This is a genomic window from Lentzea sp. NPDC042327, from assembly GCF_040647275.1.
Classification (GTDB): Bacteria; Actinomycetota; Actinomycetes; order Mycobacteriales; family Pseudonocardiaceae; genus Lentzea.
The window spans coordinates 568,475-623,894 of record NZ_JBEZBX010000005.1 but is presented as its reverse complement, the minus strand read 5'-3'; the positions used below and the strand labels follow the sequence as shown (position 1 = coordinate 623,894).

Sequence of the window (55,420 nt, the reverse complement as noted above, 5' to 3'; positions counted from 1 at the left end):
CGGCCTCGACGTCGACCCGAACACGCTGCGCAAGCGCCTCAAGCCCAGCGGTCCCGACGAGGCGTCGGTCGTGCTGACCAGGATCGGGTCCAGGCCGGTCATGCTGCTGTGCCGGGCAGAGCGGACCTGAGCCGGGATCAGGCCGGGGCGAACGCGGCGAGCACGAGGTCCAGCCGGTCCCCGTCGAGCTCCGGGCGCAACCGCTGTCCGTGGCGCAGCGTGGCGATGCCGTGCAGGGCGCTCCAGAACGCCTCGGCGAGCGCGTCGAGGTCGCGGTCGCCTGCGACGGGTTCCAGTGCGGCGACGATCTCGCCGAACGACGTGCGCAGCTCGGCCGGCGTCTCCTCGCTGCCGAACGCGATGTCGATCCGCTGCACGAACATGGCGTCGTAGAGCGCGGGCCGTTCCCCGGCGAACCGCAGGTAGGCCTCGGCGAGCGCGCGCAGCGGGGCGGTGCTGGTGGTGGTGGGGGTGGTGCGCGCGGCGTGCATCCGGCGGCCGAGCTCGGCGAAGCCCTCGACCGCGACCGCGCGCACGATCGCGTCCTTGCCCTTGAAGTGGCTGTAGAGCACCGGCTGGCTGTACTCGACCTTCTCGGCGAGCCGGCGCGTCGTCACCGCGTCCCAGCCGTCCGACTCGGCCAGCTCGCGGGCCGCGTCGATGATCAGCTGGTGCCGCTCTGCTCGTTCGCGCTCCCGGCGCTGCTGGACGGACACGACCCAGAATCTAGCACTGCTAGACAACCGAGCGGCGTTCATTTAGCGTTGCTCGTGTCGCTAGCAGTGCTAGATCCTGGAGGGTGTCATGCGGTTGACCACGACCATGGCGTGGCTCGTCGTCGCGGCGGGTTTCGTGTTCGGGCTGAACTTCCTGTTCAACGGGCACGGCGCCGCCGCGGGGTTCGGCATCGCCGACCCGAGCGGCTACCACGTCGTGAAGGGCGTGCGCGACCTGGCGTACGCGTTGACGGCGCTGATCCTGCTGGTGCTGCGGCAGCGGCGGGCGCTCGGCTGGGTGGTGCTCGCGGACGCGGTCATCCCGATCGGCGACTTCTTCTCGGTGGTCACGTCGGGCGGCAGTGCCGGCTACGCGGCCGCGGTGCACGGCTCGGCGGCCGTGCTCGTGCTGATCACGGCCGCACTGCTGCTGCGCGAGTCAGCTCACGCACCGTCCGCACCAGCTGCGGGTCCTCGATCTCCAGCATCAGCAGCCCGCTGAGCACGCGGAACGCCCGCAGCAGCTCCTCCGGCTCGGTGGATCGCGCGAGGGTGGCGCCGAACTCGCCGGCGTCGGACAGGTCGTCGAGGCCGCGGCCCTGCACGGCGGGAAGACCCCGGCGCAGGCACCGCAACGACATCACGTTGTCGCGCATGGTGTTGACGAGGTGCAGCGCCTGCCACACCCGGCCCCGCGCGAGGCTCGCGCGGACGTGCAGCGCGTGCAGCCACGCCAGGCCGATGAGCTGGCCGCGGTCGGGTGGCCGCACCTTCGGGATGTCGTTGACCTCGCCGAACAGCAACCGGAACGCGGGCCCGGACGCACCGAACTCCGCCGAGGGCCAGAACGCGAGGTCCACCTGCAGCGTCGTGGCCATCAGGAAGACCCGGAAGAGGGTGGCGCCGTGCTGCACGTCGAGGTGGCTGACCGCGCCGCACGCGTAGAGCAGGTCGGTCCAGTCCTCCACCACGGCGTCCATGTCGCGGTCGACGGACACGGCGAAGTCGAGGTCGGACCAGCGGTCTTCCCGTCCCAGCGCGGACGACCCCGTCAGCGCCGCCCCGACCACCCGCGGGTCGGAGTCGGCGGCGCTGACGAGGTCGTCGCGCAACCGGTCACGTTCGGAAACTGTGAACACGGACCAACACTATTGGTGGTGACTTGAGCCCCGGCTCAGATCACCCCGTGGCCACGGCGAAGACGTGCAGGTCCCCGTCCTCGGGCAGCACGATGCCCTGCAGCACCTTGCCTTCCGGGGCCGTGTACGTCTTCGTCGCGAAGATGTGCGTGGCGACCTTCTCGTTGCCGCCGCCGAGCTGGTTGCGGTACGGGGTGGCGGCGACGACCACGTTGCCGTAGCTCGGGGTGGCCCCGCCGCCGCCCAGCGTCCAGTCGCTGAACCCGATCTCGACCGGTGCCGTGGTGCCGTCGGTGAACGTCACCGTGGCGGTGCGGGTGCGGGCGCCGTTGGCGGCCGAGCCGAGGAACGCGAGCCTCGTGCCGGACAGCGTGAGCTTCTGCTCGTTCGCGGTCACGTTGTCCGGGCGGCCGGCGGGGGAGCCGGGCCAGGTGAACGTGAGCCCGTCGACCGTGCCGGTCTGGCCGGGCACGAGCCCCGCCGTGGCCAGCGCCTGCCGCGAGTAGCTGTAGCCGCCGCCGTCGAAGTCGCCGTCGCCGGTGGCGTCGTCGGAGGCACCGACGTTGTTCACCGCGGCGAGCATGCTGCCCTCCTGCGCGACCTTCGCCGTCATCGGCAGCACGACCGGCTTGGCGGCGCCCTCCACGGTCACCGTGACGGTGAAGTCGTAGAAGCCCTCCGCCGTACCGGCCGCGGCGCTCACCTGGAACGACGACGGCACCGCGCCGGTGGCCGGGGTGAACGTCAGCGACTCGGGGCCGGTGATCGCGTAGGTCGCCTTCGGGTCGCCGTCGTAGAGCTTGACCGCGTTGACCTTCGCCGTGACGGTTCCGCCCGGCGTGACGACGACCTGCTGCGGTTCGACGCTCAGGTAGTAGGGCTGGTCGTGCTTGATCGGCTCTTCGCCGTCGCGGAACGACGGCGGCGCGTCGGCTGCGCCGGTGCCCCAGGACGACGGCTTGGCGCCGAGCACGAAGTCGAGCTTGCCGCCGCGTTCGACGAACGACTCCGGCAGCCAGGTCTTGGTCGCCGTGCGGCCGTTGACCTTCACCGACTGCACGTACTTGTTCGCGGTGCTCGCGCCGGGTGCGGTGATGGTGATGTCCCTGCCGCCACCGCGGTTGATCTTCACCGACGTGAACAGCGGGCTGCTCAGCACCAGCTCGGCGCGCGAGGGCACCTGCGGGTACACGCCCATGGCGGTGAACACGAACCACGACGACATGGCGCCGAGGTCGTCGTTGCCGGGAATGCCGCCGGGGGTGTTCTTCCACAGCGTGTTCACGGTCTCCCGCAACGTCTCCTGCGTCTTCGCGGGCTGACCGGTGTAGTTGTAGAGCCACGGCACGTTCACCGACGGCTCGTTGTCCAGCTCGGACTTCGCGCCGCCCTTGCCGGTGAGCGCCCAGCTGCCGTCGGCGTTGTGGAAGAAGTCGTCGAGCCGCTTGTTCGCGCGGTCCTTGCCGCCCAGCGACTCCACGAGCCCGGCCACGTTGTGCGTGACCATCCAGGTGTACTGGGCGCTGCTGCCCTCGACGAACCCGTTGCCGGTGTCGGGCGTGAAGTCCTTGACCCACGTGCCGTCGGCGTTGCGGTTGCGGACGTAGCCGCCGGTGCTGTGCGCGACCGGGTCGAAGTTGTGCTGCCACCACTGGGACCGCTCGGCGAACGTCTTCGCGGTCCTGCGGTCACCCGTGCGCTCGGCGAGCTGGCTGATCGCGAAGTCGGCCGCGGAGATCTCCAGGGTCTCCGCCGCACCGCCCCAGGCGTTCGACACCGACGGCATGTACCCGTGCTCCAGGTACTTGTCGAGCGACGGCCGCTGACCGACCGACATCACGGCCCAGCCGTCCTTGCTCAGGTCGAGCGGCGTCGGCACGGTGGCCGCCTTGACCAGCGACTTGAGCGAGGCCCGCAGGTCGTAGCCCCGGCCGCCGAACGCGGAGATCGCGGCGAGCGCGATCGGCGCGGGGTCGCCGTTCATCACGTGCGTCCCACCGCTGGCGTGCGTCCAGCGGTCCCAGACGCCACCGTTCTGCTCGGCCTGGTTCAGCAGCGACTGCGCGATGTCCGAGCCGATCTGCGGTTCCAGCAGGGTCAGCAGCTGCAGCTGCGAGCGGTAGACGTCCCAGCCGGAGAACGTGCCGTACTGGGCCTTCTGCCGCTGCCGGTCGACCTTGTGCACCTTGCCGTCGAAGCCGGCGTACTCGCCGTTGACGTCGCTGAAGAGGTTGGGGTGCAACAACGAGTGGTAGAGCGCGGTGTAGAACTTCGTGCGGTCGTCATCGGAGCCGCCGCCGACCTCGATGCGCTTGAGCTGCTGCTGCCACGCGATGTAGGCGTTGTCCCGCATGTCCTCGATGGACTGGCCCTTGTTCTCGGCCCGCAGGTTCGCCCTGGCGTTGTCGAGGCTGACGTAGGAGATGCCGACCTTGACGTTCACCTGCGCGCCCGGCTCGAAGCCGAGGTACGCGCCGGACCCCTTGCCCAGCACCGGCCAGCCGTTCGTGCCGTACGTCGTGCCGCCCTTCGAGGTGGTGCTCCCGGGCGTGACAACGTTGTCCTGGTACGTGCCGACCTCCTTGAACGGCTGGTCGAACTCCGCCACGAAGTGCAGCGTGTAGTAGCTGCGGCGGCCGGCCTGGTTGATGTAGCCGCAGAAGTTGCCGGACGTGACGCTGCCGGTGATCGTGCGCTTCTCCTGGTCCACCGCGGTCTGCGCGTCGGAGGAGCCGACCTGCGACTTGGAGGTGTTGACCAGCACCGTGGCCGGCTTGCCGGCGGGGAAGGTGAACCGCGCGGCACCGGTGCGTTCGGTGGCGGACAGCTCGGCCTTCGCGCCGGACTTGAGCGTCACGTCGTAGCGGCCGGGCTTGGCCACCTCGTCGGCGTGCGCGAACTCGCTGGCGTAGACCGCGTCCGTGGCGTCGGTCGTCGGCGATGTCGTGACGGTGCCGACGTGCGGGAAGATCGGGACGTCCCCGCTGCCGCCCGCGCAGCCCGTGCCGGACATGTGGGTGAGGCTGAACCCGCGGATCTTCGTGGCGTCGTACCGGTACCCGCCGGGGGCCGCGGCGCGCAGGGTGTTGCCGCGGGAGGCCTCCGGGCTGAACGAGAACATGCCGAACGGCACGACCGCGCCGGGGAAGGTGTTCCCGAGGTTGGTCGTGCCGATGAACGGGTTGACGTGTGCTGCCGGGTCCGGCACCACCTGAACCTGGAGCTGAGCGGAGGCAGGGACCACTCCGAACGTCATGGCCACCGCCACCGCAGCTGCCGTGAGGACTCTTCGCTGCATGGTCGCGGACCCTACTTTCCGTGCCCGCTCAACCCCAGAGAGCGACACGAACCTGTCGTCAAACGGACAACCGCTGCTCCATGAACGTCCTCAGCGCGGGCCAGTCGGTGTCCTCCGCGACCGCCACCTGGTGCTTTCCGCCGATCAGCGCGCCTTCGTCGTCGACGTCGAGCAGATGCGTCTTGAGCGTGAGCGTGCCGGGGATGATCGCCTCGGCGACCGCGACGGCGTCGTGCACGAGGATGCCCTCGTAGTCCGACCGCCCGGCGAGGTAGGCGCGGTAGGTCTCGGTCAGCCCGCTGAGCACCGGGTCGACGGCGTCGAGGAACGCCGGGTCCGCGATGCACCGCTGGGTGAGGTTGAGCGGCACCACGACCGGGTTGCCCCTGCGGACCACCGTGCGCGCCGCCGCCGGGTCGGCCCAGAAGTTGAACTCGGCCCGTTCCGTGGTGTTGCCCAGCCCCAGCCCGCCACCCATGACGACCAGCCGCGGGAACTCCACCCCGGCCTCAACAGCCCTGGCGATGTTGGTCTGCGGCCCGATCGCCGCCACCACGGTCTCGGCCGTGACGTGCTCGCGGAAGAACTCGACGACGTCACCCTCGTGCAGCGCCCTGTCGTTCTCCGGCAAGGTGTGCGCCCGCCCGCCGAGCCCGTCCGCGCCGTGCACGTCCGCGGCCCCGCCCGGCCCTTCCGCACCCCGGACCACGGGCACGTCCGTCCGCCCCAGGTGCGCCAGCAACCGCTGGGCGTTGCGCGTGGTGTGCTCCAGCGACACGTTGCCGAACACGGTGGTGAGGGCGACCAGCTCGACCTCGGGACTGCGAGCGGCGAGCGCGATCGCGAACGCGTCGTCCACGCCGGGGTCGGTGTCGATGATGAGAGGAATCGCCATGCCCCCAGCCTGCCTCAGACCCGGACTCACCGCGGCCACGTCCGGCTCAGCCCAGATCCTCCAGCGCGGCGACGTATGCGGGAGCAACGAGCCGGATTCGCTCGGCAGGAATGTCACCGGCCAGCGCATCGACCGCGAGCAGCACCCCTGGAGCGGCAGGTCCGCCGAACTGCTCGCGGAGGTACTCGAGTCCGCGCTTCGTCACATCGCCGACCAACGCATCGCTCACCAGAGTGCGCAACGACGAGATCACCTCTTGCCGGGGCACTCCCACCATCAGGCGGTACACGTCACCGGCATCCTTGTTGGTCAGCCTTTCCAGGCGTCCCAACCGGTCGTGGATCTTGTGCGCCTTGGCGACGAGCAGTGCCGCCGGACCCGCGACGTTCACCTCCGCCGAACGCTCGCCGCCGTCGAGCGCGGTGATCGTCATCAGCGAGCGATCGACGATCGCGGTCTCCAACCCCGGAACCCTGCGCGCGGTCATCTTGTCGTGCGGCTGGATGCTCGCACTGCGACTTCCGGGCCCAGCCAGCTTCTCGCCGACGAGAAGATCAAGCTCCACCGGAACCACAACACCTCCGACTGATTCTCGACGCCCCCACAGACCGGGTTGGTTGTCTGCCAGCAGTTCGAACCCGGCTGCTCTCAGCCGTTCCTGGATGAGCGGTTCGTCGTCGAGAGTGCGTGGATCGAGCCCCAGGTCGCCGTCCGAGGTGAACGCCGGTGTGGCGAGCTGGGCGTGCTGGGTGCGGAGGTACACCGCTTGAGCTCCGACGACGGTGATGGAGGCGCGGTGCTCCCACAACGCTTCCAAGCCGTCGAGGAGGACGTTGCGAGCAATGACGTTCAGGTCCGACTGACGAACGCCGTCGGGTGTCTTGGACATCTGGTGCGGACTTTCTGGTGAGATGGAAAGTGATCCCGGCGGTGCCCGGTCAACCACGATCGAATGGCATTCGCCACTCGTTTTCGTGATCAATCATGTATTCCAGCAGCCTTTCCCCCTCGGCCGGCAACCGGTCCGGGCCGGCCAAGCTGTCGAGTGCCAGCTGGCTCAGCGCTACGTAGGGGACCCCCCTGGTGTTCGAGGTTCCTTCGAACACCACCTGGTCGTAGGCGCGGAGGAACAAGACGTCACCGCCGTCTGCCTGCATGAGGTCGAGCCGGTCCGCCCACAGATCCGGGGTGTGCGGTCCGGGGTCGACATAAATCATCAACCTGCCGCCCACGATGTAAGGCGCAAACCTTTTCGTGGCGTAGGAGCCGGTGACCGCGATTCGGGGCTGCTCGGTTGCGGTGTGCACAGCTTTTGCCAGCTGAGCAAGGACAGCATCTTGGCCGTTTATCGCAACTGTGCTCACGTAGGAGTTGTGCCGGAGCAGGTCATAGGTTTCCGCTCGAGCGCGCAAGATCTCTGGCCACCTGACCTCCGTGATCATCCGTCCCGTCCTGCGGATGAGCAGCTGGTCTTCCAGTTGACCGAGCAGCCGCGACACCCACGGCAGGCTCACGTCGGTGGCATCGGCGATCTGACCTGCGCGGTACGGGGGACGCCGATCGATGAGGAACCGGACGACACGGCCCGCTCGGACGCCGGCGAGGGTGACGGTTCTCGGACTCGGGGACTCGTTGGCCGTCAATGACTTCGGCGGTCTTGATGCGCCATGGGTCTTGATGCGGATCGACGGATGATTGATCGCTATGGACGCGTTACCCGTCAGGTCCAGGTAGGAGATTTCGTGCTCTTGCAGTGCTTGCTGCGTCCGGGCGCTGATCCACGGCGACGTGACCAGCAGTGTCTGATGGCTTCGTGCGTGTCGCAGGACGTTGCTGATCCGCCTGAGCTCCGTCTCGACATCACGCGGGGTCAGAGCCGTTCGTGCGATCACCAGGAGTTCGGCGAACCGCTGTCCGTCGGGCGGCAACACCTGAACCCGGCTGTCGATCACCCCGTCTTCCGCTCGAGGGGTCTCGGGTCCAGGAAGTGCGGTGATTTCCCACCCGGCTCCTAGGAGCTCCTGCAGGGAACGAAGTGCCTGCTGGAGCACGCTGTCAGGCGTGGCATCCGTCTCGTCCACTCGTGCCCCTCTCCGGTGGGGTTCAGCGTAGTAAAAGTTGCCTCAATTGACAACTTGCCTAGTGTGCGCAAGTGCCGCTTGGAAGCAAGTTTGCGGAAAGTAGCTGGTTGTCCTGCATACGAAACACCATCGAGCAGGCAACCTGTCGCGGATAGTTACAGTGCCGTGCATGACGAGCATGTGGGGCGCACCCGTGTGGACCAGGTGGGCCAGGTCGCGCCGGGATCCGCAGCAGGCGCGCTTCCTCACGATGGCGTCGTTGCGCTGGGTCCTGCGCCACCGCGCCTACACGCCCTGGTACCTGGTGCGGTACTGGCGGCTGCTCCGGTTCCGGCTGCTCAACCCGCACGTGGTGCTGCGGGGCATGGTGTTCTTCGGCAAGCGCGTCGACGTGATGGCGCGGCCGGGGTACGGGCGGCTGGAGATCGGGCGGTGGGTGCACATCGGGGACGGCAACGCCATCCGGTGCCACGAGGGGTCGTTGCGGATCGGCGACAAGGTCGTGTTCGGCAAGGACAACACGGTCAACTGCTACCTCGACGTCGAGATCGGGGCGTCCAGCCTGGTCGCGGACTGGGTCTACATCTGCGACTTCGACCACAAGACCGAGGACATCACCTTGCCGATCAAGGACCAGGGCATCGTGAAGTCGCCGGTGCGGATCGGGCCGGACTGCTGGCTCGGCGCCAAGGTCACGGTGCTGCGCGGCACGCGGGTCGGGCGCGGGTGCGTGCTCGGTGCGCACGCGGTGGTGCGCGGGGACGTGCCGGACTTCAAGATCGCGGTCGGCGCGCCCGCCCGCGTGGTGCGGGACCGGCGCGCCGACTACGAGGCGGACGCGCAGCGCCGGGCGGACGTCGCCGACATGGCGCGCAAGGCCCAGGAGGCGCTGGCTAGGCGAGCGGAAGAAGCTGCGGACGCTTAGGCGTGAAGCCGTCGCCGGGCTGGCGGCCGATCAGCCTGTTGCGCGAGCGCGAGTAGGCGACCGGGAGGACCTGGTCGCGCAGCCACCGCCAGTGGTCCCACAGCGACGCGCCGGCCGCGGCGCCGGGCAGCGGTGCCGTCCAGGCCGGGTCGAACGGCACGTCCAGCGCGGACAGCAGGTGCCCGGCCAGCCGCCGGTGGCCCAGCGACGACAGGTGCAGGCGGTCGGGGCCGAAGTAGCGCGAGTCGTTGACGCACTCGTCGGCCCACACGTCCACCAGCAGCACGCCGTACCGGGCCGCCGCCGCGCGCACCGCGGCGTTCAGGGCCTCGATGCGCGGGCGCATGCGCCGGCCGAACGGCATCCGGTGCGAGATGTCGCTCAACGTGAACACGGCGACGGTCGGCGCCAGCGACGACACGGCGGACACCACCGCGTCGACCCGGTCGGCGATCTGGGCGCAGGTCGCGCCGGACATCACGTCGTTGCCGCCGCCGAAGAGCACGAGCAGGTCCGGTGACAGCTCGGCGGCGAGCGGCACCTGTTCGGCGAGCATCTGGTCGAGCCGGCGTCCGCGCACGCCGAGGTTGGCGTAGCGGAAACCGGGCGCGTCCAGCACGGACGCCACCCGGTCAGCCCAGCCGCGGTACGCGCCGTCGGGCAGCAGGTCGTCCAGGCCCTCGGTGCAGCTGTCCCCGAGTGCCACGAAGCGTTGGTATCTCATTCAGTCCCCGGTCACCTCTCGTTCACGTGGCCGCGGACTGTACTGGAGCTAGGTGAACAGATTTCCCGTCGCGATCTTGGGGCGGCCCAGCACCCGCGGCTCGCGCACGACGGCCGACGCGTAGACCTCCGCCGTGCCCGCCGCGATCGTGGCCCAGTTGAAGTCCGTTGCGAGCCGTGCCTTGGCGGCGCGCGCACGGGTGGCGGCGGCCGCTGGGTCCGACAGCACGGCGCGCACCGCACGGGCCAGCCCGTCCACGTCACCGGGCGCGAACGACAGCCCGGTCACCCCGTCCAGCACGACCTCGCCCAGGCCGCCCGCCGTCGAGGCCACCAGCGGTGTCCCGGCGGCGGCCGCCTCCAGGGCCACGATGCCGAACGGCTCGTACCGCGACGGCAGCACGACCGCGTTCGCGGCGGTGAGCAGCGCGGCGAGCGACCGGTCGGACAGGTGCCCCACGAACTCCACCGCCCGCAGCACCCGGTGCTTGCGCGCCTGCTCCCGCAACCACTCCGTCTGCGAACCACCACCGGCCACCACGACCCGCGTGCCCCGGAACGCCCTGCGGATCCGCGGCAGCGCGGCGATCAGGTCCTGGACGCCCTTCTCCCACTCGATCCGGCCGAAGAACAGCAGCAGCGGGTCGCCGTGCGGGGCGTGCCGCCGCCGGGCCGCATCGACGTCCGCCGGGCGCACCCGCCAGCCGCCGGGCTCGATGCCGTTGTGCAGCACGGAGACGTCCGCGGTGTCCACTTCGAACAGGTGCGCCACCTCCCGGCGCATCGCCGACGAGCACGTGATCAGCGCGTCGGCCCGGTTCGCGAGCCACCACTCCACCGAGTGAACCTGCTGGTTCAGCGGGTGCGAGAGCCAGCCGGAGTGCCTGCCTGCCTCGGTCGCGTGCACCGTGGCCACCAGCGGCACGCCGTGGGCCTCAGCGAGCGCGATGGCCGGGTGCGAGACCAGCCAGTCGTGCGCGTGCACCACGTCCGGTCGCCACGGTGCCAGCGCCAGCCCGGCGCGGACCATCGCGTGGCCCATCGCGAGCGTCCACGCCACGAGGTCCTTCTCGAACACCAGGTGCGCGGGGTCCTCGGCGACCCGGACGAGCCGCACGCCCTCGCTCTCCACGTCCGCGGTGGGGTGCGTGACCGCGTCGGTGCCGGACGGTTGCCGGCACAGCACGACGACCTCGTGCCCCTGCGCGGCCAGCTGTGTCGCGAGCGCGTGGACGTGCCTGCCCAGCCCGCCGACGACCACCGGCGGGTACTCCCACGACAACATCAGCACGCGCATGCCGTTACCTCATTCCTCGCGCGTCCAGCTGCCCGAACGGGCCGTCCGCCGCGCGGAGCTCCGCCGCCCTCGCCCGGCCCCGGCCACTTCTGGCCAGCGCGGCGAGCTCGCTGAACCGGTCGCTGTGAATCTTCGCGCGGTACCGCGCGTAGTCGGCGGCCGAGTCCTTCGTGACCATGAACGCCCAGTCGCTCGACAACGCCAGCAACGCCTCGCGCACCGCCTGGTCCAGCACCGGGTCCCTGGTGGTGCCGGAGAGGTCGAGCTCCAGCAGCTCCCGCTGCACCGCCGCGTTCAGCGACACGACGTCGGCGACCTGCGCGCCGTCCCAGACCCGCCAGTCCTTGCCGCTGCCCCACGAGGAGGCGGGCAGCTCGACCGGCGCGCCCACGTGGCCGGCCTCGACGGCGCCGCGCAGCGTCGTCACGCGCACACCGGCCTCCGGCAACGCGCGCAGCACGCCCTCCAGCCACATCGGACCCTCGTGCCACCAGTGCCCGTACAGCTCGGTGTCGTAGGCCGCCACGACCAGTCCGCCGTCGATCGCGCGCAACCGCCGCACGACCGTGCCGACGAAGTCCTCGACGTGCCGTTCGATCGCCTCGCGGGCGAGCAGCGGGTCGTAGGGCCGCTTGTCCTGCGGCGCCACGTTCTTGCCGGTCACCCGCGCCGGCTTCAGGCCGGTGGGGTGGTCGAAGGTGTGGAAGTCCCGGTAGGCCGCGTCACCCGGATAGCCGACCTTGGGCGACCAGACGCGGTAGGACACCTCCAGGTCGCGGCCGAACGCGAGCACGTCGGACGAGCCGACCGGGTGCGCGGTGGACGTGTCGCCGTGCAACGCGGGCCCGTCGACCAGGAACCGCCGCACGCCCGCCGCCGCGTACCCGGTCTCCATGCCCGGCGAGTAGCCGCACTCGGGCGCCCAGATGCCCTCCGGCGCGCGGCCGACCCGCAGTGCTGTGTCGTCCAGGCCGGTCCGCAGCGCGAACGCCCGCACCCGCGGGTCCAGCAGCGGCTGGAACGGGTGCGTGGCGGGTCCGCCGAGCAGCTCAACGGTCTGGGAGTCCACAAGGGACCGCAGGATCGGCGAGAACCCGTGCCGCCACCGGGTCTCGAACTGCTCCAGCGCCCGGGCCGAGGCGCGGTGCTCGTAGGCCGACAGCTCCGGCAGCCGCCGTCCGGCGTACTGGGAGCGCAGGTGCCAGTTGCCGAGCCAGTCGTGCGCGCCGCGCAGGCAGTACGGGTCGTCCAGCTGTGCGGCCAGCACCGGCGTGACGCCCAGGGTCAGCACGTCGTGGCGGCCCTCGTCGGCGAAGCGCCGCAGCATGTCCACGACGGGCAGGTACGAGTGCGCCCAGGCCTGGTAGAGCCACTCCTCGCCGACCGGCCACGCGCCGTGGTGGGCGAGCCAGGGCAGGTGGCTGTGCAGCACCAGGCAGAAGGTGCCCTCGCGCCCGCCCGTCACGCGCGCACCGCCACGGCCACCAGGTCGAGGCTGGTGTCCAGGTCCGCGGAGGTGATGTCGAAGTCGTCCACCGTCACCGACTCGACGGCCTCCTTGAGCTCGGCAGGCCAGGGCGCGCCGGACAGGGCGACCTCGACCTGTGCGTCGATGATCCGTCCACCGAGGAGCGAGTCGAGCCTCGGTCCGTGACGCAGCCCGCTCAGTTCGTCAACGGCGAAACCGGCCGCCCGCAACATGTCGTCCAGTTCGGACGGAGCCAGCTCCCTGGTGTGGAACGGGTTCAGCGGCGTGTCCTGGCCGGGGGAGAACGTGAGCCGGTTCGGCGTGGTCACGATCAGCGTGCCGCCGGGCCGCAGCACACGCCGGCACTCCGCGAGGAACTGCTCCTGGTCCCACAGGTGCTCGATCACCTGCAGGTTCGCCACCACGTCCACGGAGCCGGTGCGCAGCGGCAGCGTCGCCAGGTTGCCGCGCAGCACGTCGAGCCGCGGGTACGTGCGGGCGACGTGCCGCGAGGTCAGCTCGTCGTAGTCGAGCGCGACGACCCGCCGCGCGACCGTGCGGATCAGCTGGGCGCCGTAGCCCTCGCCGCAGCCGGCCTCCAGCACCACGGCGTCCGCGCAGTGGCCGATGAGGTGTAGATATGCGGCCTCGTGCCTGCGGAACCAGTAATTCTCTTCCGCGATGCCGGGTACCGTGCGTTCGCCGGTCAGGGGGAGGGTCACGCCCGCCAGGTTACTTGCCAGTAGTGACAGTCGGTACCGCGGAGCACCCGGTCACCTCCTCGCTGCACGGGCCTCCGCGGTGCCTGGACGAGCATCCCGGCGCGGTCAGAACGGCGAGACGGTGACCGCCAGCGCGCCGGGACCCACGTTCGCGCCGATCGCCGCGCTCACCTGGGTCAGCACGATGTCGCGGGCGTGCGGGATCCGCCTCTGCAGCATCTGCAGCAGCTCCTGACCCTCCTGCTCGGCGGCGAAGTGCTCCACCGCGAGGTCCACGTCGCGGCCGTGGGCCAGTGCCACGGCCTTGTCGGCGAGCTTGGACAGCGCCCGGTCGCGGCCGACGACCTTGCCGAACGGCTCCACCTCGCCGTTGACGACCGTCAGCAGCGGCTTGACCGAGAGCGCGTCGCCGAAGAGCTTCGCCGTCGCGCTCACCCGGCCGGCCTTGCGCAGGTAGTGCAGCGTGTCGACGTAGATCAGCACGTGCGCGTCGCGGCCGCGCTGCTCGGCGACGCTGCGGGCGTGCTGCACGTTGCCGCCGGTCTGAGCGATCCGCGCCGCGGCGAGCGCCGCGAAACCGAGGGTCATGCCCGACGAGTGCGAGTCCACGATGAACACCGGCACGCGCGACTTGGCCGCTGCCGCCTTCGCCGCGTCCGTCGCGGGGGAGAGCTTCGGGCTCACGTGGACCGACACGATCGTCTCCGCGCCCTTGGCCCACGCGTCCTGGTAGGCCCAGAAGAACGCGTCCGGCGCCGGCGGCTGGGTCGTGATCGGGATCTCCGCCTGCAACGCCTGCAGCAGGCGCTCGGTCGGCACGTACGCCTCGTCGATCAACTCCGATCCGATCTTCAGCTGCATCGGCACGGTGATGATGTTGAACCGGTCGGCCAGCCGGGCCGGGAGTGACGCGGTCGAGTCGGTGACGACGGCTACACGTGAGGACACGGGAAGGAAGGTTAACGAAGCGTGATCGCTTGAACCACTGGCGAAGGATGGCAATTCGTGTGACGTATGCCTGCATCGTCGCTTTCCGTACACGACGAACGCACGGAGTGAACACCACAGAAAGGGCGACCCGCTTACACAATCGGGTGACTGACGGCCTGCTGGAGTTGATCTAGGATCTCCGTGTTTGCCCTGCAAGGAACCGTGTTCCCGACCGCCGCCGGAGACCCTCCGGTCCTTTGTCGACACTGGTTGGAGGGTGGTCAACTCGGTACGCTCGCACAATCTTCCGCGGTGTGAGTGAGCAGGTGACCATGGGTGCAAAAGGGCACGAGATAGTTCCGCTGCACGCCGGTTTCGACGTTGTCCACCGAGGTTTTCACCGACGTCAGGTCATCGACCACATCGAGAATCTCGAGGAGCAGCTCCGCTTCACGAGCCTCGACCGGGCCGAAGCGCTCGCGCAGGCCGCCGATCTGCGCCGGCTCCTGGAGACGACGCGCCAGGACCTCGCCGAGGCGCGCGCCAGGATCGAGCGGCTGGAGTCCACCCCCGGGTCGCACGCGAGCGCCACCGAACGGATGCACCGCATGCTCCGCCTCGCCGAGGACGAGGCGGCGGAGATGCACCTGCGGGCCGGCCGCGAGTGCGCCGACCTCCGCCTGCGCACCGAGGCCGAGTGCGCCGCGCTGGTCGCCGAGGCCGAGCGCGAGTCCGCCGCCCTGCGGGCCGAGGCCGAGTCCGAGCTGCGCGAGACCCGCCGCCAGTGCTCCTCCCGTGCCGCCGCCATGGACGAGCGCGAGGTCGAGCTGGAGCGCCGCTGCGCCGACCTGGAGGCCCAGCACCGGCAGCGCGCCGACCAGGTCGAGCGCGAGTGCGCCGAAGCGGTGGAGCAGGCCCAGTCCGACGCCGACCGGCTGCTGCGCGAGACCGCGCTGGCGTGCAGCTCGCTGGAGGCCGACGCCGAGCGCAAGCGCGAGAAGGCCCAGCGGTTCTTCGAGCTGACCACGACCCGGCGCCGCACCGAGGCCGCGCAGCACCTGGAGCAGCAGGAGGCGCTGGCCCGCGCCCGCGCCGGGTTCGTGGTGACGATGGCCTGCCGCGAGTCGAACCGCCGCCTCGCCGAGGTGGCGCGGGAGGTGGACGAGCTGCGCGAGCTGCGCCGCGTCGTGCACTCGCAGCTGTCGGCCGCCCGTGCCGCCCTGACCGCCGCCGCCGACCAGGTCGCGCCCGCGCTGATACCGGAGCAGGTGGCCGCCTCGTGAGGCAGTGGGTGCCGCTCGTGCTGGGGGCGGTGCTGGTGCCCGCCGCGGTCACGGCCGCCGGCTTCTCGGTCGCGGGCGAGGAGCTGACGACCGCGCTGTCGCCGTCCCCCGCCACACCGCCGCCGCCACCCGCGGGGCCGGTGCCGCTCCCGGCCTTCCTGCCACCGCTGCGGATGGAGCGGCCCGCCCCGCTGCTCGTCCCGGCGGCCGTCGCGCAGCAGAACGTGCGGCAGGCATCGCCTGCGGTGCCGCGCACCGTCTCCGGTGGCGCCGTCACCCCCGTCGGACAGGCAGGAGCCTGAGGTGGCCGGTGCCGTCGAGATCGTGTTCGGGTTGTGCTTGCTGTCCTTCACCCTGGGGGCGGCGCTGATGTACGTCGTGACGCGCCGCCGCGAGGACGCCGAGGAGACGCGGCCGGGTCCGGCGGTCGACGCGCTCCCGGTCCCGCGGCGGACCGCGTCCGCTGACGACGCGTGGGTGCCGCAGCCGATGCCGGACGCCGACTACGACACCCCGCCGATCCACCGCAACGCCGTGGTGGGCCTGCGGCGGGCGGAGCCGGAACCCGAGCCGGAGCCGGTGGTGGAAGCGGTGCCCGAACCCGGACCGGAACCCGTTGACGAGGAACCAGCCGAGGCCGTGTTGCCGCCCCCGCCGGGACCCCGGCCCGCCGAGCACACCACGTGGGCCGAGCGGGACGAGTTCCGGGAGCGCTACCTGCGGACGTTCGACGAGGTGCGGCGCAAGGCCGGCAGCAACTGAGCGGACGGCCCGCGACCTCGTGGCAGATGTCGGGAACCCGCGGTAGATGTCGGAAAACCGCCGGACTCGCGCGGTCCCGGCTGCTATCACTTGATCATGACTTCCAGCTCCGACCGCACGCAGCTCTTCCACGCCCTGCACCGGCAGCCGCCCCTGGTGCTCCCCAACGCCTGGGACGTGGCCTCGGCGCTGATCGTCGAGGCCGCCGGCGCGCAGGCCGTCGCCACCACGAGCGCCGGTGTCGCGTGGAGCCTCGGCGCCCCCGACGGCGACCGGCTCGACCGCGACCTGGCGGTGGACCTCGTCGCGAGGATCGCGAAGGCCGTGTCCGTGCCGGTGACCGCGGACATCGAGGCCGGGTTCGGCGAGACCGCCGACGAGGTGCGCGCGACCCTCGCGGCGGTCGCCGCCGCCGGTGCGTCCGGTGTGAACGTCGAGGACGGGTACGGCAGCGCGCTCCGGTCCGTCGAGGAGCAGTCCGAACGACTGCGCGCGGCACGGGAGGGCGCACCGGAGCTCTACCTCAACGCCCGCATCGATGTCTTCCTGCGCGGTGTCGGCGACCCGGCTGACCGGCTCGGCGAGACCCTGCGGCGGGCGGAGGCGTACCTGGTGGCGGGCGCGAGCGGCATCTTCGTGCCGGGGGTGACCGACCTCGCCGACGTGGCGGAGCTGGCGAAGAACATCGCGGCACCGCTCAACGTCCTCGCGGGTCCCGGCGCGCCCGCCACGGCGGAGCTGGCACAGGCGGGCGCGGCCAGGATCAGCGTCGGCACCGCGCTCGCCTCCGCCGCTTACGCCGTGGCGAAGAAGGCGGCGGAGGAGCTGCTGAGCGCCGGCACGTACGACAGCACGAGGGACGGCTTGGGGTACGGGGAGCTGAACGAGCTGTTCTAGTACCTGTCAGCCGGTCTAGTACTTCTTCTTGCCGCCACTGCGGAACTTGCGCAGCAGCTGCTCCGCCTGCGCGCGGCGGCGGGGGTCGCGGGAGAGCTCACGTGCCTTGTCCTGCAGTCGGCGCCCCGAAGGGCTGTGCAGGAACTTGGTGATCTTGTCCATGAACGCCATCGGGTCCTCCAGGTGTCCGTTACGTCCATTTCAACGCAACACGGGGTACCTGGAGTTCCCGGACGTCACACCGGCGAAACGGTGATGCCCAGCGCACCGGGGCCCACGTGGGCGCCGATGGCCGAGCTGACCTGCGTCAGCATGAACTGGCGGACGTTGGGCACACCGCGCCGCAGCTTGCCCAGCAGCCGCTGCGCCCTCTCCAGCGCGTCGAAGTGCTCGACCGCGATGTCGACCTGGTCGGTGCCCGCGCGCTTGATCGCGATGTCCAGCATCCGGTTCAGCGCGCGGTCGGCGCCGATCACCCGGTCCAGCGGGGTGATCTGGGCGTCGGACATGGTCAGCAGCGGCTTGAGCGACAGCGCGGAGCCCACGAGCGCCGCCGCGGCACCGATCTTGCCGCCGCGCCGCAGGTATTCGAGCGTGTCGACGTAGATGAGCTCGGTGGACCGGTCGTAGCGGCGCTGGGCCGTCTCGATCACGCGCTCGACGGTCCCGCCGGCCTCGGCCACCTTGGCGGCGGCCTGGACCGCGTAGCCGATGCTCATCCCGCAGGTGTGGGTGTCGACGACGTGCACGGGGACGCGCGACTGCGCGGCGGCGGTGCGGGCGGCGTCCACGGTGGCGGAGAGCCGGCCGGAGACGTGCACCGACACGATGGCCTGGACGCCCTGGGCGGCGAGGTCTCCGTAGGTCCAGAAGAAGGCGCCCGGATCCGGCGGGATCGTCTCGACGGGCACGTTCGCGCGCATGGCCGACACGAGGTCGGGAACCGGGACGCGGGCCTCGTCGTCGGTGTGGTCGCCGATCCTGACCTGGATCTGCACGACCTCGATGCCGAGCTGGTCGGTCAGGTGAGCCGGGAGGCAGGCCGTGGAGTCGGTCACTACTACTACTCGCCGGTACATGTCCGCGCAGGTTACTCGCCCGAATGGGGTACGTCTCAATCGGTGGTGCGACCGGGTGAGAACCGTCACGCTAGCGGAGTGCTTGCTCCCGTTTGCACCGCTGCTACTGGCGGGTAACATCCGGGTGATGGCAGGGTCGTGAACACCCGGCGGCGCAGTTCTGAAGTCCTCTGCGCGTCGCCGCCCGTCCGCAGGAGGTCGAAGAGGACCTATGAACATTGTTGTCCTGGTCAAGCAGGTGCCTGACACCTGGTCCGAGCGCAAGCTCACCGACGCCGACCACACCCTTGACCGCGAGTCCGCGGATGCAGTGCTCGACGAGATCAACGAGCGCGCCGTCGAAGAGGCCCTGCAGCTGCAGGAGGCCCACGGCGGTGAGGTGACCGTGATCGCGATGGGTCCCGACCGCGCCACCGACGCCATCCGCAAGGCCCTCTCGATGGGTGCCGACAAGGCCATCCACGTGAACGACGAGGCGCTGCACGGCTCCGACTCGCTGGCCACCGCGAAGGTCCTCGCCAAGGCCATCGGCACCGTCGAGGGCGTGGACCTCGTCATCGCCGGCAACGAGGCGACCGACGGCCGCGCGGGTGCCGTCCCGGCCATCATCGCCGAGCTGCTGGGCCTGCCGCAGGTCACCCAGCTGCGCAAGGTCACCGTCGAGGGCACCACGATCAAGGGCGAGCGCGAGACCGACGAGGGCGTCGCGTTCCTCGAGGCGTCGCTGCCCGCCGTGATCTCGGTGACCGAGAAGATCAACGAGCCGCGCTACCCCTCCTTCAAGGGCATCATGGCCGCGAAGAAGAAGCCCGTCTCCACGGTCTCGATCGCGGACCTGGGCGTCGACGCGGCCGAGGTCGGCCTGTCCGGTGCGTGGACCCAGGTGCTCGAAGCGGCCCCGAAGCCGCCGCGCACCGCCGGTCAGCGCGTCGAGGACGGCGGCGACGGCGGCGCGAAGATCGCCGAGTACCTCGTCGGCCAGAAGCTCATCTGAGGGAGTGGAAACCATGTCTGAAGTACTGGTCCTGGTCGACCACGTCGACGGCGAGGTCAAGAAGGTCAGCTACGAGCTGCTCACGGCCGCCCGTCGCCTCGGCACCCCGTCCGCGGTCATCGTCGGTGCCCCCGGCACCGCCGCCAAGGTCCGCGAGTCGCTCGGCAGGTACGGCGCGGCCAAGGTCTACGCCGTCGAGTCCGACGACGCCGTCAACTACCTGGTGACGCCGAAGGTCGACGCGCTCGCCGCCCTCGCCCCGAACGCCGCCGCGGTGCTCGTCTCCGCGACCGCAGAGGGCAAGGAGGTCGCGGGCCGCCTGGCCGTGCGCATCGGCTCCGGCTGGCTCGTCGACGTCGTGGACGTCGAGGCCGACGGCACCGGCGTGCAGTCCATCTTCGGTGGCGCGTTCGTCGTCAAGGCGAAGGTCAGCCAGGGCACCCCGGTCATCACGGTCCGCCCCGGCGGCGTCGACGCCGAGGAGTCCGCCGCGGACGCCGCGCTCGACGAGTCGGTCTCCGTGTCCGTGGACACCGCCAAGGCCGCCCGCGTCACCTCCCGCGAGGCCGTGGTCGGCGGCGACCGCCCCGAGCTCACCGAGGCCTCCGTGGTCGTCTCCGGTGGCCGCGGCGTCGGCTCCGCCGAGAAGTTCTCCGTCGTCGAGGAGCTCGCCGACTCGCTCGGTGCCGCCGTCGGTGCCTCGCGCGCCGCGGTCGACTCCGGCTACTACCCGCACCAGTTCCAGGTGGGCCAGACCGGCAAGACGGTCTCGCCGCAGCTGTACGTGGCGCTGGGCATCTCCGGTGCCATCCAGCACCGCGCGGGCATGCAGACCTCGAAGACGATCGTCGCGGTCAACAAGGACCCCGAGGCCCCGATCTTCGAGATCGCCGACTTCGGCGTGGTGGGCGACCTGTTCGCCGTCGCACCGCAGCTGACCGGCGAGGTCCAGAAGCGCAAGGGCTGAGCACGACCAGCTCACCGGAAGGGCCGTCCCGTGCGCGGGGCGGCCCTTCCGCGTGCGCGGGCACCACCGGCTCTTCACCCGACTGCCACTGACCGGTCATCGTTGTGCCCTGCTGTCATTCGCCAACGCGGGATCACCCTGGTGCGCATGACGCAGCCGGAACTGCTTGTCAGCACCCCCGCCCGGCAGGGTGAGGACGTTCCCCGCTACTCCCTCCTCGTCGCCAGGGACGGCGCCGAGGTCGTCGCCGCGCAGAAACTGCGCCACGAGGTGTTCGCCGGTGAGATGGGCGCGACGCTGACCACGAGCGTGCCCGGCCACGACGTCGACGAGTTCGACCGGCACTGCGACCACCTGGTGGTGCGCGACGACCGCACCGGCCAGATCGTCGGCGGCTACCGGATGCTGCCGCCGGAGCGCGCCAGGGAGGCCGGGCGGCTCTACGCCGACACCGAGTTCGACCTCGCCAACCTCGACCACATCCGGCACACCACGGTCGAGACCGGCCGGTCGTGCGTGCACCCCGACCACCGCAACGGCGCCGTCGTGAGCCTCGTGTGGGCCGGCATCGCGCGCTACATGCTGCTGAGCGGCCACAAGTGGCTCGTCGGCTGCGCCAGCATCCCGTTGCAGGACGGCGGTGCTCTCGCGGCCGGGGTGTGGGACACCGTGCACGCCAAGCACTACGCGCCCGAGCAGTACCGCGTGACGCCGCACCGGCCGTGGGACGTCGACGCGGTCGAGCGGCCCGCCAGGACCGTGCTGCCGCCGCTGCTCAAGGGGTACCTGCGGCTCGGCGCCCGGATCTGCGGGCGGCCCGCGCTCGACGCCGACTTCGGGGTGGCCGACCTGTTCATCCTGCTCGGCATGGACCACGTGGACCAGCGGTACCTGAGGTTCTTCCTGGGGGAGACGTCGTGAGCCACGCCTGGATGCCCGCCTCGCCGTGCGGCGACGGGTGCGTCGGGTCGGCCCCGCGGACCGCGGGCGGGGTCAGGCAGCTCTGGCGTGCCGTCACGGCCCTGACGGCACTGCTGTGCGGCGTGGGGATCGTCCTCGCGTTGCTGCTGCCGCGCGCACAGCGGGAAACCGTGGTGCGGCTGTGGTTCCACGCCCTGCTGCGCGCGTTCGGCGTGCGCCTGGAGGTCCACGGCGCCCGCAGGTTCCAGGAGGTGCCGCAACGCGGTGTGCTCGTCGCCAGCAACCACGTGTCGTGGCTGGACGAGCTCGCGATCGACGCGGTGCAGCCCATCCGGATCGTCGCCAAGAAGGACATCAAGGGCTGGCCGGTGCTCGGCCGGATCATCACCGCGGCCGGCACCGTCTACCTCGACCGCGAACGGCTGCGCGAGCTGCCGCGGACCGTCGCCGAGCTGGCGGCGACCCTGCGCGCCGGGTCCGCCGTCGGCATCCACGCCGAGGGCACCACGTGGTGCGGGCTCGCCTCCGGGCGCTACCGGCCGGCGTTGTTCCAGGCCGCCCTGGACGCCGGTGTGCCGGTGCGGCCGATCGTGCTGCGCTACCGGGTCGACGGCCACGTGAGCACGCAGCCCGCGTTCATCGGCAGCGACACCCTGGTCGACTCGATCCGCCGGGTGCTGCGGGTGAGGGGCCTCACCGTCGAGGTGCACGTGCTCGACGAGATCGCCCCCGGCCGCGCGGAGAACCGCAGGCAGCTCGCGAAACTTGCACAAGAGCAATCAAATCGCTTGACCTCGACCGAACTGGAAGTTGCACGATCTACCGGTGACACTCACCGCGTCCCGGCCGTCTCGCCTCTGGTCGCCTGACCGCCGCTGGCCCACGACGGGCATCGTCCTGCTGGTCACGCTCCTCGCCTTCGAGGCGATGGGCGTCGGCACGGCGATGCCCACCATGGTCCGCGAGCTGCACGGCGAGGCGCTGTACGCGTGGCCGTTCCTCGCGAACCTCGCGGCGAGCGTCATGGCCACCGTCTTCTCCGGCCGCCTGTCGGACCGGCGCGGCCCCAAGCCCGCCGTGCTGATCGGCGTGAGCCTGTTCCTCGCCGGCCTGGTCGTCGCGGGCGTCGCGGAGAACATGACCGTGCTGCTGGCGGGCAGGGCCCTGCAGGGCCTCGGCGCCGGCTTCCTGATCGTCGCGATCTACGTCGTCATCGCGCTGGCCTACCCGGAGAGCGACCGGCCCGCGGTGTTCGGCGCGCTGTCGGCGGCCTGGGTGGTGCCGTCGCTCGTCGGACCCGCCGTCGCCGGGTGGGCGACCGAGCACCTGACCTGGCGGCTCGTGTTCCTCGCGATCGTCCCGCTCGTGCTCGTCGGCAGCGTGCTGCTGGTCCCGGTGCTCAGGAAGCTGCCACCGCACACCGCGACCCCGCCGGTGCGCCGGTTCCTGCCCGCCGCCGCGCTGGCCGCCGGTGCCGGGGTGGCGAGCCTGAGCTGGGCGTTGCAGCACCGCACGTGGTGGCTGCTCGCCGTCGCGCTGCTGCTCCTCACACCCGCGGTGCGCATCCTGCTGCCCAAGGGCACGCTGATCGCCCGCCGCGGCCTCCCCGTCACGATCCTCGCCCGCGGCCTGCTCGCCGGCACGTTCTTCGCGGTCGAGAGCTTCATCCCGCTCACGCTGACCGTCGTGCACGGCTACTCGCCGCTGGAGGCCGGCATCCCGCTCACGGTGAGCGCCCTCGGCTGGGCCGGAGCGTCGATGTGGGCGTCGCGGCACCCCGAGATCGAGCGGTACACCCTCGTGCGGACCGGGTTCCTGTTCACCGCGGCCGGCATGGCGGCCGTGACGCTCGTCGCACCCTCGTGGGGCCCTGCCTGGCTGACGTTCCTGCTGTGGGCCGTCGCGGGCGCCGGCATGGGCATGGCGACCTCCAGCGTCGGCGTGCTGATGATGGCCGCCTCACCCGAGCAGGACCGGGGCTTCAACTCGGCTGCCCTGCAGATCTCCGACATGCTGGGCTCCGCGACCATGATCGGACTCGGCGGTGTGCTGGTGCTGGCGACCGCCCCCACGGCGGGCGTGGTGGTGCTGAACCTGTCGATGGCGGCGTTGGCCGTGGTGGGAGCGGTTCTGACCGGGCCCCGCATGCGGGCTACGCTGGAGCCCTGATGGCTTATCTCGACCACGCTGCCACGACCCCGATGCACCCCGAGGCGGTCGCGGCCATGACCGAGGCGTTGTCCACCACGGGCAACGCCTCGTCGCTGCACACCTCCGGCCGGCGGGCGCGGCGTGCGGTCGAGGAGGCGCGGGAGAACATCGCCGACGCCCTCGGCGCCCGGCCGTCCGAGGTGCTGTTCACCGGCGGCGGCACCGAAAGCGACAACCTCGCGGTCAAGGGCGTCTACTGGGCCCGCGAGGGCAAGCGCCGCGTGCTCGCCTCGGCCGTGGAGCACCACGCGGTCCTCGACGCCGTCGAGTGGCTGGAGCAGCAGGGCGCCGAGGTCACCTGGCTGCCGGCCGACCGGTTAGGGCGGGTGTCCGCCGAGTCGGTGCGCGAGGCGCTGGACGACGACGTGGCGCTCGTCACGACCATGTGGGCGAACAACGAGGTCGGCACCATCAACCCGGTGCACGACATCGCGGCGTTGTGCGCCGAGCGCGGTGTGCCGTTCCACACGGACGCAGTGCAGGCCGTGGGGGCGGTGCCGGTGCACTTCGCCGCGTCCGGCGCGTCCGCGCTGACCATGACCGGCCACAAGGTCGGCGGCCCCTACGGCGTCGGCGTGCTGCTGCTCGCGCGTGACGTGAAGTGCACGCCCCTGCTGCACGGCGGCGGCCAGGAACGCGACGTCCGCTCCGGCACCCTGGACGTGCCGTCGATCGTCGGCCTCGCCCGCGCCGTCCGCATCGCCGTGGAGGAGCAGGAACAGCGCGCTGCCGAGCTGGTCGCGTTGCGCGAGGAGCTGATCGCCTCGGTGCGTGCGGTGGTGCCGGACGTGGTCGTCAACGGCGACCCGGTCGACCGGCTGCCCGGCAACGCACACCTGACGTTCCCCGGCTGCGAGGGCGACAGCCTGCTGATGCTGCTCGACGCACGCGGCGTCGAGTGCTCCACGGGCTCCGCCTGCACCGCGGGCGTGGCGCAACCGTCGCACGTGCTGCTGGCGATGGGCGTCGAACCCGCGCCGGCACGCGGATCTTTGAGGTTCTCCCTCGGGCACACCTCGACGCGTGCCGACGTCGAGGAGTTGGCGGGCGTGATCGGTCCCGTGGTCGAACGCGCGCGCACGGCAGGTCTGGCAGGCATGAGGCGTTCCCGGAAGGTGGTCAAGCAGTGAAGGTCCTCGCGGCGATGAGCGGCGGTGTCGACTCCGCGGTGGCGGCGGCCCGCGCCGTTGAAGCGGGACACGACGTGACGGGCGTGCACCTGGCCCTGTCCGCCAAGCCCGGCACCCTCCGCACCGGCGCCCGCGGCTGCTGCACCGTCGAGGACGCCCACGACGCCCGCCGCGCCGCCGACCTGATGGGCATCCCGTTCTACGTCTGGGACTTCGCCGAGCGCTTCACCGAGGACGTCGTCGAGGACTTCGTCGCCGAGTACGCCGCCGGCCGCACCCCGAACCCGTGCCTGCGCTGCAACGAGCGCATCAAGTTCGAGGCGTTGCTGGACAAGGCCATCGCCCTCGGCTTCGACGCGGTCTGCACCGGCCACTACGCCCGCCTGCAGGTGGTCGGCGGCCGCCCCGAGCTCCGCCGCGCGGCCGACCTCGGCAAGGACCAGTCGTACGTGCTGGCCTCCCTGACCGCCGACCAGCTCGCCCACGCCATGTTCCCCCTGGGCGACACGACGAAGGACGACGTGCGCACCGAAGCCGCAGCACGCGGCCTCTCAGTCGCGAAGAAGCCCGACTCGCACGACATCTGCTTCATCCCGGACGGCGACACCCAGAAGTTCCTCGCCTCCCGCATGGAGACCAAGCCCGGCCTGCTGATCGACGACGCGACCGGCGCCGTGCTCGGCCGGCACGCGGGCGTGCACGAGTTCACCATCGGCCAGCGCAAGGGCCTGGGCATCGACGGCCCCGCCCCTGACGGCCGGCCCCGTTACGTGCTGGCCCTGGAGCCCGTCTCCGGCAACGTCCGGGTCGGCTCGGTGGAGAAGCTGGCGGTCACAGGCATCTCGGCTTCCTCGCCGATCGCGCACGTCGACCTGGACGGTCCCGTGGAGTGCGTCGCCCAGGTGCGCGCGCACGGCGGTACCTCGCCCGCCGTGGCCGAGGTGGTCGGCGGCGTGTTGCGGGTGCAGCTGCGGGAGCCGTTGAAGGGTGTGGCGCCCGGGCAGGCGGTGGCGATCTACCGGCCCGATGCCGGCGGTGACGTGGTGCTGGCCAGTGCGACGATCGACGCGACCAGCTGATTCGCTGGGGCTGTCGGTGTTGGGGTGTCGCCCGGTCGGGTGATGTGTGTCCGGAAACGCTCGCTCGCTCGCCCCGTGGGGGAAGAGGAACGCGGGGTGGCACGGCGGTCGCGGTGGTTCCGGGGTGTGCGGGCTCGTGGGGTCAGGACTGGCGGTGGGCCGCGACAGTCCGACGATCAGGTCAGTGGCGGCGGTCGGGTGATAACCGGCCCGTGGCGACTGGCCCGGTAATAGCTGGCCTGGCGCATGGGATCGCCCCAGCGGTGACCACCCTGGCGGTGGTCGGCCCTGGTAGTCGGCCTGCGCGGTGGTCACCTGGCTGACCACCGACCCGCCCGCGCTCAGCTCACCTGCGCTCGGCCAGCCGCGTTCGCCCGCTGGCGCTCAGCCCGTCCTCGCTCAGCCAGCCGCACTCAGCCCAGCCGCGCGCTCGGCCAACCCACGCCCAGCCCACCTGCGCTCAGCCCGCCCGCGACCAGCCCGCCCTCACCCCGGCAGCCACTCCGAGTTCGCTCCACACAGGAGCACACACGGAAGCTCCCCAGGAACCTCCCCCTTGAGGAACCCCGCGAACGCCACCGCCCCAGCTGGCTCCACCGCCAACCGGAACTCCTCCCACAGCCGATCCCGCGCAGCCAGCAGCTCCGCGTCGGACACGAGCACCGACGTGACGTTGTGGCGCTGCAACACCTCCAGCGGCACCGTGCCCACCTGCGTCGCGCCGAGTGCCGACGCCGCAACGGAGTCCACCGGGCCGTCCACGGGCTCACCGGCTTCGAGGCCGCGGTGCACGGCGCAGCAGCCGGAGGGCTCGACGTTCACGATCAAGCGACCGCCAGAGGCCAGTGCGGCGCCGGCGATCAGGCCGCCGCCGCCCGAGGCGATCGCGATCGTGTCCACCTCGGGCACGTCCTCGACGATCTCGCGGGTCACCGTGGACTGTCCCTCGATGACGACCGGGTCGTTGTAGGCCTCGACGTAGAGCGGGCCGAGGTCGCGGGCTGCGGCTGCGGCCTCGGCGTAGGTGGTGCCGTGGCGGATCAGCTTGGCGCCCAACGCCTCGATGCGGCGGGTCTTCGCCTCGGGGGCGGTCATCGGCACGAACACGGTGGCGTGCATGCCGAGCAGGTGCGCGGCCTGGGCGACGGCGATGCCGTGGTTGCCGCCGGAGGCGGTGACGACCTCGTCCACGCCGGACAGGGTGAGGAGCTTGTTGACCGCGCCGCGGACCTTGAACGAACCGGTGAGCTGGAGGTGCTCCAGCTTGAACACCACCGGGCGACCGTCCACAGCGGTGCGCAGGACCGGGGTGCGGCGCACGTGGTCAGAAAGCGTTCTCATGTGACCAGCTTCCACAAGAACTGCGCCAGAGTCACGATTCCCAGCAGGAAACACACGATGACGAACGTCCCACCGGCCATCACGAGCAGGCAGGCGCCCCAGGACGTCTCCTCCCGCGGGGTCGCGTCGAGCTCGTGCTGCAGCTCGACGCGCGCCTCCAGGTACAGCGACGCGAGGCGGGTGCGAGCGGCCTCGGTCGGGGCCTCCTCCACACGGCCGGCCCAGTTCAGCGCGACGAGGCGGACCTGCGCGCGGCGGTAGGCGCGTTCGAACGCCAGGGTTTCCTCGGGGTCGCGGTCGTCGGAGAGGTACGTCCAGCGACCGGCCTGCGCGGGCTGGCCGAGCACGCGGTACGCCTCGGCGAGGCGGTCGCGCAGGTCGAGCCGGTGGGGGTAGGTGCCGACGAGTCCCGCGAGGCGTTGACGTGCGCGGAGCACGTTCGCGAGGTCGCCGCGCCGCAGCTCCTCGGCCGCTTTGTTGAGCGTCAGCTCTACCGGCATGCCGAGTAGTTTCGCAGGCGCGGCTAGCTTTGACCCGTGTTCGTCCTGTCGCTTGTGGTGTCCGGCCTCGCGTGGTGGCTCGGCCTCTACCTGCTCGCCCGCGATCCCGCCAAGCCCGTGCTGTGGTGGTCCGGCGCCGGTCTCGTCGGATGTGCGGCACTCGTCGTCATGCCTCATCCTGTGCTGTTGGGCGTGCCCGCACTCGCGTGGACTGGGGCGATCCTGGTGCTGGCACGGCCGGAGCTCGTCCGCTGGTGGATCTTCGCGGTGGTGCCGGTCTTCGCCGCGGCGCTGTGGCTGCCGTGGGTCGTGCTGCTCCCGCTGGCCGCGGCGACTGCGCTGGCGGCGGGGAAGCGTGCCTATTTTTCACTCGTTGGGGTGATGTTCGCGCTCTCAGCGGCGGCGTTCCTGCTCGATTGGGTACCCACCGCGGTCGCGTTGCCGGCGATCGGACTCGACGTGCTGCTGTTCGGCGTGCTCGTCGCCGTCACGGACGCGGTCGAGGAGGGGCAGGCGATCCGCGCCGACATGCTGCGCTCGCTGGTGATCTCCGGTTTCACCGCCGTCCTGTTCGGTTCGCAGGTGCTGCTCTTCGACGGCCCGCAGCTCCTCGCCTGCACGACGGTCGCCGCCGCCATCGCGGTCCAGGTGCTGGCGAACCCGCTCGCCGCCGCCGTCGACCGCCTCGCCGTGCCCGCCGTCGCCGCCGAACGCGCCGAGCTCCGCGACGCGGCCGAGGCGCTGCCCAGGCAACGCCCGCTGGTGACCGAGGACGAGGCCGAGTTCGCGCGGCTGACCCGCAGGGCGCTCAGCCATTACGGCGACCTCGGAAAGCTCGTCGCGAGCCCGTTGATCGCGCTGACCGAGGAAGCACCGCCGCTCGACCGCGCGGCACAGCTGAAATCCATGTTGCTGACGAGCATCCAACGGCTCAAGCCCGCGGACGGCGATTTCGGCACGAGCGACGAATGGCGTTATTACAACGCCCTGTACTTCTACTACGTCAAGGGGATTCGGCCGTACTCGGTCCGCACCAAGCGCGAGGACCTCGACGCCGAGGACCGCCGCGCGCTGCAGTGGTTCGTGGCACAGGTGCCCGAGCGCACCCTCCACAACTGGCAGAACGCGGCCGCCCGGCTGGTCGCGGCGGACCTGGTGGCAGGAGTCGGCAGCGCTTGACGTGGTCCTGGCAGTGATCACCGGGCCACGGTCGGGCCATGGTGAAATTCGCCTTGAAACTCGACGGTGTCGCTTCGTTCGGCCTGGGCCTGCTGACCCTCCTGATCCGCCCGGAGGTGGGAATGCCGGTGGGCTGGCAGATCGGGCTCGGTGCTTTCTGCGTCGTTTACGGCGCGGGCGTGTTCTTCCTCGGAACGCGCGCCGTCCCGGACCGCCGGATCGTGCTGCTGGTCATCATCGGAAACGCGGTGTGGGCGCTCGACAGCATTCTCACCGCGGAGCTGGAGTGGTTCCCGCTGACCGGTCTCGGCGTCGCGCTGGTGCTCGCCCAGGGCCTCGCGGTGCTCGGGTTCGCGGTGCTGCAGCTCATCGGTCTGCGGCGCGCAACGTCCGGGACCGGCCCCGGAACTCAGCCACGACCTCGGACCCTCGCCTGACCGTGATGTCGTAGATCCCGCTGCGGCCGAACCGGGTCCGTTCCACCGCCTCCGCCACGAGCTCGTCGCCCGCGTGCACCGGCCGGATGAAGTCGATCTCGGCCGTGGCGGCGACGGTGACGGACCCAGCCCTGTTGCAGGCGCACGCGAACGCCGAGTCGGCCAGCAGGAAGACGTAACCGCCGTGCGCGATGCCGTGCCCGTTCAGCATCAGCTCGGTCACCGTCATCCGCAGCACCGCGTACCCGTCGCGCAGCTCGACCGGCGTGATGCCCAGGGCGGTGGAGGCCTTGTCCGCGGCCAGCATCTCAGCAGGACCATTCATTCGTGGCAGCGTAATCACCCTGGCGGTGGTGTCACCCCGCGTCGACCCGGCCTTACTGTCCGAATGCTTGATCGCTCAAAACGGAGGTGGTCATCATGGGTGGATGCTCTTGCTGCGGCGGGTGCACGGGTCCGGGCTGCGGGTGCTGCAGCAGCTGTTAGGAGGCTCGGACAGGACGAACGAGGGCCGGCGCGGTGAACTCCGCGCCGGCCCTCGCCGTCGCCGGGTGGGGAGTGGTGCGGGAACGCGGGGCGCGTCGCGCTCCCACACCACGTGCGGGGAGGTGCTCGCACGCTCGGCACCTGCTCAATCACGGTAAGTGGCCTAGACCATGGCGTCAATGGGTCTAGACCTCTTCTGTCCGCAGGACAGTGGAACAATCTGCCGGTGCGCGGAGCAACTGGAATCGGATCGCTGCCCGGAACCGACATCGACGAGGCGGCGCGGGTGGTCGTCGGCGAGCTGCCGGAACTGCCGCACGTGCCGGAGCTGCCTGCGCGGGGAGTGGGCGCGGACGTGATCGGCCGCACCGCCGGCCTGCTCGTCGACCTCGCGATCGAGGTGATCACGTCCGGCTACCGGGTGACGCCGCGGCCCGGCCGTGACCACCGCCGTGCCGTCGACCTGCTGCGCGGTGACCTGGACGCGTTCGACGAGGCGCTGGAACGCGCTGGTGCGAGCCCGGACACGGTCAAGGTGCAGGCGGCGGGGCCGTGGACGCTGATGTCGAACATCGAGCTGATGCGCGGACATCGGGTGCTCACGGACCGCGGCGCCGTGAAGGAGTTCGCCGAGTCGCTGGCGGAAGGCCTGCGTCGGCACGCGGCCGAGGTCGCCAGGCGCACCGGTGCGAAGGTCGTGGTGCAGCTCGACGAACCCGGCCTGCCCGCCGTGCTGGAGGGGCTGCTGCCGACCCCGTCGAAGCTCGGGACGGTGCCCGCGGTGCCCGGACCGGACGCGCGCGCGGTGCTCGCCACCGTCATCGAGGCGCTCGACGGCCACGAGGTGCTCGTCCACTGCTGTGCGCCGCAGCCGCCGCTGACGCTGCTGCGGGAGGCGGGCGCGGCGGCCATCGCGTTCGACCTGACCCTGGTCAAGGGTGCCGCGGCGCTCGACGAGATCGGCGAGACCTGGGAGGCGGGCACGACGCTCGCGCTCGGGCTGGTGCCGAGCACCGACCCCGGCACGCCGGTGACGTTGAAGGACGTCGGGCAGCGGGCGTTCACGCTGGCCGACCGGCTGGGCTTCCCGCGGTCGGTCCTCGCGGAGAAGGCGCTGCCGACGCCGACGTGCGGCCTGGCCGGTGCCACGTCCGGGTGGGTCAAGCGCTCGCTCGCCCTGACGCGGGACCTCTCCTCGGCGTTCGTGGAGCCACCTGAGGGCTGGTGATGTCCGGTTTGTGGAGCTAGTCTGCTGCGAACTATTAGGAAACTTTCTTAACCGTAGGCCACCGCCGGGCCTGGATCGGGAGTTCCGAACATGCGCATCAGACGTGCGGCGCTCGTCGCCGCAGTGCTCACCGGTGTGGTCGTGGCACCTGCCGAGGCGGCCCCCGCCTCCCACATCAGGCTCGACCAGGTCGGGTTCGGCACCGCCGAGGCGAAGCACGCCTACGTGCTCGGTGGTGCCGCGAACGCGCGGTTCTCCGTGGTCGACAGCCGCGGCCGGACCGTGCTGACCGGGCGGACGGGTGCCTCGACCGGGGCGTGGAGCGCGAAGTTCCCGGCCGTGCACCCGATCGACCTCTCCGGCGTGCGAAAAGCGGGGACGTACCGGGTCAAGGTCGGCTCGGCGACCTCCGCGGCGTTCCGGGTCGACTCGCTGAACCGGCTGTTCGCGCCGGTCGCCCGCAACACCGTCGAGTTCTTCCAGGCCCAGCGCGACGGTGCCGACGTCATCCCCGGCCGGCTGAACCGCAAGCCCGCGCACCTCACCGACCGCGAGGCGCTCGTCTACGAGGAGCCGGTGTTCGCGGGCGAGGGCGGTGACCAGATCGCGGCGCCGTTGCAGCCCACCGGCGCCAAGGTCGACCTCGAAGGCGGCTGGTTCGACGCGGGCGACTTCGTGAAGTTCACCCACGCCTCGTCGTACTCCACGGCGTCGATGCTGCTCGCGTTGCGCAACAAGCACGACGACGCGCTGTACGAAGAGGCCGAGTTCGGGCTCAGGTGGCTCGACAAGGCCTGGGACGAGCAGACCGGCACCCTCTACGCCCAGGTGGGCATCGGCACCGGCTCCGCGGAGTTCGGCTTCGTCGGCGACCACGACGTGTGGCGGCTCCCCGAGGCCGACGACAGGCTCGACGTGAAGCCCGGCGACAGCGAGTACTTCATCAAGTACCGCCCCGTCTTCCGCGCGAACGCCGCCGGCGAGAAGATCAGCCCCAACCTGGTCGGCCGGGTGGCCGGCTCGTTCGCGCTGGCCGCGCAGGTCGAGGCCCGCAAGAACCCGCGCCTGGCCCGCACGTACCTGGACAAGGCCGCGCGGCTGTTCTCGCTCGCCAAGACCGAGGACGTCGGGCAGCTCGTCACGGCGTTCCCGCACGCCTACTACCCGGAACCGTCGTGGACCGACGACCTGGAGTTCGGCGCCACCCAGCTCGCGCTGGCCGCGAAGGCGTTGAACGACAAGCGGTACCAGCAGTTCGCGAAGGCCGCCACGCACTGGGCCAAGGAGTTCCTCGCGACGAACGACCCGGACACGTTGAACGTCTACAACATCTCCGCGCTCGCCCACGCCGACCTCGCGAAGCTGCTGAAGGCGGGCGTCCACGGTGCCGAGGTGACCGAGGCCCAGGTCGTGGGGGACCTGCGGCGCCAGCTGCAGCAGGGCGCCGACGCGGCCAAGAACTCACCGTTCCGCACCGCCGCGAACGTCGAGACCTGGGACGTCGGCTCGCGCACGTTCGGCTTCATCACCACGGCCGCGCTCTACCGGAAGCTGACCGGTGACACGAGGTACCAGACGTTCGGCACGCAGCAGCGCGGGTTCGCGCTCGGCACCAACGCCTGGGGCACCTCGCTGATCGTCGGTGTCGGCGCGAAGTTCCCCGAGTGCCCGCACCACCAGGCGGCCAACCTCTCCGGCTCGCCGAACGGCGGCGCGAAGGTGCTGGTCGGCGCCGTGATCAACGGACCGAACGACGCCTCCCTGTTCGGCGACCTCGGCGAGATGCCGCCGGGCTCCGTGGACTGCACCAAGCCGTACACCCGGGAGTTCGACTCCGCGAAGTCCGTGTTCGCCGATGACCTGCGGTCGTGGCCGAGCTCCGAGCCGGCCATCGACTTCACGGCGACGGGCGTGCTGGGCTTCTCGCTGATCGCGCACGGGTGATCGGGCACGGCTGAGTGGCGGCGGCGCGGGCCTGGGTGTCCAATTCGGACTGTGCTCAGGCTCGCGCTGGTCGTCGTGCTGCTCCTCGTGGGCGTTCCCGCTCACGCACTGCCGTTGAACACCGAGTGCAGGGTGCCCGCGGTGCACGACCCGGAGGTCGTCCGCGAGGTGCACGCGGCCGGTCTCGCGCTGCGGGTCAGCGACAAGGTGATGCTCGCGGGCTTCGAGGCCGGCTGGGTCGAGTCGCACATGCACAACCTCGACTGCGGTGACGCCGACTCACTGGGCGTGTTCCAGCAGCGCCCCTCGATGGGCTGGGGCACGCCCGAGCAGATCATGGACGTCACCTACGCAGCGACGCGGTTCTTCGAGGCCGCCGTGCGGCTGGACCGGCCGGACCTCACGCCGGGGTTGCTGGCCGACGCGGTGCAGCGGTCGTGCTGCCCGGAGCGCTACGACCTGGCGGTGGACCGGGCCACCTCGATGCTGCGGCAGGCGTGGCAGGGCGGGCCCGAGGTGACCGACGTCGTGTACGTGGTCGACGACGGCGACGTCTGGGCGGGGCCGCAGCAGCTGAGCACGACCGCGGACTTCGTCGGGCGCCCTTCGGTGGCCGGGAAGCTGGTCTACGCGCGCACGGTCCGCGGCGAGGTCATGGTGCTGAACGGCACCTGGCGCCCGCTCGCGTCCGGCGTGGCGGGCGACCCCGAAGCCGTGCTGCTCCCCGACGGTTCGGTGGCGGTGTTCGCGGTCCTGGCCGACGGCAGCGTCGCGAAACTGTCAGACCTCCCTGCGACGATGGGAGTGGGGGCTTCCGACCCCCCGGAGGGGGGCCAGGCGGGATCGATTCCGTTGAGCGCGGCCGGGTTCGCGGCGGGCAAGCCGTCGGCGGTCGTGCACCCGGACGGGTCCGTCACGGTGTACGTGCGGTCCGGCGGCGCGTTGATGGCGCACACGGCCGGCGTGTGGCGGGAGATCGCCGGCGGGCTCACCGGCAGCCCCGAGGTCGTGCTCCGTCCGGACGGGACGATCGCCGCCCACACGCTGCTCGACGGCCGCGTGCACCGCCTCGGACCCACGTGGGAACCGTTGGGCGACGGCCGTTTCATCGACACCGTGGCCGCGCTGCCCGACGGTGCGGTCTACGCGCGCAAGGCCGACGGGACCGTGGTCAAAGTCGGTTGAACGGCTCCGCGTACCGGAACGGACCCGGCTCCACCGGCGCGAACAACCGGGCCTGGAAGTGCGGCGCCCACTCGGCGACCGGCGGCGTGATGCCGAACTCCGCGGCCGGCCGGAAGCCGAACCGCGAGTAGTAGCGCGGATCGCCGAGCAAGATCACGGCCTTCTCACCGCGGGCCTCCGCAGCCCCGAGCACCGCGTGCACCAACGCCTTCCCGATGCCGGAACGCTGGTGGTCCGGGTGCACCGCGATCGGCCCCAGCCCGAGCGCGGGCGTGTCGCCGACGTACCCGCGGGTGCACACGACGTGACCGAGCACGCCGTCCGCGACCAGCGACAGCTCCGGTATCCAGCCGGGGTCGGCGCGCAACCAGTCGATCAGCGGTGCCTCGGGGCCGTTCTTGAACGCGAGGTTCGTGACGTCGCGGATGGCGTCGATGTCTGCGGGCGTTTCCCGGCGGATCAGCATGACGCGCACTTTGTCCGGACAACGCGCGCGACGCCACTCATAATTCGGGGACGCGGGGAGTGCCGAGGGGAGGGTGCGTTGATCATCTTCGGAGGTCCGGACGAGTTCGACCGGTGGCTGCACGACAACGGCGCCACCGAGACCGAGTTGTGGATCAAGTACGCCAAGAAGGGGTCCGGGCTGCGGACGATCACCTACGACGAGGCGCTGGACGTCGCGCTGTGCCACGGGTGGATCGACGGGCTGGTGCGGTCGGTCGACGACACGTACTACTCGCAGCGCTGGACACCGCGCAAGCCGCGCAGCAAGTGGTCCAAGCGCAACTGCGGCAAGGTCGAGGAGCTCGTCGCAGCAGGGCGGATGCTGCCGGCCGGGCTGGCCGAGGTCGAGAAGGCCAAGGCGGACGGCCGCTGGGAGGCCGCCTACGCGGGACCCGCGACGATCGAGGTGCCGGCCGACCTCAGGGCGGCGCTCGACGCCAACCCGGAGGCCGCCGCGTTCTTCGAGACCCTCAACAGCCAGAACCGGTACGCGATCCTGCTGCGCGTGCACGACGCCAAGCGGCAGGAGACCCGGCAGCGCCGCATCGCGCAGTTCGTCGGCATGCTGGCCGAGGGGCGCAAGCTCTACGCTTGAGAATCATGAAGTGGTTCCGCCGTCGCAAGGCCGAAGAGGTCGCGCCAGCCCACCTGCCGAACGCCGGGGAGGCCGCCCAGCGGTTCTGGGAGCAGTGGTTCGAGCTGGTGCCGGTGGTGAGCGCGGCGCTGGGCGACGGCGAACCGCACCGCGTCGAGGACGACCTGCGCGCGCTGGTCGAGGGACTGCACCCGGACCTCGTGTTCAGCCTCGAACAGGGCCACCTGGCGATGTACGCGCTGGTGGTCACCGGCCAGGAGGACCCGCGGCTGCGCCCGTACACCGACGCGTGGATCGCCGCCGCGCCGCCCTCGGACATGGTGTGGGAGTTCCACGACTCGGTGCCGCCGGTGCCCGACCCGACCGAGGTCGTGGTCAACCTCGGTGAGGTGCGGATGCGGCTCGGCGACTTCCGGATCGTGGCGCAGGTCGACGGCGAGGTCGTCGACGTCGCCGTGTACCACCCGGCGCTGAAGGACCTCTCCGACCACCAGCGGCAGACGATGACGTTCCTGCCGCTGGACGTCACTCTCGGCGAGCGGCTGGCGGGGGAGCGGCTGCGCCGCGTCGAGACGGCCCAGCTGGAACCGGAGGGCACGATCAGCCTGCTGGAGCTGCGTTCACTCGTCCGGACACTCGCCGGTGCGTCCGGCGGCTGAGCCCTCCGGAATTGTCGGACCTGGTCACTAAGCTTGCGGACGTGACCAGCGAGAGCCTTGAAGACGTTCCGGCCGAGATCCGCGAACGGCACGCCGTGCTCGCGGAAGAGGTGCGCTCGCACCAGTTCCGCTACTACGTGCTGGACGACCCGATCGTCACCGACGGTGAGTTCGACGCGCTGCTGAAGGAGCTGGAGGCGCTCGAAGCCGAGCACCCCGGTCTGGCCACTCCTGACTCGCCCACGCAGCGGGTCGGCGGCACGTTCTCCACGGAGTTCCGCGCGGTCGACCACCTGGAGCGGATGCTCAGCCTGGACAACGTGTTCGCGCAGGACGAGCTGGCCGAGTGGTTCAAGCGCGTCGAGCGGGAGACGGGCGCGGGCACGCACTTCCTGTGCGAGCTGAAGATCGACGGCCTCGCGATCAACCTGCTCTACGAGAAGGGCAGGCTCACCCGCGCGCTGACGAGGGGCGACGGCCGCACCGGTGAAGACGTCACGCTGAACGTCCGCACCATCGCGGACGTGCCGCAGACCCTGCGGGGCACGGACGAGTACCCGGTGCCGGACCTGGTGGAGGTCCGCGGCGAGGTGTTCTTCGCGGTCGAGGACTTCCTGGCGCTCAACGCCGCGCTGGTCGAGCAGGGCAAGCCGCCGTTCGCGAACCCGCGCAACACCGCGGCGGGGTCGTTGCGGCAGAAGGACCCCAAGGTCACCGCGTCGCGCCGGCTGCGGATGATCTGCCACGGCATCGGCAAGACCGAGGGCTTCTCGGCCGACCGGCAGTCGCTCGCCTACGAGGCGCTGGGGGCGTGGGGCCTGCCGGTCTCCCCGCACACCAGGGTCCTGACCGACCCGGCGCAGGTGGCCGAGCACGTCGAGCACTGGGGCGAGCACCGGCACGACGCGGTCCACGAGATCGACGGCGTGGTGGTGAAGGTCGACGAGGTCGCGCTGCAACGCCGCCTGGGCACCACGTCACGGGCCCCGCGGTGGGCGATCGCGTACAAGTACCCGCCGGAGGAGGCCACGACGACGCTGCTGGACATCCAGGTCCAGGTCGGGCGCACCGGCCGCGTCACGCCGTTCGCGGTGATGGAACCGGTGAAGGTGGCCGGCTCGACGGTCGCGCGCGCCACGCTGCACAACGCGTCGGAGGTCAAGCGCAAGGGCGTGCTGATCGGCGACCGGATCGTCATCCGCAAGGCCGGCGACGTGATCCCGGAGGTGCTCGGCCCGGTGCTGGCCGCGCGCCCCGCCGACGCGCGCGAGTTCGTGATGCCGGCCCGCTGCCCCGAGTGCAACGCCGAGCTGCGCCCGATGAAGGAGGGCGACGTCGACATCCGCTGTCCCAACGCCCGGACGTGCCCCGGCCAGCTGCGCGAACGGCTCGCCCACCTCGCCTCCCGCGCGGCGCTCGACGTCGAGGTGCTCGGGTACGAGGCCGCCGCGGCGATCACCGAGTCGACCGCCTACACCAACGAGGCCGACCTGTTCGACCTCGACGCCGAGTCGCTGCGGCAGGTCGAGCGGTTCGTCACGGTCAAGGGCGAGCTGTCCGCGAACGCGGTGAAGCTGCTCGACAACCTGGAGGCGGCGAAGTCGCGTCCGCTGTGGAGGGTGCTGGTCGCGCTGTCGATCCGCCACGTCGGCCCGACCGCGGCCCGCGCGCTGGCGCAGGAGTTCGGGTCGATGGCCGCGATCGTCGCCGCGGACGAGGAGGTGCTGGCCGGCGCCGAGGGCGTGGGCCCGACCATCGCCGCCGCCGTCGTGGAGTGGCGGGAGACCGGGTGGCGCCAGGAGGTCGTGCGCCGCTGGGCGGCCGCGGGCGTGCGGATGGAGGACGAGCGCGACGAGTCCATCGCCCGCAACCTGGAGGGGCTGTCCATCGTGGTCACCGGGTCGCTGGCGGAGTTCTCCCGCGACTCGGCGAAGGAGGCGATCCTCGCCCGCGGCGGCAAGGCGGCCGGGTCGGTGTCGAAGAAGACCTCTTTCGTCGTGGTCGGCGACTCGCCAGGATCGAAGTACGACAAGGCCGTCTCCCTGAAGGTGCCGGTGCTCGACGAGTCCGGTTTCCGGGTGCTGCTCGACTCCGGACCCGACGCCGCGCGGGAGGTCGCCGTCAACCCCGAAGAGGAGGCTTGATGACCCAGCTGCTCATCCGCCCGGCCACCGCGGCCGACCTGCCCGTCGTGGGCGCGCTCACCGTCGAGGCCTACCAGGCCGACGGCTTCGTCGACGAGGGCGACGACTACGTCGCGCACCTCGCCGACGCGGCGGCCCGGTCCCGCGACGCCGAGCTGCTGGTCGCGGTGGACCCCTCCGGCGGCGAGGTGCTGGGCTCGGTCACCGTGGTGCTGCCCGGCAGCCCGTTCGCGGAGATCTCCGAACCGGGCGAGACCGAGTTCCGCATGCTGTCCGTGGCCGCCGCGGCGCGCGGCCGCGGTGTGGGCGAGGCCCTGGTGCGGGCGGTGCTGGACCGCGCCCGCACCCTGGGCGCCGAGCGGGTGGTGCTGTCGTCGTCGGAGAAGATGCGGGCGGCGCACCGCCTGTACGAGCGGCTCGGGTTCACCCGGCTGCCGGACCGCGACTGGTCCCCGTTGCCGGGCCTGAAGCTCCTCGCCTACGTCCTGCCGCTCTGAGCACAACCCGGTGCCCCGGGCACGCGTCCACCGGTGCCGACCGCGAATGGGGGTTCGCGAACGATGAGAGCCGCACCGCTGCTCGCACTGGCCGCGCTGACGACCCTGGCCACCGCCGCCTCGGCCACCCCGCTGGAGCTGCCCGGCCACGACCGGGACGGGATCGCCGCGCTGGCCCAGCGCTACCTGGAGAACCGCGCCCGGAAGGTGACGACCGGCCCGCAGACACCCGGATTCGGCGTCCCGCTCACCCCGGCGCTGGCCGCCGAGCTGCGCACGCACGAGGAGGAGCTGGCGGCCGCGCGCACCTCGTGGTCGCACCGGCGCACCCGCTACCGGTTCGCGGTGGTGCGGACCGAGGTGACCCGCTTCGACGTGCAGCACCGCGACCTGGTGGTGGCGCACGTGCGGGAGGCCGGCGAGCTGCACTTCGACCGCCCCGGCACCGTGCCGGCCACCGGCTACGGCCTGCTCCACCACCTGACCGTGCGGCGCGAGAACGGCGACTGGGTGCTCGCCGGCGTGGCGGTCGAGCACTCCGAGGCCTGCGGCCTGCTGCCCGAACCCCAGGCGGTGACCTGCACGGGGTAGAGGTGCCCGGCAAGCGCTACGCCACCGGCTGACCCGGCGCCCGCTCCACGTCCTTCTTCGCCTTCATGATCCGCGACCGCAACGCCAGGTCCGCGGCCGCCTGCTCGTACAACAGCTCCCGCAACGCGTCCGGCGACAGCGATCTCAGCCGGTCGCGCAGCTCCACGTCCTCCGCGTCCGGCGGCGGCACGGTCTCCCCGCGCTCCAGCAGCACCAGCCCCACGGCCACGCAGTGCTTGCAGAAGAACCCCTCGGACCCGTGCGGGCAGGTGCACGTGCCCGCCAGGTGCGTCTGCGCCCACGACAGCTCCACCGAGTACAGCGCGTCCTCGCTGCCCCGCACGAGCGCCGTCACGTGCCTGCTGTGCACCCGCAACGCGCGCACGGCATCGCGGTAGGTCAGACCACGCCAGTACGACTTGGTGCCCGCGCGGTGCAACAGCAGCTCGGTGGTGAGGGTCGTCGACACGGGGGTCATCCAACCGGGTGACCGCAGCGAGGATCAACATGATCGCGATCAGTCCACCCCACCCCGCCGAGAGCGGCCGGTGAGCGAGCGCACGGCCGCCGAGGCGACCGCCCGCACGCTCGCCGAGGCGGCCAGGACGCCCACCACCCGCAGCCCTACCGGGCCGTCGTCTCCAGGTCGAGCAACGTGACGGCGGCGCGGAAGTACTTGTTCGTGCCCAGGTCGCGCACGGTCTTGATGTTGAAGGCGGCCTTCAGCTTCTCCGCGTCCCCCGCGCTCACGCCCTGCAACGCGTCGACGGGCGCGTCGAGGATCTCGGACAGCGGCAGGTTCTCGCAGGCCTTGTCGAGGAGCATGTCGAGGTTGACCGTGATTGCCATGATCCGTCACCTCCGTCTGCGGAAAGGGTTCGACCACGGCAGGTTCTGGGGTCGGATGCCGGCTGCCGCAGGACGTAACGACGGTCGCCGACCCCGCGATGTGGCGGTCATGCAACAGCTCGAAGCCCACGAGGTGCCCCTGCACAAGGTGTTCGGCAGCGACTACGACTTCCGGATCCCCGACTACCAGAGGCCCTACGCGTGGGAGGTCGAGCAGGCCCGACAGCTGCTCGACGACCTGGTCGAAGCGGTGGAACGCGATGACGACGAGCCGTACTTCCTCGGGTCCACGGTGCTGGTGAAGAGCAACGGCGTCGCCGACTCGGAGGTGATCGACGGGCAGCAACGGCTCACCACGCTCACGATCCTGTTCGCCGTGGTGCGCGATCTTGCCAAGCCGGGTGGCATCCAGACTTCACTCGACAAGATGATCGTCGAGCCGGGTGACGAGCTGCTGGGCCTCGAGGCGAAACCTCGGCTCGAGCTCAAGAAGCGCGACCGCGGCTTCTTCCGCACCTACGTCCAGGAGCCCGGCCACATCGAGGAGCTCATCGACCTGGGTGACGAAGCCCTGAAGACAGACGCACAGCGCGCGATCAGGGACAACGCCAGGGCGTTGCGCACGGCGCTGGTCAAGATGGACGAGGACTCCCGCCACCGGCTGGTCAAGATGATGAGCGCCAAGACGTTCCTCGTGGTGGTGAGCACACCCAACCTGGCCAGTGCACACCGCATCTTCAGCGTGATGAACGCCCGTGGCCTCGATCTCTCTCCTGCGGACATTTTCAAGTCGAAGGTCATCGGGGAGTTGGACTCCGACGAGTACGCAACGAAGTGGGACGACGCCGAGGTCATGCTCGGCAGGAGCAGTTTCGCCGACCTGTTCCTCTACCTGCGGATGATCTTCGCCAAGGAGCGGGCCAAGCAGGACCTGATGACGGAGTTCCCCAAGCAGGTGCTCCGCCAGTACCTGCCTGGGAGGGCCGCCGAGTTCGTCGACGACGTGCTGGTGCCGTACGCCGAGGCCTACCGGCAGATCCGCGAGTTCGGGTACGTGGCGACGACCGGCGCCGAGCAGATCAACTCGTGGTTCCGCCGGCTCGCACAGATCGACAACAACGACTGGCTGCCGCCCGCTCTCTGGGCCGTGCGCCACCACGGCGACGACCCCGACTGGCTGGACGGCTTCCTCCGCAGGCTGGAGCGGCTCGCCGCGAGCATGTTCGTCCGCCGGGTCTACACCACTCCGCGAGTGATCAGGTACGCGAACCTGTTGCGGGAGCTCGCGGCGGGTGACGGGCTCCACTCAGCCGCGTTCAGCCTCGACGACGACGAGCGCGGGGAAACCCTGCGCCAGCTCGACGGCGCGCTGTACCTGGTCCCGAAGATCCGGAAGTACGTGTTGCTGCGGCTCGACGAGATGCTGGCCGGCAGCTCTGGCGTGACGCACGTCTTCTCGATCATCACGGTCGAGCACGTGTTGCCGCAGCGACCTGCGGAGAACTCGCGGTGGACCGTCGACTTCCCGGCCGACGACCGGGCGGTCTGGACACACCGGATCGCCAACCTCGTGCTGCTCAACCGGACGAAGAACGCGGAGGCGCAGAACTACGACTTCGAGGTCAAGAAGGCGAAGTACTTCTTGAGCAACAATGGCGTGGCGGCGTTTCCCCTCACCAGCCAGGTGCTCGCCCAGACCGAATGGACACCCGCCGTGCTGGAAGCACGGCAGAAGGAGCTGATCCGGACGCTCGCCGAGGGATGGGACCTCTGACCGGTGCCTCCGCCGGGCGAGCACCACCCCGGGACGGCACCCATCGGCGCAACGCGGTGACCGGCGTTGTGTGGGACCGTTGACCTGTGCTGCAAGCCTGTCTGAACGGCTCCCGCACCGCGCAGGAGCACCCGGCCCTGCCGTTGACCCCCGAGCGCCTGGCCGAGGACGCCGCCGACGTCGCCGCGCTCGGTGTCACGTCCGTGCACATCCACCCGAGGGACGTCATCGGCGCGCTCACGCTCGTCGGGCCCGAGGTGGCCACCACCATCGCCACGGTCAGGGCGGCGGTGCCCGGCATCGAGATCGGGGTGTCGACCGACGTGGACGGGCCGCGGGCCGCGGTGATCGGCAGCTGGGCGCCGCTCGCGACCGGGCGGCCGGACATCGCCTCGGTGCGGGTCGGCCGGCCGGGCTGGCAGGAGGTCGTGGAGGCGTTGCACAACGTCAACGTCGCCGTCGAGCTGGTCGTCGACGGCGTGGGCGCCGCGCGGCTGCTCACGACCGTCGACCGGGTCGCCCGGCTGCGCGTCACCGCGACCCGTGCGAACGCCGGGGAGCTGCTGGCCCTGCTCGAACCGCTCCAGCGGCCGATCCTGCTGCACGGCGTGGACGACGAGGCGTGGCCGGTGCTCGACCGCGCGGGCAGGCTGGAGCACAGCACCCGCATGGGTCTCGCGGACACGCTCGCGCTGCCCGACGGGCGCCCGGCCAGGAACAACGTCGAGCTGATCGCCCTGGCCAGGAGGACGCTGCGGACCAAGGCGCCGCAGTAGCGGCTCAGTCCGGCAGCACGACCGCGACGATGCCGGCCAGGTGCGCGAGGCGCGCCACCTCGGCCGCGCGGAACATGGGACCACCGGGACGGCCGACGACCAGCACCCGGTCCGGCTTGCCCAGCGGCGTGGCGGCCAGCTCCGTGCCCAGCTCGCGCCAGGTCTCCGGCACCCACTCCTCCTCGCCGTCGAGCACGGTCGCGCGCTCCAGCGGGAACCACGGCACGTTCGCCATCCGGGTCTCCGGCGCCGCCGACGACGACGTCAGCCGGTTGATGCCGGTGCCCTCCGGGCCGACCACGACGGCCCAGCCGGCGCGGATGATCTTCGGGACGCCCTCGGTGAAGACCTCGAGGCCCTTGTGCGGCTCCTCGGCGATCTCCTCCACGAGCTCCAGCTCGCGGTGGGTGTCGAGGATGCCCGCGTACGGCCGCACGGCGTCGACCTCGACGCCCTCGACGGACTCGGCCGCGGTGATCAGCGTGTCCGGCAGGCGCCCCGACGGCAGCTCCACCACGAGGTCGTCGATCGCGAGACCGGAGCCGCGCTCCACGACGTCCACGCTGAGTATGTCCGCCCCGATCTCCCCCAGTGCCGTTGCGACCGCGCCGAGGGTGCCGGGACGGTCCGGGAGCTGGACCCGGATCAGGAACGACAAGGTGAACGCCTCCATAGCTCGTGCGCGGGACCCCGCGTCCCGCGCCGTTGCCGGTCGGTGATTCTCGCAGACGCATCCTCAACGCATGACCTGCTGTCCGCGTTGCGGAACGGTTAAGTTGAGCGGTCGCTCGGCAACCCGTTCGAAGACGCTGCTGACCAGCCCATAGACTCACGGGGTTCCCGATTCGAATCCCGACCCTACGGGGGTTGACAGGAGTGCCCAGCATCTCCCGCGACGAGGTCGCGCACCTGGCGAAGCTCGCCAGGCTGGCCGTCACCGACGAAGAGCTCGACCTCTTCGCAGGCCAGCTCGACGTGATCCTCCAGTCGGTGGCCACGGTGGGCGACATCGCCACGGCCGACATCCCGCCGACGTCGCACGCCGTTCCGCTGACCAACGTCTTCCGCGAGGACGTGGTCCGTCCGAGCCTCGGTCAGCAGCAGGCGCTTTCTGGCGCTCCTGACGCCGAGGACGGCCGGTTCCGCGTGCCCCGCATCCTGGGTGAGGAAGCATGACCAACGACCTGATCCACGCCACCGCGGCCGAGCTCGCCGCGAAGATCCACAGCGGCGAGGTCTCCTCGGTCGAGGTCACGCAGGCCCACCTGGACCGCATCGCCGAGACCGACGGGAAGGTCAACGCCTTCCTGCACGTCGACACCGAGGGCGCGCTCGCGCAGGCCCGCAAGGTCGACGAGGACGTCAAGGCGGGCAAGACCGTCTCGCCGCTCGCCGGTGTGCCGCTCGCGCTCAAGGACGTCATGACCACCGAGGGGATTCCGACCACGGTCGGCTCGAAGATCCTCGAAGGCTGGCTGCCGCCGTACGACGCGACGGTGACGCGCAAGCTCAAGGAAGCCGGCGTCGTCATCCTCGGCAAGACGAACATGGACGAGTTCGCCATGGGTTCGTCGACCGAGAACTCGGCGTACGGCCCCACGCACAACCCGTGGGACCTCGACCGCATCCCCGGTGGTTCCGGCGGTGGCTCCTCGGCGTCGCTCGCCGCGTTCCAGGCGCCGCTCGCGATCGGTACCGACACCGGTGGCTCGATCCGCCAGCCCGGCGCGGTCACCGGCACCGTGGGCGTGAAGCCGACCTACGGCGGCGTGTCCCGCTACGGCCTCGTCGCGTTCTCGTCGTCGCTGGACCAGGCCGGTCCGTGTGCGCGCACGGTGCTCGACGCCGCGCTGCTGCACGAGGTCATCGCCGGCTACGACCACATGGACTCCACGTCCATCAACGCGCCGGTGCCGCCGGTGGTCGCCGCGGCCCGCGAGGGCCTGTCCGGTGACCTGTCGGGCCTGCGCATCGGCGTCGTCACGCAGTTCAGCGGCGAGGGCTACCAGCAGGGCGTGCTGCGCAGCTTCGAGGCCGCCGTGTCGCAGCTCAAGGAGCTCGGCGCGGAGGTCTCGGACGTGTCGTGCCCGAGCTTCGACTACGCGCTGCCCGCCTACTACCTCATCGCGCCGAGCGAGTGCTCGTCGAACCTCGCCCGGTTCGACGCCATGCGCTACGGCCTGCGCGTCGGCGACGACGGCACGCGCAGCACCGAGGAGGTCATGTCGCTGACCCGCGAGGCCGGCTTCGGCCCCGAGGTCAAGCGCCGCATCATGATCGGCACCTACGCGCTGTCGTCGGGCTACTACGACGCCTACTACGGCTCGGCGCAGAAGGTCCGCACGCTGATCACGCAGGACTTCGCGAAGGCGTTCGAGAACTTCGACGTCCTGATCTCCCCGACCACGCCGACCACGGCGTTCAAGATCGGTGAGCGCGCGGACGACCCGATGGCCATGTACAAGGCCGACCTCTGCACCATCCCCGCGAACCTCGCGGGCACGCCGGCGATGAGCGTGCCGAGCGGTCTGTCCGATGAGGACGGTCTGCCGGTCGGTCTGCAGCTCATGGCGCCGGCGTTGCAGGACCACCGCATGTACCGCGTGGCCGCCGCGTACGAGCTGGCGCGCGGCGCGTTTGGAGGGCCGTCGCTGTGAACATCAAGAAGGCAAGGGGCCTGCTGGGTCTCGCCGGTGCCGTCGCGGGTGCGGTGGGAGCGTTCTCCGGCTTCCGCAACGCCCGTGCGAAGAACGACAAGCTGATGCTGGCCAACGCGGTCGCCAGCATCGTCGTGGCGGTCACCGGTGCGGCGCTCGCGGCACGCGCTCTGCGGAAGGACGAGCTGGCATGACCTCTCTCGTTGAGCTGATGGACTACGACGAGGTCGTCGAGAAGTACGACCCCGTCCTGGGCCTGGAAGTGCACGTCGAGCTGCACACCAACACGAAGATGTTCTGCGGCTGCGCCAACGTCTTCGGCGGCGAGCCGAACACCAACACCTGCCCGACGTGCCTCGGTCTGCCGGGCGCGCTGCCGGTGGTGAACGCCAAGGCGATCGAGTCGGCGATGCGCATCGGCCTCGCGCTGAACTGCGAGATCGCCGAGTGGTGCCGGTTCGCCCGGAAGAACTACTTCTACCCGGACATGCCGAAGAACTTCCAGACGTCGCAGTACGACGAGCCGATCGCGTTCAACGGCTGGCTCGACGTGACGCTCGACGACGGCGAGGTCATCCGCGTCGAGATCGAGCGCGCGCACATGGAGGAGGACACCGGCAAGTCGCTGCACGTCGGCGGCGCCACCGGTCGCATCCACGGCGCCGAGCACTCGCTGCTCGACTACAACCGCGCCGGCGTGCCGCTGATCGAGATCGTCACGAAGATGATCCCGGGCACCGGCCGCCGCGCCCCCGAGGTGGCCCGCGCGTACGTCACCGCGCTGCGCGACCTGCTCAAGGCGCTCGACGTGTCCGACGTCCGCATGGACCAGGGCTCGCTGCGCTGCGACGCGAACGTGTCCCTGTCGCCGAAGACCACCGGCGCGCTGGGCACCCGCACCGAGACCAAGAACGTCAACTCGCTGCGCAGCGTCGAGCGCGCCGTCCGCTTCGAGATGACGCGCCAGGCCGCGGTGCTCGCGTCCGGTGGTGAGGTGACCCAGGAGACCCGTCACTTCGACGAGTCCTCCGGCAGCACCTCGCCGGGCCGCAAGAAGGAGACGGCGGAGGACTACCGCTACTTCCCGGAGCCCGACCTGGTCCCGATCGCGCCGTCGCGCGAGTGGGTCGAGGAGCTTCGCGGCACCCTGCCGGAGCTGCCCTGGGAGCGCCGCGCGCGCATCCAGAAGGACTGGAACCTCACCGACGAGGTCCTCCGCGACCTGGTCAACGCCGGTGCGCTGGACCTCATCGAGGCCACCGTCGTCGCCGGCGCCAAGCCGGACGAGGCCCGCTCCTGGTGGGTGTCCTACCTCGCGCAGCAGGCCAACACCCGCGGCGTCGAGCTGTCCGGCCTGCCCATCACGCCCGCCGACGTGGCGCGCGTGATCGAGCTGGTCAACACGGGCGCGCTGACCAACAAGCTCGCCCGCGAGGCCGTCAACGGCGTGCTGGAGGGCGAAGGCTCCCCGGACGAGGTCGTCGAGAAGCGCGGCCTCAAGGTCGTCTCGGACGACTCGGCGCTGGAGAAGGCCGTCGACGAGGCCCTCGCGGCTCAGCCGGACGTGGCGCAGAAGATCCGCGACGGCAAGGTCCAGGCCGCCGGTGCGATCGTCGGCGCGGTCATGAAGGCCACCAAGGGCCAGGCCGACGCGGCACGCGTGCGCGAGATCATCATCGCCCGGTGCAGCTGAGGTTGTGACGCTGCGTTCAGAACGGCACGAGGGCGGCAGCGCTCGGTAGATACGCAATAGATGGACAGATCACAAAGGGTCACCTGTTCGTGCAGGTGACCCTTTGTGATCTTAGGCCGTCCGAGTGGCTGTTAGCTAAATGAGACGTATACCCGTAGCCGTGTGTGCCACTCTCTCCGTGCATCCATCTGGGGGGATGGAGCGTAATAGTCCAAACGAGGGGGGAAACCTCATGACGACGCAGCGTGAAGGGTTCTTGGGCGACATCGTCGACAAGGTCAAGGACTTGCTCGACGGTTCGGACGAGCACAAGAACCCCACGAAGGTGGAAGACCCGCCGATGGTGCCGCAGTGCTGCGGCCCGCCGCCTCCGGGATGGCCCGTCATGGGTGGCCACAAGCTGGTGACCGAGGGCCCGGTGGAGCACGAGGCGAACTGCCCGAACCACCCGGACAACGCTCCGAAGGAAGAAGTGGCGAGCTAGTCACGCTCCGCGCTGTCCTTCAACCGGGCTCTGCGCCTGGTTGGAGGACAGCGCCATTCGGGCGAATGTGGTGTGATGATCACATGCCCGCTCGTGCCTTGGACACAGCGCGCGAGTTGTACATGCGGGGATGGGCGGAGCAGGCGAAGTTCCGGTTCCTGCCCGCCAGCCGACACCTCAAGCGTGCACTCGCGCACGCCGATCGCGCCCAGGACAGTCCGGAGCGGACGGACCTGCGCGCCCGCATCCTCTACAACCTCGGCCGGTGCCTCGGCGAGACGAGCGGCCTCGACACCGCCGTCGAGCTGTTCGACCAGGCCCGCCGCGAGATCGAACTGGTGGCCGACCCGTGGCTGCGCACCCTCCTCAAGGGGAACGCGGACTACAACCAGGGCATCCTGATCATGCGCCTGGGACAGCCGGAGCAGGCGGTCCAGTGGTACGAGCCGTTCATCGGCTTCGCCGAGAACGCCCTGCGGACCTCACCCGAGCGGATGACCGCGGAGTGGATGCACTGGCTCGCGACCAGTCTGACCAGCCGGGCGCTGGCGAACGCCGCCATCCGCCGGCGCGAGCTCGCCGTCGCCGACCTCGAACGGGTCGCCGTCCTCAGCCGTGAGCACAACCTGGACACGATCTACCCCTACACGGTGGTGGCACTGGCCAACACCTACAAGCAGAGCGGCGACCTGATCGAGGCGCTGCGGCGCTACGAGGAAGCCGAACGGATCTTCCGCGCGGCCGAACAGCCCTCGGTGCTCGCCGCTGTCCAGCTCCTGCACGCGGAAGCGATGCTGATGGTCGGGATGTCCGACGACGTCGGCCGGATGCTCGACGAGGCGTTGCCGGTGCTGCGCCAGGGAAAGGTCAGCCAGGACATCGCCGAGGTCGAGATGTACCGGGCGTCGGCCGCGTTGCTGGACGACCAGTTCGACCTCGCCCGCCGGATGGCCAAGGCGTCCATGCGCAAGCTGGAGAAGCGCGGCAGCACCTGGTCGATGATGGCCGCGCTGATCGAGCTGTGGGCGCACGCCATGCAGGTCAAGCGCGTGACGAACGCGTTGGTGCAGAAGGCGTTGTCGCTGTCGTCGCAGCTGGAGGCCAACCACCTGCTCGACGAGGCGTGGCTCGCGAAGGTGCTCGCCGTGCGGCTGGAGGTCCGCAGGGGAAGGCTCGCCGAGGGCGAGGAGCTGCTGCGGCAGCTGCCCAGGCCGAGGGCCGTCACACCGATCGACCACCGGATGCAGCGCCGGCTCGTGCTCGCCGAACTGGCGCTGGCCAAGGGCGACCGCCGGACCGCGTTGCTGCACGCGCGCAAGGGGCTCGACGAGCTCGGCCTGGTCCGTGACCAGCTGGGCGGGCTGGAGCTGGTGTCCGCCACCGCGGTCCACGGCCGTGAGCTGCGGGAGCTGGCGATCCGGCTCGCCCTGGAGAGCAACAACGCCCGCCAGGTGTTCCTGTGGATCGAACGCACCCGTGCGCAGACTTACCGCTACGAACCGCTGGAGCTCGTCGAGAACCCCGAGCTGGCCGACCGCATCGCCGAGGTGCGGGGGCTGGGCCGGGAGCTGATGCGCGCCGGTCTCGACGGGCGGCCGACCACCAGGCTGCGGGCGGAGATCGCGAAGGCGCAGCGGGAGGCGAACCGGCTCGGGTGGCACGCGCAGCGCTGGGGGCGCACGCGTCCGATGGCGACGGTCGGCGAGGTGTTCGCCGAGCTGGGTGAGCGGGCGATGGTCAGCTTCGTGGTGTCCAACGGTGAGATGGTCGCCGTTGTGCTCGTGGGCGGCCGGGTGCGGATGGTGCGCCTGGGGGTCGCCGAACCCGCCCTGGAAGGGGCGCAGAAGCTGCACTTCGACCTCAACGCGCTGGCGCCTGACCACCTGCCGCCACCGTTGGTGCAGGTCATCGGGGCGTCGGCGCGCAAGCAGGCGGATGCGCTGGACACGTTGCTGATCAAGCCGCTGGCCCACCTCATCGGTGAGCGCGAGCTGGTCATGGTGCCGACCGGGTCGCTCTACGCGGTGCCGTGGGGTGTGCTGCCGAGCCTGCACGGCAGACCGGTCACCACGGCACCGTCGGCCACGGCCTGGCTCGCCGCCACGCAGGCCGTCGAGCCGAGGTCCGACCGGGTGCTGCTGGTGCGGGGTCCGGGGTTGCAGTTCGCGGACGGCGAGCTGGATCGGCTGGGGGCGCAGCACGAGAAGGCGACCGTGCTCGCGGGGGACCGGGCGACCGCGGGGGAGGTGCTCGCGCACCTCGACGGCGCGGACCTGGTGCACGTCGCGGCGCACGGGGAGCACGAGAACGAGAACGCGTTGTTCTCCCGGCTGGAGCTGTTCGACGGGCCGTTGTTCGCGCACGAGCTGGGGCGGCTGCGCAGGCCGCCGGCGCAGGTGGTGCTGTCGGCGTGTTCGCTCGCGTTGAACCGGATCAGGCCCGGTGACGAGGCACTCGGGTTCGCCGGGGCGATGCTCGCGGGCGGCACCCGGACCGTGGTCGCGGCGGCCAGCAAGGTCGGGGACGAGGCGAGCGCGGCGGCGATGGCGGACTACCACCGGGCGCTGCTCGCCGGGGCGGCACCGGCCGTGGCGCTGGCGGAGGCGATGGCGAAGGATCCGTTCCGCCGGCCGTTCCTCTGCCTGGGGTCCGGCTAGGCCGATCGGGTGGTTGTCCCGGTCACGTGCTGTCGAACGCGCTGGTCAGCTGTGACTTGTACCCGGTTGGCGGCTGTGGTTGGTGAACTTTTCTCGCAGCTCCGGCGGGTTCTGTGCCACCCTTACCCCCTCGACCGAGGGGAACGGACCCGGTCGTCGCAGCCCCCCAGGGGGTGAGGCTGGGAGCCGGGGTCCGTGCCAACGGCCCGCCTGTCGGCTCTCGCCGATGCGCGGGCCGTTGTGTCACAAGGGCCACATGCGCCGGGACGCGGGAGAACGGCTTCCACCTCAACCGCGTGACCTGAGGAACAGGGGCGGCGCTCAGTCCTTCGTGCCGCCGGGCGGGCCCTGGCGCGTGATCAACGCGACCCGGTCGTCGGACGACACCGGCTGGCCACCGGCCTTGTTCACCGTGCCGACCAGTGCCGCGGAGTCGTTCAGCAGCTCCATCGGGCCGAGCAGGCCGTAGCCGTTCTCCTGCATGGCCGGCTCCGGCTTCCCGGTGATGGCGCCGGCGGCGTTCATCGGCAGGTTCTGGAAGCCCGCCACCTTCGACGTCGACACCCACAGCACGTCCGACAGCGACGCGCAGCCCAGGACGCCGGGCCGGTCGGTCCACCGCCACGCCGGGTCGCCCAGCGGCTTGCCCGCCGTGACGCGGTAGACCACGTCGCCGGTCGCGGCCCAGTCGGTCACCCAGATCTTCGAGGTGTCACCGGAGACGCACAGGCCGCCGGGCAGCCGCAGGCCGGACGCGATCACCGCGGAGCCCGCCGCCGGGTTGCCCTGGGCGGCCTTGCCGGAACCGTCGATGCGCAGGACCTTGCCGGCCAGCGAGTTCGGGTCGGCGGCCAGTGCCGGGTTGCCCGCGTCGCCGGTCGCGACCAGCAGCGAGCCGGTGCGGTCGCTCGCGATGGCACCGCGGTTGCCGGTCGGGCCCTTCGGGATGCCGGTCAGGATCGGTTTGGGCGCGTCGCCCGGTGCGATCCGCAGCACCCGGTTGTCCGTGGCGGTCGTCACGTACACGTAGGCGAGCTGGTCCTCGGCGAACGTCGCCGAGATCGCGAGCCCGGACAGGCCGCCGTCGGAGGAGGCGTCCACGTCGACCTGTGCGACGAGGACGGGGTCGGCGTCCTTCGTGACCTTCAGCAGCCGGCCGCCGCGTTCGGTCGCGTAGGCCGCCACGCCACCGTTGGAGTCGCCGCCGATCGGCGCCACGCCGGTGACCGTGTTCAGGCAGGTGGCGATCACGCCGGGGTTGAAGTCCTTGCAGCCCTGCGGCGGCGGCACGCTCTGCGGCGTCGGGTTCTGGCCGTTCTGACCGGGTGCGGGCCGGAACTCGCCCGGCAGCTCCGGTCGCGGGCCCGCCTGCGGCGTCAGCTGCGGTTGCGCGCTCCAGCTCGTGGGCGGCGGCTCGTCGGGAAAGCTCGCACAGCCCCCTGCCAGCAGGCAGGCGGCGGCCAACAACGCAACGGAACGAACCACGGGACCAGGCTAGGTGCGCGACCGTGAGCCTGGGGTGAACACCTCGGAAGTGGCGAAGTCGACCGCCTCGACCCGTTCCAGCAGCAGGTCCAGCTCCTCGCTCACCACCTCGGGTGCCTCCAGCGGCAGGTAGTGGCTGCACGGCAGCACCCTCAGCCGCGCCTGCGGCAGCGCACCGGCCGGTGCCGCCATGCTCTCCGTGGTCGCCAGCACGTCGTCCCTGCCCGCCAGCAGTGTGACCGGGCACACGATCGAGCCGAGGTCCTGCCGCGGTGCCGCGCCCAGCGCGAGCGCCAGCGTGAAGTACCAGCGCCAGTCGTGCTGCAGGAACCGGCCGACGGCGTGCGTCACGGCCTTCGGGTCGCTGCTCGGCTTGACCACGCCGGTGTACCGCAGCAGGGACGTCGTCAGGTCCGTCACCGGCACCCGGTGCAGCACCTCGTCCAGCACCGGCCCCGCCTGCCGCAGCAGCCGCGTGCCGGTGAGACCGACCAGCCTGCGCACGGACTTCGGCACCATCGGCAGCATCGCGTCGAACGAGTCACCCGGCGCACCCGCCACGAGCAGCAGCCCCGCGACCCGCTCGGGGTGGCGCAGCGCGAGCTCGGCGGCGATCGTCACGCCCATCGACCAGCCCATGACCACGCACCGCTCGACACCCGCGTCGTCCAGCACCGCGAGCGCGTCCGACACGTGGTCGTCCAGCCCGATGTTGCGCTCGTCGACCGGGCGGTCAGAGCCCATCGTGCCGCGCATGTACCAGCTGGTGAGACCACCGCGACCGGCCAGCGACGGCCACGACTCCGGCCCCGAGCCGACGCCGGGGCACAGCAGCACCGGCGGTCCGTCACCGCCCGGTCGCCAGGCCCGGATCTTCGTGCCGTCCCAGGAGAGGACGTCGTGCTCCCGCATGACCGACATTCTGACGTACTTTGCAGGGGTGACGCTCACTGTGCTGGTGCCAGATGACTTCGGAGTCCAGGCGCTGTCCCGGGTGGACGGTGTCCGGCCGGTCCGCTACACCCCGGGCGAGCCGTTGCCCGCCGAGGCCGCGACCGCCAGGGTCCTGGTGCCGAAGTTCCTCGCCGGCACCGACCCGCGCGAGGTGTTCGAGCAGCTGCCGGCCCTGGAGCTGGTGCAGCTGCTGAGTGCGGGAGCGGAGAACTTCGTCGGACGGATTCCGGACGGGGTGCTGCTCTCCACCTGCCGCGGCGCCCACGGCGGCAGCACGGCCGAGTGGGCGATCGGCGCGCTGCTCGCGATCTACCGGGACCTCCTCGTCTTCGACCGGGCCAGGGCCGAGGGCCGCTGGGACTTCCACCCCACGGACACGTTGCAGGACAAGAAGGTCCTGATCGTCGGCGCCGGGGACCTGGGCGAGCAGCTGCGCCGCAGGCTGGAACCGTTCGACGCGACCGCCACGATGGTCGGCCGCACGGCCCGCGAGGGCGTGCACGGCATCGACGAGCTGCCGGAGCTGCTGCCGGGGTTCGACGCCGTCGTGATCTTCACGCCGATGACCGAGGAGACCAGGCACCTGGTCGACGCGAAGTTCCTGGCCGCGATGAAGGACCACGCGATCCTGGTCAACGGCGCCCGCGGCCCGGTCGTGGACACCGGCGCGCTGCTCGCCGAGCTGAGCTCCGGGCGGCTGCGCGCGGCCCTGGACGTGACCGATCCCGAACCACTGCCCGCCGATCATCCACTGTGGACCGCACCCGGCCTGCTGCTGACCCCGCACGTGGCCGGGAGCTGCACCGGGAGCATGCAGCGCGCCTACGCCGTGGTCGCGGCCGAACTCTCCCGGTTCGCCGCGGGGGAGCAACCGCGCAACCTCGTCCAGGGCAGCTACTAGCCCTCCCGCTGCTCCATCGGGGTGAAGTTCGGCTGCCGTTCGGCTCTCGCGCGGGCTTGCCCGGTCTCCTAGCGTGCGGGCGTGGCTACTCACGACAAAGGCTCGGGCAGTCCGAGCGCTTTCTCCGACGACTCGTTCTACTCGGGCAGCGGAGGGGGAGTGCACCACTTCGACGACGGCACCACCGGGGTCGGCGAGGGCACTTCGCCGTACGACTTCACGACGAAGGCGTTCGACACCACGGCCTACACCCCGCTGGACAGGTCCACTGTGGACAACGCCGGTGCCGGCGACGACCCGTTCGACGACCGGCGCAAGAAGTTCGGCTGGACCGCCGGTCCCGACCTCGGCCTGCTGGGCCTGCGCGCCGTGCTCGGCGGCATCTTCGTGCTGCACGGCCTGCAGAAGGTCTTCGGCCTCTTCGGCGGCCCCGGCATCACCGGCTTCGCGCAGTCGCTGGAGAAGATGGGCTACCGCGAGCCGGTCGTCCTCGCCTGGGTCACCGGCGTCACGGAACTGGCCGGCGGCGGCCTGCTGGTCCTCGGCCTCTTCACCCCGCTCGCGGCGGCGGGCCTGCTCGCGGTGATGGCCAACGTCATCGCGCTGAAGTACAAGGGCGGTTTCTTCGGCCCCAACGGCGTGGAGCTGGAGCTGGCGCTCGCGGGCATGGCGTTCGCGGCCCTGTTCGCCGGCCCCGGCCGCGCCGCGTTGGACTACAACCGCAGCTGGTTCCGCCACCCGCTGGTGGCCGGCTTCATCGCACTCCTGCTCGCGGCGGGCGGTGCGGCGCTGACGTTCTTCGTGTTCCGGTAGAAACGCGGCATGCGGAAGAACCTGACGGGAGCACTGCTCCAACTCGCCCTGCTGGTGGCCGGCATCCCGGTCGTCTACCTGGTGGCGTTCCCGTTCGGGCTCAGCGCGCGTTCCCTGCTGCCACCGCTCGGCCTGCTCGCGGGCCTGGTCGTGGCCGGTCTCATGGTCAAGAAGACGAACCAGCCCGTCAGCGGCCCGCTGACGGGCTGGCTCGTGTTCGGCGTCAGTCTGGCGCTCGCTCTCGCTCTTTAGCGACTGGGGTCCCGGACGGCGCCCGTGGACGCGTCCGTTGCCATTCGTGCGTACGCGCGCAGCGCAGCGGTCACCGGGCGGATGCGGTCGACCGGCTGCCACGGGCGCTCCGACGCCTCCATCTTCGCGCGGCGCTCGGCCAGCACCTCGTCGTCGACCAGCAGCTCCAGCCGCCGCTCGTGCACGTCGATGAGGATGCGGTCGCCGTTCTCGACCAGGCCGATCGTGCCGCCGCCCGCCGCCTCCGGCGAGATGTGGCCGATCGACAGGCCCGACGAACCACCGGAGAACCGGCCGTCCGTGATCAGCGCGCACTTCTTGCCCAGACCGGAACCCTTGAGGAACGCCGTGGGGTGCAGCATCTCCTGCATGCCGGGGCCACCGGAGGGGCCCTCGTAGCGCACGACCAGGACCTCGCCCGCCTGGATCTCCTTGTTCAGGATCGCCGAGACGGCCTGCTCCTGGGACTCGACGACCCGCGCGGGGCCCTCGAAGTGCCACAGCTCCTCGTCGATGCCCGCGGACTTGATGATCGCGCCGCGCTCGGCCAGGTTGCCGCGCAGCACGGCGAGGCCACCGTCCCTGGTGTAGGCGTGCTCGACGTCGCGGATGCAGCCGCCGGTCGCGTCGGTGTCCAGGGAGGACCAGCGGTTCGACGTGGAGAACGCCTGCGTGGTCCGGACACCGCCGGGCGCCGCGTGGAACAGCTCCAACGCTTCCGGTGACGGGTCCGAGGCGCGGATGTCCCACTTGCCGAGCCACTCCGCGAGCGTGGGCGTGTGCACCGACGTGACGTCGTCGTTCAGCAGACCACCGCGGTACAGCTCGCCCAGCAACGCCGGGATGCCACCGGCCCGGTGCACGTCCTCCATGTGGTAGTCGGAGTTCGGCGACACCTTCGACAGGCACGGCACGCGGCGGGACAGGTCGTCGATGTCCTGCAGCGTGAAGTCGATCTCGCCCTCCTGCGCGGCGGCGAGGATGTGCAGCACGGTGTTCGTCGAACCGCCCATGGCCATGTCGAGCGCCATCGCGTTCTCGAACGCCTTGCGGTTCGCGATCGACCGCGGCAGCGCCGACTCGTCGTCCTCGCCGTACCAGCGCCTGCACAGCTCCACGACGACCCGGCCGGCCTCGGAGAACAGCTCGCGGCGCGCGGCGTGCGTGGCCAGCGTCGAGCCGTTGCCCGGCAGCGAGAGGCCCAGCGCCTCGGTGAGGCAGTTCATGGAGTTCGCGGTGAACATGCCGGAGCAGGAACCGCACGTCGGGCACGCGGAGCGCTCGACCTCGGAGAGCCCGTCCTCGCTCACCGCGG

The 55,420-nt window shown here is 71.1% G+C and carries 58 protein-coding genes (2 of these 58 cut by a window edge); 35 read left to right on the top strand and 23 right to left on the bottom strand.

Translation table 11 applies throughout. The annotated features are described in order from the left end of the window. Nucleotides 1–130, top strand: the 3' portion of a protein-coding gene (locus tag AB0A63_RS16780; RefSeq protein ID WP_360391408.1) for a class I SAM-dependent methyltransferase. Its footprint begins 1,031 nt before the window's first position; the window shows 130 of its 1,161 coding nt (coding positions 1,032–1,161); its start codon lies off the left edge, out of view; the stop codon is at nt 128–130. 7 nt (nt 131–137) lie between these two features. Here AB0A63_RS16780 and AB0A63_RS16775 read toward each other — a convergent pair whose 3' ends face one another. Continuing rightward, complete coding sequence (locus tag AB0A63_RS16775) at nt 138–716, bottom strand: TetR/AcrR family transcriptional regulator (protein ID WP_360391405.1); 579 nt, start codon at nt 714–716, stop codon at nt 138–140. 88 nt (nt 717–804) lie between these two features. Between AB0A63_RS16775 and AB0A63_RS16770 the strand changes: the two genes are divergently transcribed. Beyond that, complete coding sequence (locus AB0A63_RS16770; RefSeq protein WP_360391402.1) at nt 805–1,218, top strand: DUF4267 domain-containing protein; 414 nt, start codon at nt 805–807, stop codon at nt 1,216–1,218. Here the strand turns inward: AB0A63_RS16770 and AB0A63_RS16765 are convergent. The 5 genes from AB0A63_RS16765 to AB0A63_RS16745 are packed head-to-tail and all read right to left on the bottom strand — an operon-like array spanning nt 1,130 to nt 8,129. Further along, a complete protein-coding gene (locus tag AB0A63_RS16765) occupies nt 1,130–1,855 on the bottom strand; it encodes a nucleotidyltransferase domain-containing protein (RefSeq protein ID WP_360391399.1) in 726 nt (241 codons plus the stop codon). The two genes, AB0A63_RS16770 and AB0A63_RS16765, sit on opposite strands and share 89 nt — an antisense overlap. A 40-nt stretch (nt 1,856–1,895) precedes the next feature. Beyond that, the gene (locus AB0A63_RS16760; protein ID WP_360391397.1) at nt 1,896–5,153 is read right to left on the bottom strand and encodes a GH92 family glycosyl hydrolase; all 3,258 of its coding nucleotides are present in this window, start codon (nt 5,151–5,153) and stop codon (nt 1,896–1,898) included. 58 nt (nt 5,154–5,211) lie between these two features. Beyond that, nucleotides 5,212–6,048: a nucleoside hydrolase gene (locus AB0A63_RS16755; protein ID WP_360391394.1), complete on the bottom strand. Its 837-nt coding sequence runs from the start codon at nt 6,046–6,048 to the stop codon at nt 5,212–5,214. Between the two features lie 46 nt (nt 6,049–6,094). Further along, nucleotides 6,095–6,937 carry a hypothetical protein gene (locus AB0A63_RS16750; protein ID WP_360391391.1) on the bottom strand — a complete coding sequence of 281 codons (843 nt, stop codon included), beginning with the start codon at nt 6,935–6,937 and terminating at the stop codon, nt 6,095–6,097. Between the two features lie 49 nt (nt 6,938–6,986). Next, on the bottom strand, nt 6,987–8,129 hold the full coding sequence (locus AB0A63_RS16745) for a hypothetical protein (protein WP_360391388.1): 1,143 nt from the start codon (nt 8,127–8,129) through the stop codon (nt 6,987–6,989). Between the two features lie 169 nt (nt 8,130–8,298). On the opposite strand from AB0A63_RS16745, the gene AB0A63_RS16740 reads away from it, so the two are divergent. Then, nucleotides 8,299–9,054, top strand: a complete 756-nt coding sequence (locus tag AB0A63_RS16740) for a DapH/DapD/GlmU-related protein (protein ID WP_360391385.1) — start codon at nt 8,299–8,301, stop codon at nt 9,052–9,054. Here the strand turns inward: AB0A63_RS16740 and AB0A63_RS16735 are convergent. The 5 genes from AB0A63_RS16735 to AB0A63_RS16715 all read right to left on the bottom strand — a co-directional run bounded on the left by AB0A63_RS16735 (nt 9,023) and on the right by AB0A63_RS16715 (nt 14,212). Further along, a complete protein-coding gene (locus AB0A63_RS16735; RefSeq protein ID WP_360391382.1) occupies nt 9,023–9,778 on the bottom strand; it encodes an SGNH/GDSL hydrolase family protein in 756 nt (251 codons plus the stop codon). The genes AB0A63_RS16740 and AB0A63_RS16735 overlap by 32 nt on opposite strands. Nucleotides 9,779–9,826: 48 nt before the next feature. Further along, nucleotides 9,827–11,074: a glycosyltransferase family 4 protein gene (locus AB0A63_RS16730; protein WP_360391379.1), complete on the bottom strand. Its 1,248-nt coding sequence runs from the start codon at nt 11,072–11,074 to the stop codon at nt 9,827–9,829. Between the two features lie 4 nt (nt 11,075–11,078). Next, a complete protein-coding gene (locus tag AB0A63_RS16725; protein ID WP_360391377.1) occupies nt 11,079–12,539 on the bottom strand; it encodes a glycoside hydrolase family 57 protein in 1,461 nt (486 codons plus the stop codon). Then, nucleotides 12,536–13,264, bottom strand: coding sequence for a class I SAM-dependent methyltransferase (locus AB0A63_RS16720; RefSeq protein ID WP_360391375.1), 729 nt, complete (start codon nt 13,262–13,264; stop codon nt 12,536–12,538). The genes AB0A63_RS16725 and AB0A63_RS16720 overlap by 4 nt, the downstream gene beginning before the upstream one ends. A gap of 105 nt (nt 13,265–13,369) precedes the next feature. Then, on the bottom strand, nt 13,370–14,212 hold the full coding sequence (locus AB0A63_RS16715) for a DegV family protein (protein WP_360391372.1): 843 nt from the start codon (nt 14,210–14,212) through the stop codon (nt 13,370–13,372). A 314-nt stretch (nt 14,213–14,526) separates the two neighbouring features. Between AB0A63_RS16715 and AB0A63_RS16710 the strand changes: the two genes are divergently transcribed. From AB0A63_RS16710 to AB0A63_RS16695, 4 genes are all read left to right on the top strand, one after another. Then, on the top strand, nt 14,527–15,477 hold the full coding sequence (locus AB0A63_RS16710; protein ID WP_360391370.1) for a hypothetical protein: 951 nt from the start codon (nt 14,527–14,529) through the stop codon (nt 15,475–15,477). Continuing rightward, a complete protein-coding gene (locus tag AB0A63_RS16705; RefSeq protein ID WP_360391368.1) occupies nt 15,474–15,779 on the top strand; it encodes a hypothetical protein in 306 nt (101 codons plus the stop codon). Before AB0A63_RS16710 ends, AB0A63_RS16705 begins: the two co-directional genes overlap by 4 nt. A 1-nt stretch (nt 15,780) precedes the next feature. Beyond that, complete coding sequence (locus AB0A63_RS16700) at nt 15,781–16,239, top strand: hypothetical protein (protein ID WP_360391365.1); 459 nt, start codon at nt 15,781–15,783, stop codon at nt 16,237–16,239. Nucleotides 16,240–16,335: 96 nt separating this feature from the next. Beyond that, on the top strand, nt 16,336–17,136 hold the full coding sequence (locus tag AB0A63_RS16695; protein ID WP_360391362.1) for an isocitrate lyase/phosphoenolpyruvate mutase family protein: 801 nt from the start codon (nt 16,336–16,338) through the stop codon (nt 17,134–17,136). Between the two features lie 15 nt (nt 17,137–17,151). Here the strand turns inward: AB0A63_RS16695 and AB0A63_RS16690 are convergent, their stop codons facing one another. Beyond that, entirely contained in the window at nt 17,152–17,307 is a 156-nt protein-coding gene (locus tag AB0A63_RS16690) for a hypothetical protein (RefSeq protein WP_360391359.1), read from the bottom strand. 65 nt (nt 17,308–17,372) lie between these two features. Continuing rightward, nucleotides 17,373–18,215, bottom strand: coding sequence for a DegV family protein (locus AB0A63_RS16685; RefSeq protein WP_360391356.1), 843 nt, complete (start codon nt 18,213–18,215; stop codon nt 17,373–17,375). Nucleotides 18,216–18,426: 211 nt separating this feature from the next. Between AB0A63_RS16685 and AB0A63_RS16680 the strand changes: the two genes are divergently transcribed. The 7 genes from AB0A63_RS16680 (at nt 18,427) to mnmA (ending at nt 25,517) form a co-directional block, all read left to right on the top strand. Continuing rightward, the gene (locus AB0A63_RS16680; protein WP_360391353.1) at nt 18,427–19,209 is read left to right on the top strand and encodes an electron transfer flavoprotein subunit beta/FixA family protein; all 783 of its coding nucleotides are present in this window, start codon (nt 18,427–18,429) and stop codon (nt 19,207–19,209) included. Between the two features lie 13 nt (nt 19,210–19,222). After that, on the top strand, nt 19,223–20,176 hold the full coding sequence (locus AB0A63_RS16675) for an electron transfer flavoprotein subunit alpha/FixB family protein (protein WP_360391349.1): 954 nt from the start codon (nt 19,223–19,225) through the stop codon (nt 20,174–20,176). A 147-nt stretch (nt 20,177–20,323) separates the two neighbouring features. Then, nucleotides 20,324–21,097, top strand: coding sequence for a GNAT family N-acyltransferase (locus AB0A63_RS16670; protein WP_360391346.1), 774 nt, complete (start codon nt 20,324–20,326; stop codon nt 21,095–21,097). Beyond that, on the top strand, nt 21,094–21,966 hold the full coding sequence (locus tag AB0A63_RS16665) for a lysophospholipid acyltransferase family protein (protein ID WP_360391344.1): 873 nt from the start codon (nt 21,094–21,096) through the stop codon (nt 21,964–21,966). The genes AB0A63_RS16670 and AB0A63_RS16665 overlap by 4 nt, the downstream gene beginning before the upstream one ends. Beyond that, nucleotides 21,923–23,266: an MFS transporter gene (locus AB0A63_RS16660; RefSeq protein ID WP_360391341.1), complete on the top strand. Its 1,344-nt coding sequence runs from the start codon at nt 21,923–21,925 to the stop codon at nt 23,264–23,266. Before AB0A63_RS16665 ends, AB0A63_RS16660 begins: the two co-directional genes overlap by 44 nt. Beyond that, a complete protein-coding gene (locus AB0A63_RS16655) occupies nt 23,266–24,438 on the top strand; it encodes a cysteine desulfurase family protein (RefSeq protein ID WP_360391339.1) in 1,173 nt (390 codons plus the stop codon). The genes AB0A63_RS16660 and AB0A63_RS16655 overlap by 1 nt, the downstream gene beginning before the upstream one ends. Beyond that, nucleotides 24,435–25,517 (top strand): tRNA 2-thiouridine(34) synthase MnmA, encoded by a 1,083-nt coding sequence (gene mnmA / locus AB0A63_RS16650; RefSeq protein WP_360391336.1) that lies wholly within the window; start codon nt 24,435–24,437, stop codon nt 25,515–25,517. Before AB0A63_RS16655 ends, mnmA begins: the two co-directional genes overlap by 4 nt. Before the next feature lie 486 nt (nt 25,518–26,003). Here mnmA and AB0A63_RS16645 read toward each other — a convergent pair whose 3' ends face one another. Both AB0A63_RS16645 and AB0A63_RS16640 read right to left on the bottom strand, forming a co-directional pair. After that, on the bottom strand, nt 26,004–26,858 hold the full coding sequence (locus AB0A63_RS16645) for a serine/threonine dehydratase (RefSeq protein WP_360391333.1): 855 nt from the start codon (nt 26,856–26,858) through the stop codon (nt 26,004–26,006). After that, nucleotides 26,855–27,358 carry a DUF6584 family protein gene (locus AB0A63_RS16640; protein WP_360391330.1) on the bottom strand — a complete coding sequence of 168 codons (504 nt, stop codon included), beginning with the start codon at nt 27,356–27,358 and terminating at the stop codon, nt 26,855–26,857. Before AB0A63_RS16640 ends, AB0A63_RS16645 begins: the two co-directional genes overlap by 4 nt. A 36-nt stretch (nt 27,359–27,394) precedes the next feature. Between AB0A63_RS16640 and AB0A63_RS16635 the strand changes: the two genes are divergently transcribed. Further along, complete coding sequence (locus AB0A63_RS16635; RefSeq protein WP_360391327.1) at nt 27,395–28,537, top strand: hypothetical protein; 1,143 nt, start codon at nt 27,395–27,397, stop codon at nt 28,535–28,537. Nucleotides 28,538–28,575: 38 nt separating this feature from the next. Further along, on the top strand, nt 28,576–28,974 hold the full coding sequence (locus AB0A63_RS16630; protein WP_360391324.1) for a hypothetical protein: 399 nt from the start codon (nt 28,576–28,578) through the stop codon (nt 28,972–28,974). Here AB0A63_RS16630 and paaI read toward each other — a convergent pair. Next, nucleotides 28,904–29,299, bottom strand: coding sequence for a hydroxyphenylacetyl-CoA thioesterase PaaI (gene paaI / locus AB0A63_RS16625; protein ID WP_360391321.1), 396 nt, complete (start codon nt 29,297–29,299; stop codon nt 28,904–28,906). The genes AB0A63_RS16630 and paaI overlap by 71 nt on opposite strands. Before the next feature lie 387 nt (nt 29,300–29,686). Between paaI and AB0A63_RS16620 the strand changes: the two genes are divergently transcribed. From AB0A63_RS16620 to AB0A63_RS16610, 3 genes are all read left to right on the top strand, one after another. Next, nucleotides 29,687–30,688: a methionine synthase gene (locus AB0A63_RS16620; protein WP_360391318.1), complete on the top strand. Its 1,002-nt coding sequence runs from the start codon at nt 29,687–29,689 to the stop codon at nt 30,686–30,688. Between the two features lie 90 nt (nt 30,689–30,778). Then, entirely contained in the window at nt 30,779–32,632 is a 1,854-nt protein-coding gene (locus tag AB0A63_RS16615; RefSeq protein ID WP_360391315.1) for a glycoside hydrolase family 9 protein, read from the top strand. A gap of 51 nt (nt 32,633–32,683) precedes the next feature. Next, nucleotides 32,684–33,817, top strand: a complete 1,134-nt coding sequence (locus AB0A63_RS16610) for a hypothetical protein (RefSeq protein WP_360391312.1) — start codon at nt 32,684–32,686, stop codon at nt 33,815–33,817. On the opposite strand, the gene AB0A63_RS16605 is transcribed toward AB0A63_RS16610, so the two are convergent. Then, nucleotides 33,804–34,283: an N-acetyltransferase gene (locus tag AB0A63_RS16605; RefSeq protein WP_360391309.1), complete on the bottom strand. Its 480-nt coding sequence runs from the start codon at nt 34,281–34,283 to the stop codon at nt 33,804–33,806. The two genes, AB0A63_RS16610 and AB0A63_RS16605, sit on opposite strands and share 14 nt — an antisense overlap. Nucleotides 34,284–34,361: 78 nt before the next feature. Between AB0A63_RS16605 and AB0A63_RS16600 the strand changes: the two genes are divergently transcribed. From AB0A63_RS16600 to AB0A63_RS16580, 5 genes are all read left to right on the top strand, one after another. Beyond that, the gene (locus AB0A63_RS16600) at nt 34,362–34,919 is read left to right on the top strand and encodes a YdeI/OmpD-associated family protein (protein ID WP_360391306.1); all 558 of its coding nucleotides are present in this window, start codon (nt 34,362–34,364) and stop codon (nt 34,917–34,919) included. A gap of 5 nt (nt 34,920–34,924) precedes the next feature. After that, on the top strand, nt 34,925–35,578 hold the full coding sequence (locus AB0A63_RS16595) for a hypothetical protein (RefSeq protein ID WP_360391303.1): 654 nt from the start codon (nt 34,925–34,927) through the stop codon (nt 35,576–35,578). A gap of 20 nt (nt 35,579–35,598) precedes the next feature. After that, nucleotides 35,599–37,722 (top strand): NAD-dependent DNA ligase LigA, encoded by a 2,124-nt coding sequence (ligA, locus tag AB0A63_RS16590; RefSeq protein WP_360391520.1) that lies wholly within the window; start codon nt 35,599–35,601, stop codon nt 37,720–37,722. Beyond that, on the top strand, nt 37,722–38,219 hold the full coding sequence (locus AB0A63_RS16585; RefSeq protein WP_360391300.1) for a GNAT family N-acetyltransferase: 498 nt from the start codon (nt 37,722–37,724) through the stop codon (nt 38,217–38,219). The genes ligA and AB0A63_RS16585 overlap by 1 nt, the downstream gene beginning before the upstream one ends. Nucleotides 38,220–38,282: 63 nt before the next feature. Next, a complete protein-coding gene (locus tag AB0A63_RS16580) occupies nt 38,283–38,810 on the top strand; it encodes a hypothetical protein (protein WP_360391297.1) in 528 nt (175 codons plus the stop codon). Nucleotides 38,811–38,826: 16 nt separating this feature from the next. Here the strand turns inward: AB0A63_RS16580 and AB0A63_RS16575 are convergent, their stop codons facing one another. Next, nucleotides 38,827–39,279 carry a hypothetical protein gene (locus tag AB0A63_RS16575; RefSeq protein WP_360391294.1) on the bottom strand — a complete coding sequence of 151 codons (453 nt, stop codon included), beginning with the start codon at nt 39,277–39,279 and terminating at the stop codon, nt 38,827–38,829. Nucleotides 39,280–39,434: 155 nt separating this feature from the next. Then, nucleotides 39,435–39,659, bottom strand: coding sequence for a hypothetical protein (locus tag AB0A63_RS16570; protein ID WP_360391291.1), 225 nt, complete (start codon nt 39,657–39,659; stop codon nt 39,435–39,437). Nucleotides 39,660–39,768: 109 nt separating this feature from the next. Between AB0A63_RS16570 and AB0A63_RS16565 the strand changes: the two genes are divergently transcribed. After that, nucleotides 39,769–41,433, top strand: coding sequence for a DUF262 domain-containing protein (locus AB0A63_RS16565; protein WP_360391288.1), 1,665 nt, complete (start codon nt 39,769–39,771; stop codon nt 41,431–41,433). Between the two features lie 86 nt (nt 41,434–41,519). Continuing rightward, nucleotides 41,520–42,209 carry a 3-keto-5-aminohexanoate cleavage protein gene (locus tag AB0A63_RS16560; RefSeq protein WP_360391285.1) on the top strand — a complete coding sequence of 230 codons (690 nt, stop codon included), beginning with the start codon at nt 41,520–41,522 and terminating at the stop codon, nt 42,207–42,209. 4 nt (nt 42,210–42,213) lie between these two features. Here the strand turns inward: AB0A63_RS16560 and AB0A63_RS16555 are convergent, their stop codons facing one another. Then, the gene (locus AB0A63_RS16555; protein WP_360391517.1) at nt 42,214–42,867 is read right to left on the bottom strand and encodes an ACT domain-containing protein; all 654 of its coding nucleotides are present in this window, start codon (nt 42,865–42,867) and stop codon (nt 42,214–42,216) included. Nucleotides 42,868–43,085: 218 nt separating this feature from the next. Here AB0A63_RS16555 and gatC point away from each other — a divergent pair, with 218 nt between their 5' ends. From gatC to AB0A63_RS16525, 6 genes are all read left to right on the top strand, one after another. Next, the gene (gatC, locus tag AB0A63_RS16550) at nt 43,086–43,385 is read left to right on the top strand and encodes an Asp-tRNA(Asn)/Glu-tRNA(Gln) amidotransferase subunit GatC (protein ID WP_360391282.1); all 300 of its coding nucleotides are present in this window, start codon (nt 43,086–43,088) and stop codon (nt 43,383–43,385) included. After that, on the top strand, nt 43,382–44,866 hold the full coding sequence (gene gatA / locus AB0A63_RS16545) for an Asp-tRNA(Asn)/Glu-tRNA(Gln) amidotransferase subunit GatA (RefSeq protein WP_360391279.1): 1,485 nt from the start codon (nt 43,382–43,384) through the stop codon (nt 44,864–44,866). Before gatC ends, gatA begins: the two co-directional genes overlap by 4 nt. After that, nucleotides 44,863–45,060: a hypothetical protein gene (locus AB0A63_RS16540; RefSeq protein ID WP_245733102.1), complete on the top strand. Its 198-nt coding sequence runs from the start codon at nt 44,863–44,865 to the stop codon at nt 45,058–45,060. The genes gatA and AB0A63_RS16540 overlap by 4 nt, the downstream gene beginning before the upstream one ends. Next, the gene (gatB, locus tag AB0A63_RS16535; protein ID WP_360391276.1) at nt 45,057–46,559 is read left to right on the top strand and encodes an Asp-tRNA(Asn)/Glu-tRNA(Gln) amidotransferase subunit GatB; all 1,503 of its coding nucleotides are present in this window, start codon (nt 45,057–45,059) and stop codon (nt 46,557–46,559) included. The genes AB0A63_RS16540 and gatB overlap by 4 nt, the downstream gene beginning before the upstream one ends. Nucleotides 46,560–46,791: 232 nt before the next feature. Continuing rightward, nucleotides 46,792–47,043: a hypothetical protein gene (locus AB0A63_RS16530; RefSeq protein WP_360391274.1), complete on the top strand. Its 252-nt coding sequence runs from the start codon at nt 46,792–46,794 to the stop codon at nt 47,041–47,043. 122 nt (nt 47,044–47,165) lie between these two features. After that, a complete protein-coding gene (locus AB0A63_RS16525) occupies nt 47,166–49,700 on the top strand; it encodes a CHAT domain-containing protein (protein ID WP_360391271.1) in 2,535 nt (844 codons plus the stop codon). Nucleotides 49,701–50,021: 321 nt separating this feature from the next. Here AB0A63_RS16525 and AB0A63_RS16520 read toward each other — a convergent pair whose 3' ends face one another. Together AB0A63_RS16520 and AB0A63_RS16515 are read right to left on the bottom strand one after the other, a co-directional pair. Then, nucleotides 50,022–51,185, bottom strand: coding sequence for a PQQ-dependent sugar dehydrogenase (locus AB0A63_RS16520; protein WP_360391268.1), 1,164 nt, complete (start codon nt 51,183–51,185; stop codon nt 50,022–50,024). A gap of 9 nt (nt 51,186–51,194) precedes the next feature. Further along, nucleotides 51,195–52,097: an alpha/beta hydrolase gene (locus AB0A63_RS16515; protein WP_360391265.1), complete on the bottom strand. Its 903-nt coding sequence runs from the start codon at nt 52,095–52,097 to the stop codon at nt 51,195–51,197. On the opposite strand from AB0A63_RS16515, the gene AB0A63_RS16510 reads away from it, so the two are divergent. From AB0A63_RS16510 to AB0A63_RS16500, 3 genes are all read left to right on the top strand, one after another. Next, nucleotides 52,096–53,040 (top strand): 2-hydroxyacid dehydrogenase, encoded by a 945-nt coding sequence (locus tag AB0A63_RS16510; protein ID WP_360391262.1) that lies wholly within the window; start codon nt 52,096–52,098, stop codon nt 53,038–53,040. The two genes, AB0A63_RS16515 and AB0A63_RS16510, sit on opposite strands and share 2 nt — an antisense overlap. 81 nt (nt 53,041–53,121) lie before the next feature. Next, a complete protein-coding gene (locus AB0A63_RS16505; RefSeq protein WP_360391259.1) occupies nt 53,122–53,853 on the top strand; it encodes a DoxX family protein in 732 nt (243 codons plus the stop codon). A gap of 9 nt (nt 53,854–53,862) precedes the next feature. After that, nucleotides 53,863–54,105 (top strand): hypothetical protein, encoded by a 243-nt coding sequence (locus AB0A63_RS16500; protein ID WP_360391256.1) that lies wholly within the window; start codon nt 53,863–53,865, stop codon nt 54,103–54,105. On the opposite strand, the gene ilvD is transcribed toward AB0A63_RS16500, so the two are convergent. Further along, nucleotides 54,102–55,420, bottom strand: the 3' portion of a protein-coding gene (gene ilvD / locus AB0A63_RS16495) for a dihydroxy-acid dehydratase (protein WP_360391253.1). Its footprint extends 526 nt past the window's final position; only the last 1,319 of its 1,845 coding nucleotides appear in the window; the start codon falls outside the window, past its right edge — the gene reads right to left on this strand; its stop codon occupies nt 54,102–54,104. The two genes, AB0A63_RS16500 and ilvD, sit on opposite strands and share 4 nt — an antisense overlap.

Excerpts from the sequence above, each read along its gene's own strand:
- AB0A63_RS16770 (WP_360391402.1), top strand. The coding sequence starts at position 805 with ATGCGGTTGACCACGACCATGGCGTGGCTCGTCGTCGCGGCGGGTTTC.
- AB0A63_RS16760 (WP_360391397.1), bottom strand. The coding sequence starts at position 5,153 with ATGCAGCGAAGAGTCCTCACGGCAGCTGCGGTGGCGGTGGCCATGACG.
- AB0A63_RS16755 (WP_360391394.1), bottom strand. The coding sequence starts at position 6,048 with ATGGCGATTCCTCTCATCATCGACACCGACCCCGGCGTGGACGACGCG.
- AB0A63_RS16750 (WP_360391391.1), bottom strand. The coding sequence starts at position 6,937 with ATGTCCAAGACACCCGACGGCGTTCGTCAGTCGGACCTGAACGTCATT.
- AB0A63_RS16740 (WP_360391385.1), top strand. The coding sequence starts at position 8,299 with ATGACGAGCATGTGGGGCGCACCCGTGTGGACCAGGTGGGCCAGGTCG.
- AB0A63_RS16735 (WP_360391382.1), bottom strand. The coding sequence starts at position 9,778 with ATGAGATACCAACGCTTCGTGGCACTCGGGGACAGCTGCACCGAGGGC.
- AB0A63_RS16730 (WP_360391379.1), bottom strand. The coding sequence starts at position 11,074 with ATGCGCGTGCTGATGTTGTCGTGGGAGTACCCGCCGGTGGTCGTCGGC.
- AB0A63_RS16710 (WP_360391370.1), top strand. The coding sequence starts at position 14,527 with ATGGGTGCAAAAGGGCACGAGATAGTTCCGCTGCACGCCGGTTTCGAC.
- AB0A63_RS16695 (WP_360391362.1), top strand. The coding sequence starts at position 16,336 with ATGACTTCCAGCTCCGACCGCACGCAGCTCTTCCACGCCCTGCACCGG.
- AB0A63_RS16690 (WP_360391359.1), bottom strand. The coding sequence starts at position 17,307 with ATGGCGTTCATGGACAAGATCACCAAGTTCCTGCACAGCCCTTCGGGG.
- AB0A63_RS16685 (WP_360391356.1), bottom strand. The coding sequence starts at position 18,215 with ATGTACCGGCGAGTAGTAGTAGTGACCGACTCCACGGCCTGCCTCCCG.
- AB0A63_RS16680 (WP_360391353.1), top strand. The coding sequence starts at position 18,427 with ATGAACATTGTTGTCCTGGTCAAGCAGGTGCCTGACACCTGGTCCGAG.
- AB0A63_RS16675 (WP_360391349.1), top strand. The coding sequence starts at position 19,223 with ATGTCTGAAGTACTGGTCCTGGTCGACCACGTCGACGGCGAGGTCAAG.
- AB0A63_RS16670 (WP_360391346.1), top strand. The coding sequence starts at position 20,324 with ATGACGCAGCCGGAACTGCTTGTCAGCACCCCCGCCCGGCAGGGTGAG.
- AB0A63_RS16655 (WP_360391339.1), top strand. The coding sequence starts at position 23,266 with ATGGCTTATCTCGACCACGCTGCCACGACCCCGATGCACCCCGAGGCG.
- AB0A63_RS16645 (WP_360391333.1), bottom strand. The coding sequence starts at position 26,858 with ATGAGAACGCTTTCTGACCACGTGCGCCGCACCCCGGTCCTGCGCACC.
- AB0A63_RS16640 (WP_360391330.1), bottom strand. The coding sequence starts at position 27,358 with ATGCCGGTAGAGCTGACGCTCAACAAAGCGGCCGAGGAGCTGCGGCGC.
- AB0A63_RS16630 (WP_360391324.1), top strand. The coding sequence starts at position 28,576 with ATGGTGAAATTCGCCTTGAAACTCGACGGTGTCGCTTCGTTCGGCCTG.
- paaI (WP_360391321.1), bottom strand. The coding sequence starts at position 29,299 with ATGAATGGTCCTGCTGAGATGCTGGCCGCGGACAAGGCCTCCACCGCC.
- AB0A63_RS16615 (WP_360391315.1), top strand. The coding sequence starts at position 30,779 with ATGCGCATCAGACGTGCGGCGCTCGTCGCCGCAGTGCTCACCGGTGTG.
- AB0A63_RS16605 (WP_360391309.1), bottom strand. The coding sequence starts at position 34,283 with ATGCTGATCCGCCGGGAAACGCCCGCAGACATCGACGCCATCCGCGAC.
- AB0A63_RS16595 (WP_360391303.1), top strand. The coding sequence starts at position 34,925 with ATGAAGTGGTTCCGCCGTCGCAAGGCCGAAGAGGTCGCGCCAGCCCAC.
- AB0A63_RS16585 (WP_360391300.1), top strand. The coding sequence starts at position 37,722 with ATGACCCAGCTGCTCATCCGCCCGGCCACCGCGGCCGACCTGCCCGTC.
- AB0A63_RS16580 (WP_360391297.1), top strand. The coding sequence starts at position 38,283 with ATGAGAGCCGCACCGCTGCTCGCACTGGCCGCGCTGACGACCCTGGCC.
- AB0A63_RS16570 (WP_360391291.1), bottom strand. The coding sequence starts at position 39,659 with ATGGCAATCACGGTCAACCTCGACATGCTCCTCGACAAGGCCTGCGAG.
- AB0A63_RS16565 (WP_360391288.1), top strand. The coding sequence starts at position 39,769 with ATGCAACAGCTCGAAGCCCACGAGGTGCCCCTGCACAAGGTGTTCGGC.
- gatA (WP_360391279.1), top strand. The coding sequence starts at position 43,382 with ATGACCAACGACCTGATCCACGCCACCGCGGCCGAGCTCGCCGCGAAG.
- gatB (WP_360391276.1), top strand. The coding sequence starts at position 45,057 with ATGACCTCTCTCGTTGAGCTGATGGACTACGACGAGGTCGTCGAGAAG.
- AB0A63_RS16530 (WP_360391274.1), top strand. The coding sequence starts at position 46,792 with ATGACGACGCAGCGTGAAGGGTTCTTGGGCGACATCGTCGACAAGGTC.
- AB0A63_RS16525 (WP_360391271.1), top strand. The coding sequence starts at position 47,166 with ATGCGGGGATGGGCGGAGCAGGCGAAGTTCCGGTTCCTGCCCGCCAGC.
- AB0A63_RS16510 (WP_360391262.1), top strand. The coding sequence starts at position 52,096 with ATGACCGACATTCTGACGTACTTTGCAGGGGTGACGCTCACTGTGCTG.
- AB0A63_RS16515 (WP_360391265.1), bottom strand. The coding sequence starts at position 52,097 with ATGCGGGAGCACGACGTCCTCTCCTGGGACGGCACGAAGATCCGGGCC.
- AB0A63_RS16500 (WP_360391256.1), top strand. The coding sequence starts at position 53,863 with ATGCGGAAGAACCTGACGGGAGCACTGCTCCAACTCGCCCTGCTGGTG.